Raw genomic sequence first — 54,857 nt, forward strand, 5'->3', positions numbered from 1 at the left:
CCGCGCCGTGCTGCTGGGCGGACCGCCGCCCGGCGCGGCCCCGCGGCCGCACGCCGTCGCCGGCGGCGGCGCGGCCGCCCTCGACGAGCCGGCGCCCCTGACGCTGTCGGCGTACCTCGTCGACCCCGAGGGCGGGTCGGCTCCCGTGTTCCTCGCCGGTGAGCGCGGCGCGGCCACCCTGCGCGTGTGCGACCTCAGCCGGGACGGCCGGCTGGCCCTGCTGCGGCGGGGGCCGCGCGGCCGCCGCGAGGCCCTCGTCGTGCGCCTCCCCGACCTGCGGGTCACCTGCGCGGTGCCGGTCGCCGACGGCGATCCCTGGATCGGCGGCTTCGCACCGGACGGCCGGACCCTGTGGCTGCGCAGCGACCACGGCCGGGAGCACGCCGCCCTGTACGCGGTCCGGCTCGACGCGCGGGGACGGCGGCTCGGGCTCACCGTGGCCGCCGAGCGCGCGGACTGCGGCCTGGAACTGCTGGCCCTGGACCCCACCGGGCGCGGCGCCGTGCTGGCGTGGAACGTGCGCGGCGTCAGCGAACTGCAGATCGCCGAGGTGCGCACCCCCGCCGAGGCCGGAACCGGAGGGGTTCCCGCCCCGGTCGCGGAGTTCGCGCCGCCCCCCGCCGCGCTCGGGTCCTGCCGTACCGTGCCGCTCCCCCACGAGGTGGTCACCCGCGCCGTGCCCACCGCGGACCCGGACGCCCCCGTCGTGGCGCTGTCCGGGTCGCAGCGCCGTCCCGGCGTGTGGTGGCTGCCCCGGGGACGGGCCCTGCGCACCCCGTGGTCCTCCCGCGACGAGGACGCGGTGCACGGGGGCCGCCCGCCCGTGCGGCCCGTGCCGATGCGGCCCGTCGCCCGGGACGGGCTCGCCCTGGGCGGCTGGTACTACCGCGCACCGGGCCGCTCCCCCGGCGAGCCCGCGCCCTGCGTCGTCCACCTGCACGGCGGCCCCGAGGAGCAGGAACGCCCGGTGTTCCACCCCCTCTACCACGAACTCCTCGGCCGGGGCCTGGACGTCTTCGCCCCCGACGTGCGCGGTTCCTCCGGCTACGGGCGCTCCTTCGTCGACGCGGACCTGGGCACGGGGCGGTTCGCCGCCATCGACGACGTCGCCGACTGCGCGGCCCACGTGGTCCTGGCCGGGCTGGCCGACCCCCGGCGGCTGGCCGTCATGGGCCGCTCGTACGGCGGTTACCTGACGATGGCCTCCCTGGTGTGGCATCCGGACCTGTTCCGCACCGGCGTGGCGGTGTGCGGCATGTCGGACTTCGCCACGTTCTTCGCCGGCACCGAGCCGTGGATCGCCCGGTCGGCGGCCCACAAGTACGGGCATCCGGAACGCGACCGGGACCTGCTGCGCGCGCTGTCGCCGATGAGCCGGATCGACGCCCTGCGCGTCCCGGTGCTGGCCGTCCACGGCGAGCACGACACCAACGTGCCGCCGGGCGAGTCCGAGCAGTTCGTCCGCGCCGCCAGGGAGCGCGGGCTGGAGGCCGAGCTGCTCGTCCTGCACCACGAGGGGCACGACTTCCAGCGCGCCGACAACCGCCGCCTGTTCCGCCGGGCCGCGGCGGACTGGATCCAGCGCCATCTGACGGCCTGACCCCGGCGCCGCCCCGGCCGGCTCGAAGCGCGCCGGGGAGCCGGACCGGGACGCGGGCGGGGCGCGGCCCGCCGGCGTCGCCGCGGCCGGAGCGGGTACTCCATCGGCATGGCTCCTCATCAGCACACGGTGGCGCCGGCCCGCCCGCGTACCGCGCTCCGCGTACCCGCGACCGGCTTCGGACCTCTCGGCTCGTCCCCGTCGGGGCTGCGGAGGGCCGGATGACCGCCGATGCCACGAAGGCGGCGAGGATGGTCGCGGAGGCCGCGGCGGACGTCCCCGCCGAGGAGGTCCCACGGCGGGTGTGCGCGGCGGTGTGCGAAGGGCTCGGCATGGACGGCGCCACGTTGTCGCTGCTCACCGACACCCCCTCCCGCCAGCTGCTCGCCGCGTCGGACGACGCCGCCCTGCTGCTGGAGGAGATCCAGTTCACGGTGCTGGAGGGCCCCTGCATCGGCGCCGCGCGCACCGGCGAGCCCGTGGCCGTGGACGACCTGGACGGCGGACTGACGCCCTGGCCCCTGTTCGGGGCGACGATGCGCGAACGGCTGCCGCAGGTGCGGTCGGTGTACGCGCTCCCCCTCTTCTTCGGCGACTACGTCCTCGGGACGGTTGACCTGCTGGCCCTTCGCCCGCACGCGCTCGACGCGGACGCCCTGCGGGAGGCGTCCCGGGTGGCCGACGCGGTGACGGCCGCTCTCCTGCCGACCCGCGAGATGCTCCTCACCGGGACCCGGGCCCCGGCCTGGGAGCCGGAACAGGTCGTCCGCGCCCACTGGTTCGACACGGCGCGCGCCATCGGAGCGCTGGTCTCCCGGCGGGGGGTCACCCCGGAGGACGCGCTGGCCCTCATGCGCGCCGCGGCCTTCCGCACCGGCAGGTCGCTGGCGGACATCACCGCGGACGTCCTGCGTGATCCGCCCCGCGACCCGTAGGGCGCGCGGGGCGGATCACGCCGGGCCGCGGCGGCCCGCCCTTCAGCCGGCCGGCGGGTGGCCGGGCGGGGCGGCCGGGCCTTCCGCAGGCGCGCCGGGGCCGGCGCCGGTCCGCCAGAACTCGCGCAGGGCGGTGACGAGCGCCTCGGGCGCCTCCTCGGCGATGTGGTGGCCGGAGTCGATCGGGCCGCCGGTCAGCCGGTCCCCCGCCCAGTCCCGCCACACGCCCAGCACGTCGCCGTACAGGTCGGCCATGTCGTCCCGGGTGGCCCACAGCACCTGCAGCGGGCAGCCGACGCGCCGGCCGGCCCGCCGGTCGGCGTCGTCGTGCTCCCGGTCGACGCCCAGTCCGGCCCGGTAGTCCTCGCACATGGCGTGCACGGTGGCCGGGTCGTGGACGGCGCGCCGGTAGTCCTCGTAGGCCTCGGCGCCCATCTGCTCGGGGGTGCCCCGGTACCAGGCGTCGGGGTCGGCGTCGATGACCCTCTCGGCGGGCTTGTCGGTCTGGCCCAGGAAGAACCAGTGCCACCAGCTCGCGGCGAACCCCGCGTCGCAGCGTCGCAGCGCCTCCCCGATGGGGACGGCGTCCAGCACGCTCAGGGCGGTGACCGCCTCCGGGTGGTCCAGGGCCAGCCGGGTGGCCACGTACGCCCCCCGGTCGTGGCCGACGACGGCGAACCGCTCGTGGCCCAGGCCCCGCATCACCGCCAGGCAGTCCGCGGCCATGGCCCGCTTGGCGTACGGACGGTGTTCGGGGTCGGTGGGCGGCTTCTCGGACCGGCCGTAGCCGCGCAGGTCGGGGCAGACCACCGCATGGCCGGCGGCGACCAGCAGCGGGGCGACCCGGTGCCAGGTCGCGTGCGTGCGCGGATGGCCGTGCAGGAGCAGCACGGCCGGGCCGGTGCCGCCGTGGCGCACCCGTAACCGGGCCCCGTCCCCCTCGCACTGCCTCAGCTCGAATCCGTCGAACATCTGACCTCCCCGTGCCTCGGCCGGTGCCGCTCGTCTGCCCCGGACCGCCTCGCCCACACGGCCGCCGTCCCGCTCCGGCCGGGCGGCCGCCGGTTCAGGACGGGCGGGGCTGCGGCGGCGGGGTCATCGCCCAGCGGATCGTCCGGGTCAGGGCCTGGCCGGCGGGCCGTACGGCGATGTCCTCGACGACGGGCAGGCGGGGCAGCCACAGCACGCCGCGCGCCCACGGCGGCAGCAGGGCCACGGCGTTGGCGGCCAGCCCGGCGTAGAAGGGCCGGGCCGGCAGGGGCAGGGGCGGCTGGAGCAGCAGGAAGCGCGCGGCCGCCCGCGCCTGCGCGGTGACCCGCAGCTCGGGGCGGTAGGCGTCCAGGACCTCGGTCAGCTCCCGGCGGTCGCGCGGGGGGTCGGTCACGCCCAGCGCCTCGGCGACCCGTGCGGTGTCGGCGACGTAGGCGTCGTAGCCGGCGGCGTCCAGCGGGCGGGCGCCGAAGCGTTCGTGGGCCCGCAGGAAGCTGTCCGTCTCGGCGGCGTGCACCCAGCCGAGCAGGTGCGGATCGGCCGCGTGGTAGGCGATGCCCTCGGGCGTCGTCCCGCGGACCCTCTGGTGGATGCGGCGGACGTGGTCGACCGCCTGCTGGGCGTCCGCCGCGGTGCCGTAGGTCGTCACGGCCAGGAAGGTGCTGGTGCGCTGCAGCCGTCCCCAGGGGTCGCCGCGGTAACCGGAGTGCGCGGCCACGGCCGCCATGGCCAGCGGGTGCAGGGACTGCAGCAGCAGCGCGCTCAGCCCGCCGATGAACATCGACGCGTCGCCGTGCACCGTGCGGATGGGACGGTCGGGTCCGAACCAGCGCGGACCGGGGGTGTGGTGGATGCGGACGCGTGTGGCCGGCCCGTCCGGTCCGGCCACACGGTGGAACAGGGCCTTGCCCAGCTGTGCGCGTACGTGGGTCAGCATGGTCGCCTCCCGTCTCCCTCCAGTGTCCGGCATGTCCGCGGCCCTCACGGCACCCGGCCGGGGCGCCCGGGCGCCCCCCCGCCCCCCCCGCCCGCCGCGCTGCCGGTGCGTCCCCCGCGCGGGGGCGGCGGTCGTGGCCGTCCGGTCCGCAGGGGGCCGTCCCCGGGTGCGCGCCGACGGTCCGCCCGCCCCGCTCCCGGCCGCGGGCCCCGCCTCCGGTGCCGCCGGGGCGCTCCGCCCCCTCCGCGCGGCATCCCGGGCACCGCCGCCGGTCCGTGCGGTCGCCGGGTCCGCGCTCGGACCCCGGTCCAGCCGCCCTTCCTCGAGGCCGGGGAAGCCGTTCTCCCCGTCCGCACGTCCGAGCCGCTCCGGCCGCACAGGTCACGGAATTGACCGAAAACCGCTCACGTTTCGGGAAGGGAGGCGCCGGCGGCTCGGGAGAGTCCGGCGGGCCGGCGCCTGAAGAAGGTACGTTGCCGGACATTCACCGTGGCCGGCAGCGGCCGGTTCACCCCCTGCCCTTTACCACTCCCAGCCGCCCGGGCAGTGGGTTCGCGACGAAATCGCCTGCCCGGCCAACTGCGCGTTTCCGTGGATCACTTCACCCGGAAGGGTGACTAGCATGAGCCCGTACCTGGTCCGGAAGATCACGTCCTTCTGACGCTCTCATCCTGGCCCGCGGCCGCCGTGCGCCGGCCGCGACTCGTCCCCCCCCTCAGCAAGGACCGAGGAACCGCGGAATGTCAGAGCCTGCACCGGCCGGTCAGCACCGGCCGGTCACCACGCGCCCCGCCTCGCCGGCCGTGCCCGCGGCCGTGCTGCTGGTGAGCGCGGCAGCCGCCGGCGCGGCGATGGCGGCGGCGCCCGCGGGCGCCCGCTCCTGGACGGTGGCCACAGCCCTGGCCGCCTGGTCCGGCGTGGCGGTCACCGTCGTCGTCAGCGCCCTGCTGATCCGGCGCGCCCGCCGCTCCTCCACCGCGCGGAGCGACGAGGTCAGCCGCCTCGGCGCCCGGTTGGCGCAGCAGAAGGCGGAGTCGGCGCACCTGGTGAACGTCACTCTGCCCGCCGTCGCGAAGCGGCTGCGGGACGGGGACGGCGCGAGCGGCGCCCTGGCGAGGGTGACGCCGCCCGACGATCCGCAACTGCGCCGGATCCTGCACACCTTCACCTCCTCGGTGGAAGAGGCCGTGCAGTACGCCACCGCCCTCGACACCGAACTGCGGCACGCCCGGCAGGAACTGGCCCGGGCCGCCGAGGAGACGGAGCGGCTGACGCGCGAGGTCCTGCCCGCCGCGGTCGCCAGGCTGCGGGAGGGCACCTCGGCCGACACCGTGCTCGCCGAGGCGGAGCTGCCGCGGTCCCCGCTGCTGCGGCCCCCGGCGGAGTCGTTCGTCCGGGAACTCGCCCGGAGCGAGCGGCGGGCCGCCGCCGCGCAGGCCGCCTCCGCGAAGGCCCTCAGCCGCGTCCAGGCCAAGGCCGTGAGCATGCTGGCCGACCTGCGGGAGATGCAGGAGCGGCACGGCGAGGAGGTCTTCGGCGACCTGCTGAGACTGGACCACAGCACCTCGCAGCTCGGCCTCATGACCGACCGGCTGGCGCTCCTGATGGGCGGCCGGTCCAGCCGCGCCTGGAACAAGCCGATCGTGATGGAGAGCATCCTGCGCGGCGCGGTCGGCCGGATCGCGGCCTACCAGCGCGTGCGGCTGCACTGCTCCACCGACGCCGCGATCTCCGGCTTCGCCGCGGAGGGCGTCATGCATCTGCTCGCCGAGCTGATGGACAACGCCACCACCTTCTCGCCGCCCGTCGACGAGGTGCACGTGTACGTCGAGGAGCGCAGCGCCGGACTCGTCGTCACGATCGAGGACAGCGGCCTGAAGATGGCCGACGCGGCCATGCGCCGCGCCGAGGAGGCGGTGGCCGGGCGCATGACGGACCTGGCCTCGCTGCAGGGCACCCGGCTCGGCCTGGCCGTGGTCGGGCGGCTGGCCGTCAAGTACGGCATCAGCGTCAACTACCGGCCGTCGTCGCGCGGCGGCACCGGCGTCGTCGTCCTGCTGCCCCCGCAGCTGCTGGCCCAGAAGCGCGAGCCCGCGCCGAACGGGGCCACGCGACGTCCCTCCGTCACGGCCCCCGCCCCCGTCGCGCGGCCCGCGGCGCCGGAGCTGCCGCACCCCGCCGCACGGCCGGCCGTCACGGCGCGGCCCGAGCGTCCCGCACCGGACGCGCCCCACCGCCCCGCGCCGGCCACGCCGAACGGCCTGCCCGTGCGGGCGCCCGGCCGCACCATGGCCGAGGCCGAGCGCGAGCGCCGGCAGCGCAGGGCGGCCGAGACCCCCGCGCGGGACGACGCGCGGGGGGAGGCACACCGCGACGCGGGCTCCCGCTTCGGCGCCTTCCACCGCGGGCGCCGGACCGGCGGCGAGTCCGGGGCCGGCCCCGGATCCGGGCCGTCGGCCGCCGAGTAGGTCCACGCCCTTCCCGTACGGCGCCCGGGGCCCCGGCGCCCACTTCCCCGCCCGAGTTCGTGAGATAGGAGGAACGGGCCGGTGACCGGGACACCCGGACACCGGCCCCATCACCTGCCATGCAGACCACCGACAACAGCCTCACCTGGCTTCTGCAGGGCCTTCTGGAGCGCACCCCGGGCACGCGGCACGCGCTGGTCCTGTCCCGGGACGGCCTGAAGCTCTGCTGGACCGAACACCTGACGCTCGACCAGGCCGACCAGCTGGCGGCGATCTGCTCGGGCATGCAGGCCCTCGCCCAGGGCGCGTCCGTGGAGTTCGGGGACGGGAGCGGCGGGGTCCGCCACTCCATGACCGAGTTCCACGGCGGCCTGCTCTTCATCGTGGAGGCCGGGGAGGGCGCGCATCTGGCGGTCCTCGCCGAGGAGGACGCCGACCCCGGGGTGGTGGGCCACCGGATGACCGAGCTGGTCGAGCAGATCGGCGAGCATCTGCGGGCCGAGCCCCGCCAGGGCGCCCGGGGGAGCGCCTCGTCGTGACGCGCAGGCCCGTGGACACCGGTGATCCCGACCGGCTCTACACGGTCACGGGCGGACGCAGCCGCGCGGACGACACGTTCGACCTGGTCACCCTGGTGGTCAGCGAGTGCGAGCCCACCTCCGGGATGCAGTCGGAGCACGTCCGGATCCTGGAGCTGTGCCGTCGTCCGACGGCCGTCGTCGAGATCGCCGCGGAGCTCAGGCTGCCGATCACCGTGGTGCGCATCCTGCTGGGCGACCTCCTCGCCATGGGCCGCGTCACCGCCCGTCATCCGCGCGCGGCCCGGTCCGCCGCGTCGCTTCCCGATTCCGCCCTTCTCAAGGAGGTGCTGCATGGGCTCCGCAACCTCTGAGCTGCCTTCCCGGCGTACTCCCCTGTCCCGCACCGCGGAGACCGGCCTGAAGATCGTCGTCGTGGGCGGGTTCGGTGTCGGCAAGACGACCCTGGTCCGCTCGGTCAGCGAGATCCGGCCGCTCAACACCGAGGAGGTGATGACCGAGGCCGGCGTCGGGGTCGACGAGACCCATCCGGTGGCGGCGAAGACCACCACGACGGTGGCGTTCGACTTCGGCCGGATCAGCCTCAACGAGCGCATGGTCCTGTACCTGTTCGGCGCTCCGGGCCAGGAACGTTTCTGGTTCCTGTGGGACCGGCTCTTCTCCGGCACGCTCGGCGCGGTCGTGCTGGTCGACACGCGCCGGATGGACGACTCCTGGTACGCGATCGACCGGCTGGAGCACCACAGGACGCCGTTCGTGGTGGCCGTCAACCGGTTCGACGACGATCCGCGCCGGTACTCCCTGGACGAGATCCGCCAGGCGCTGTCCCTGCCCGCGCACGTGCCGCTGGTCGACTGCGACGCACGGGTCAGGTCGTCGGGCAAGGACGTTCTGATCACCCTCGTGGACCACCTCCACGACATGGCCGTGGCGCAGGAGACGACACCGTGACCGACACCGGATCCCCTTCCCCGGACACGGCCGCCCCGGGCTGCCCCGCCCACGCGGGCGCGGTGCGCCTGGCCGGTCTGGAGTACCAGCAGACCCCGTCGCAGCTGTACCGCGCCCTGCGCCGGGAGCACGGGACGGTCGCGCCCGTGCTGCTCGACGGGGACATCCCCGCCTGGCTGGTCCTCGGCTACTCCGAGGTCACCTATGTGACCTCCCACGACGAGCTGTTCGCGCGCGACTCCCGGCGCTGGAACCGGTGGGAGGACATCCCGCCGGACTGGCCGCTGCTGCCGTTCGTCGGCTACCAGCCGTCGGTGCTGTTCACCGAGGGCGACGAGCACCGGCGGCGGGCCGGGGTGATCACGCAGGCGCTGGAGGGCGTCGACCAGTTCGAACTGGCCCGCGCGTGCGAGGGGATCGCCGACCAGCTCATCGCCGCGTTCGCCGGGAGCGGCCAGGCCGAGCTGATGAGCGCCTACGCGCACGCCCTGCCGATGCGCGCGGTGGTCCAGATGTGCGGGATGCCGCACAGCGGGACGGACACCCAGCAGCTCGTGGACGACCTGCGGATCTCCCTCGACGCGGCCGAGGGCGACGATCCGGTGGCCGCGTACGCGCGGGTGGGCGAGCGGATCCGGCAGCTGGTGAAGGAGAAGCGGGAGCGGCCCGGCCCGGACGTCACCTCGCGGATGCTGCTGCATCCGGCCGGGCTGACCGACGAGGAGGTGGTCCAGGACCTGATCTCCGTCATCGCCGCGGCGCAGCAGCCGACGGCCAACTGGATCTGCAACACGCTGCGGCTGCTGCTCACCGACGAGCGTTTCGCCCTGAACGTCTCGGGGGGCCGGCTCAGCGTGGGCGAGGCGCTGAACGAGGTGCTGTGGCTGGACACGCCGACGCAGAACTTCATCGGCCGCTGGGCGGTGCGCGACACCCAGCTCGGCGGGCGGCGGATCCGGGCGGGCGACTGTCTCGTGCTGGGCCTGGCCGCGGCCAACACCGATCCGCAGATCTGGCCCGAGGGGCACGTCGGGGCGGAGAACGCCGCGCACCTGTCGTTCAGCAACGGGGAGCACCGCTGCCCCTACCCGGCCCCGCTGCTGGCCGACGTCATGGCCCGTACGGCGGTCGAGACGCTGCTGGAGCGGCTGCCCGACCTGGTCCTGGCGGTGGAGCCGGAGGAGCTGACCTGGCGCCCGTCCATCTGGATGCGCGGCCTGACCGCCCTGCCGGTGGAGTTCACGCCGGTGGTGCAGTAGCGCACCGGACCGGGGCGGCCGGCCCCGGCCGCGGGAGCGCCGCCGTCCGGGACGCGGTACGGGGCCCGGCGGGCGGCCGCCCGCCGGGCCCGCGGGCTCAGGCCGCCGCGGGGGTGAACCGCACCGGCAGGGACTGCGGTCCCCGGGTGAAGACGCCCTGTTCGACGGGGTCGAAGCCGTCGGCGAGCCGCAGGCCGGGCATGGCGTCCAGGAGCTGGGAGACCCCGGTCTCGACCTCGGCCTTGGCGAGCAGGGCGCCCACGCAGAAGTGCCGGCCGAGCGCGAAGGCGAGGTGGTCCGCGGCGGCAGAGAAGGCGGTGGTGACCGTGAGGTCGTCGCGGAAGATGTCGAACCGGTCGGGGTCGCGGTACCGGCTCTCGTCCCGGTTGGCGGCGCCGATCAGGCAGGTGACGGTGGCCCCGGCCGGGACGGTGCCGCCGCTGAGCGTGACCTCGGTGGCCGACTGCCGCATGATCATGTGGACCGGGGGCGTGTAGCGCAGCGTCTCGGCGAAGGCGCGGGGGATCAGGCCGTGGTCCTCCCGTACGGCCGCCAGCTGCTCGGGGTGGAGCAGGAGGTTGGCGAAGATGCCGGCGATCGCCTTGTCCGTGGTCTCGCCGCCCGCGGCGAGCAGCAGGCTGCAGAAGGCCTTGATGTCCTCGTCGCTCATCCGCACGCCGTCGACCTCGGCGGCGCACAGGGTGGACAGCAGGTCGTCGCCGAGGTTCTCGCGGCGCTCCCTGATGATCGGGAACATGTACTCGGCGAACTCCGCGCGGGTCCGCTCCCCGGCCGCGGTCACCTCGGGGTCGCCCGAGAGGTTGCCGAGGAAGGCGATGACCGAGGTGTACCAGCGGTGGAAGCGCGCGTGGTCGGCCTTGTCCAGGCCCAGCATGTCCGCGATCACGTTGACGGGGAAGCGGGTCGCGTAGTCGGCCACCAGGTCGGCGGATCCGGTGTGCCGGAACGCGTCGATCAGTTCGCGGGAGTTGCGCTCGATCACGGGCAGGAACTTCTCCTGCAGGTCGCTGCCGCGGAAGGCCGGGGCGACGAGCGCGCGCCGCACCGCGTGCTCGCGCCCGCTGAGCTGGAGGATCGTCTTGCCGTGCACGGGCTCGAGCTGCCAGGTGTAGTTGTCGGTGGTGAACTCGCCGTTCCGGTCCTTGAAGACCCGCTCCACGTCCTCGTAGCGCGAGATGATGTAGCTCCGGGTGGCCTCGTGCCAGAAGAGGGGAGCGCTCTCCCGCATCACGCGGTAGGCCGGGTAGGGGTCCGCGGCGAACTCGGGCGAGAGGATGTTGGGGACCTGCTGCGCGGTGGACATGGAGCTCCCTGGGCTCGGTGACGGGCGTTCCGCGCAAGGCTATTGATCATCGATCGGCCCGAACAGCGGAGTCCTGGCCGACTGGTGCGCGAGGAACGGCCGATGGCCGGAAACCGCCCCTGGGCCGTACCGCGTGGCTCCCGGCTCGGTCACACCTGCCGGTGGTCGATGCCGAGCAGGCTCGCGGCGGCGCGGAAGTCGGCCGCGTGGTGGCCGACGGCGAGGGACCAGTGGTGGCCGACGCCGGTGGCGCTCCAGGCGTCGACCCACTCCCCGGGGTCGCGGCCGAAGTCCACCCGGCTGGTGGTGTTGCCGATCTCCAGCAGCGGACCGGGGACGACGGTCCCCTCGGAGGTGACGAAGGAGAGGGCGCCGCCGGGGTCCTGGCCGAGGCCGAGGAGGGTGACGGGGCCGTGCCGGACGTCGAACTCCACGCTCACGCCCCAGCCGCGCTTGCCGTGGTAGACGCCGAGCCCGCGCAGCAGCGGGTCGCGGGAGCTGACGGCGAGGTGGCCCGGCCCGTCGTGGCCCATCTCCACCACGCCGTCCTGGAAGTCCAGGGCCTGGATCTCGGTGAAGGACCCCCCGGCGCCGACGCACTGGGTGGCCAGCTGGGCGACGCTGGTGCGCAGTTCGTACTCACCGGCCGCGGGCACGCCCCGGGCGGTGAGCAGGGAGGCGCCCAGGATCATGCCGGCGCCGAGCCGCTCGTGCAGTTCGCCGTCGAGCCCGCGGTGGTAGTACGCCAGGGTGTCGAGCCCGAAGTCCTCGACGAGCCGGTCGAGCGCGACCGACACGGTCGCGCCCCAGGCGAAGTCCTCGTCCACGACGCTGTCGTCGAGGGTGAAGACGCGCCGGGCGAGCGCCATGCGCTCCCGGGTCTGCGCCTCGGTGACCTGCTCCACCCGGTGCCGCAGGTCGTCGAACTCCAGCACCTCCACGTGCGAGCCGAACGTGGCCGCCAGCAGCGTCGGATCGGTCGACACGTCCAGCATCCCCGGATACAGGTGCCCCATGAGGCCGTGCCGGGCGTGCCGCAGCGCGGCGCGGACGTGCGCGGCGCGGATCCACTGCTCGATGCGCCGCCAGGCGGACTCCTGGCGCAGCCAGCCCGAGACCGACCGGAAGGGGATGCCGGCCCGGCGGAAGACGTTGCCGGTCTCGGGCACCGGGCACTGCCCGCAGTAGGCCAGCCAGGCGCCGGTGTCGAAGGACGCGTGGTCCATCCGCTCGGTCGGCTGGAGGTCGACGACGAGGACGGGGGCGTGCGCGCGCTGCGCGATCGGCAGCACCATCGACGAGGTCAGGTAGGTGGCCAGGAACAGCACGATCAGGTCGCAGTCGGTCCGGCGCAGCGTCTCGGCGGCGGCCGCCGCCTCCTCGGCGTCGGAGACGAATCCGGCGTCGGTCACCTCCGCGTCCATGCGCCCGAGGCGCTCGGCGACATAGCGGGCCGACTCGCGCAGTCGCGGGAGGAGACCGGGGAACTGCGGCCAGTAGGCGCCCAGTCCGCCGGCGACCAGTCCGATCCGGGTGCGGCGGCGGACGGCCGGCGGGAGCAGGTCGCGCAGGACGGCGGTCCGTGCGGCGGCACGGTCCTCGGCCGTGCCCGTCCGGGGTTCGGTCGTTGCCATGGTCGGTGCTCCTTGTGTGGTCCGGTGAGGGCCGGCCCGGTCCGGGCGGCCCTCGGCTCCGGGCGGCCCTCAGGTGCGGGCGGCTTCAGGTGCGGGCGGCCTTCAGGTGCGGGCGGGCGGCGGCGCCGGGGGCGCGCGGGACGAGGACGCGGATGACGAAGACGCCCGCGAACGCCGCCAGCGCCATGCAGGCGGTGATCGACCAGAGGAGGACGGCCGCGCTGTACTCGGCCAGCGCCGGGGTGAAGAACGCGGCGACCGCGAAGACCCCGCGCGACAGGGCGTAGGTGAGGCCCTGGGTGGTGCCGCGGGTCTCCGCGGGCAGCGTGAGCTGCGACCAGACCTTGTAGTTGGCCTCGCCCGCGAAGGGGTTGGAGAGCTGGTAGAGGACGAAGAAGACGAGCATGCCGGCCAGGGCGCCGGCGGTGAGCGCGGCGACGACGAAGGCGAGCACCTGCACGGCGGCGGCCACGTGGAACAGCCGGTCGCGCCAGGGGCTGTCGGCGACGCGGACGAAGGCGAGGGTGAGCGCCACGCCGATCGGGATGAAGGCCAGGTTGATCCCGGTGGCCAGGCTCTGCGAGGCGTCGCTGACGGTCACCAGCAGATAGGTGCCGAACTGGCCGAAGGTGTTGGCGCCCAGGCCCCAGGTGACGTAGAAGACGAACGTCGCCGTCATCGGCAGCAGGGCGGCACGCGTCCAGACGTCCTTCGCCCTGACGCCGTGCGGGGCGGCCGCGTCCTCCGCCTCCCGGCCGGCGGCCCGCCCCTGCTGCGCGTCGTGCCCGGCGGGCGGCTTCAGCCGGGCGCGCAGCAGCCAGGTGACGAGGGCGGCGAGGGCCAGCTGGCCGGTGATCAGCCGCGCCCCGGTTATGCCCGCGGTCGACAGGACGAAGCCGAGGAGGGCGGCGACGGCGATGCCCAGCATCCACATGACCTGGGTGAAGGCCACGAGCCGCCCCCGCGCCCAGGCCGGGGCGGCGTCCGAGACCACGGCCAGGGAGGTCGGCAGGTCGGCGCCGGCCGCGAGTCCCGCGACGAGGACGCCGGCCAGCAGCACGATGTCGTTCGGCGCCAGGGTGACGACCACCGCCCCCAGCGCGAAGCAGAAGATGTCCCAGTTGTAGACGCGGCGCCGGCCGAACAGGTCCGCGAGCCATCCGCCGACGAGGGATCCGACGGCGATGCAGACGGTGACGATCGCGCTGATCGCCCCGGCCATCCACACGCCCATGCCGTAACCGTCCCGGTAGACGGCCAGGTTGACGGAGATGCTGACGATCAGTCCGGCGTCGAGGTACGAGGCCATGCCCGACAGGGCCGCCGCCCGCCACAGATGTCTCGGGATCGGCCGCCGGGCGGGATCCGGGGCGGCCGGGCCGGGGACGGGCGGTGTGCGGGCCATGATGCGACTCCGTCGTCTGGGGACCTCGCGGCTCCGGGCCGGGTCGCAGCGAATATAGGGGTGGAAAAACGTGGCAACAAGGTGTCGGGCACGCATCCGCCGCATGACGCCGCTTTTCCGCCCCTGTTGCGGGATATGGCGCGAACGCCCCGGGCCGCCTAAGGTGAGGGGACGTCAGAAACGTTTCAGGGGAAGGAACGCAGCCGTGCTCTCCCCCTCGCTGCAGCGGCTCTTCGACGCTCCGCCCCGGGACTTCGGCCCCACTCCCCTGTGGTGGTGGTCGGGCGCGGAAGTCACCCGCGAGCGTCTGAGGTGGCAGATGCGCCGGTTCACGGACGGCGGCGTCCACAACCTCGTGGTGATCAACCTGGCGCCGGCCGGCCCGGGGTTCGGCGCCCGGGCCGACGAACCGGCGTGGTTCGGCGAGGAGTGGTGGGCCCGCTTCACCGACGCCTGCGAGACCGCCGCGGAGCTCGGTATGCGCCTGTGGTTCTACGACCAGATCGGATTCTCCGGCGCCAATGTGCAGGGCGGCGTCACCCGGCGGCACCCCGAAGCCGCCGGCCGGGCCCTGCGCTCGCGTACCGCGGCCGTCTCCCGGGGCACGGTCGCCCTGCGGGACGCCGAGACGCTGGTGGGCGCGTACGACGCCGACGGCCGGCGGCTGCCGGTCACCGGGCCCGCGCGGGTCGCGGCCGCCGACGGCACCCGCGTACGGCTCGTCACCGCCGTCCCCACGGCGTTCGACTACCTGGACCCGCATGCCGTCGGGCTGCTGATGGACGCGGTCCACCACGAGTACGACCGGCGCGTGCCCCGGTACCTGGGCGGGGTCGTCGCGGGCAGCTTCCAGGACGAACTGCCGCCCACGAACGCCTGGACCGGCCGCTTCCCGGCGGAGTTCCGCGCCCGGCGCGGCTACGACCTGCTCGACCACCTGCCGGCCCTGTTCGGCGCCGGCGCCGGCGGGCAAGCGGCGAAGGTCCGTGCCGACTACTACGCCGTCCGCGCGCAGCTCACCGAGGAGGCCCTCTTCCGGCCGCTCGCCGCCTGGCACCGCGAGCGCGGCATGCTGCTGGGCTGCGACCAGGCGCATCCCGCCCGCGCGGGCCACCCGGTCCAGTCGACGCAGCTGTACACCGACTACTTCCGCACCCACCGCTGGTACGGGGCCGCCGGCACCGACCACCACGGCGACGCCAAGGTCCACTCCTCCCTGGCCCATCTCTACGGCCACGAACGCGTGTGGATCGAGGCGTTCCACTCCTCCGGCTGGGGCGGCACCCTGGAGGACACCTACGACTGGCTGCTGCCGTTCCTGCGCAGCGGCGCCAACCTGTACAACCCGCACGCGAGTTACTTCGGCACGGCGGGCGGCTGGTTCGAGTGGGCGCCGCCGTCCACCGACTGGCGCCAGCCCTACTGGCGGCAGTACCCGGCGTTCGCGCGGGCCGTGGCCCGGATCTGCTCGATCATGTCCTGGGGCAGCTACGACACCGCCGTGGCGGTGCTGCACCCCACCGCGACCGTGCAGGCCCTCGTCCCGCTGGACGCGCCCGTCCGCCACTTCGGCGACGGCCGGCTCGGCGACGGCCACGCCGACGCCGACGAGACGCAGCGGCACTACCTGGACCTGTGCGGCACGAACAACTGGCTCGACCCCCGGATCGGCGCCCTGGACCTGCACCGCGTGTCCTTCGACGTCATCGACGACGACTCGGTCCGGCGCGCCCGGGCCGCCGACGGCGCCCTGCGGATCAGGGACCTGGCGTACCGGGCGGTGCTGCTGCCGTCGGCGAGCGTGCTGGAGGAGGACACGGCGCGCCGGCTGACCGAACTGCTCGACGCCGGCGGGCGGGTCGTGGTCGTGGGGCGTCCTCCCGCCACGGCCGCCGGTCTGGCCGGTGACGACTCCGTGGTCGCGGCGCTGTCGGCGCATCCGCGGCTGGAGCGGGTCCGCGACGCCCAGGCCGGCGCGGCCGCGGTGGCCGACGCGGCCGGGCACGCCACGGGCGAGGTGCCGCTGCTGGTCAGGCGGCGGGGGAACGAGGGGGTCGCCCTGGTGACGGGCGTCTTCCCCGACGCCGGCCTGCCCGGGCCGCGCGCCGGCTCCCCGGGGCCGCGCGAGAGCCACGTCGTCGATCCCTCCCGCTACGCCCGCACCTCGTCGGTGACCGTGCGGGCCCCGGTCGCCGAGGCCGAGGTCTGGAACCCGGCGACCGGCACCCGCGTCCCCGCGCCCGTCACGGTCTCCGCGGAAGGGATCTCGACCGTCGAGGTGCCGCTGGAGGGCGCCCCCGCCGTCCTCGTCGTCTGGCGCGAGGGCCCGCCGGCGCGCCCGGCTCCCGCCCCGCCGGCGCGGGAGCCGGAGGAGGTGACCGACGTCTCGGCCGGCTGGCAGGGCCGGCTGGTCCCCACCCTGGACAACACCTGGGGCGACCTGGCGCTGCCGCCGGGGACGCCCGTCGACGAACCGCAGATCTGGGACATGCGGTGGACCGAGGGCGACGCGCCGGACGCGGAGTGGGGACGGGTGCGGGCGACGTACGGCGACCGGGTGCGCGTCCTGCCCCCGGTGCCCCGCGCGCGGGCCCCCGAACCGCTGGACGCGGTGTCCGCCGCACGGGTCCTGGCCGGAGAGCTGCCCCTGGTACCGCCGGACGCGGGCTGGGAGGTGTCGGTGTACTCGCCGAGCCGCGGCATCCCGGACCAGGGCGGGCTGCTCGGCACCAAGGGGCTGGTCGCCGAGGAGTTCGTCCGCGTCCCGGTGCCGGGGAGCGGGCGGGCCGCCCGGGTCCGGGCGATCGTGGAGACCGGCCGCCGGGGACCCGCCGACCTGCACGTCGGCGCGGAGGCGGCCAAGCGCGTGTGGTGGAACGGCGAGCGGCTGGCCGCGGGCGACGGCGGGTACCTGGCCTCCGCCCGGGTGGTGGTGGAGCGGTCCCGCAACGTCCTGGAGTACGAGCTGTCCGACGCCCGGGACCGCCCCTCGGTGATCTCCGCCTCCGCCGGCACCCCGCTCGGCAGCTTCTTCTGCCTGTCCGCGCCGGGCGCGTTCGCGCCGCGTCCGCGCTTCATGCGCCTGCCGGACGGCGTACGGCCGCGGGGCCGGGTGACGTACCGCGCGCGGCTGCGGATCCCGCGCGGCGGCGCGGAGGCGGTGCTCGTCGTGGGTGCCGCGACGGCGGTCACGGTGCTGCTCGGCGAAGCGGTCGTGGCGCGGCAGGAGAAGGCGGAGTACTACGAGGCGGACTGGGGCGCGGTGCCGGTGTTCTTCCGCCACGCGCTGACGCTCCCGGCGGGCGAGCACACGCTGCGCGTCGTGACGGACGGCGCACGCCTGCGGGACGCGGTCTACGCCGACCTCGTGGCGCGGTCGGGGGCCACGGTGACCGCGCTGGTCAGCGGCGCGGGCTGGGAGGCCGCATCGGGCCGGTGGCGGGGCCGCGCCGTCGAGGACGAGGACAGGCGGGGCGAGTTGCAGCACTGCCACGCCGCGGTACGGCCGCACCCGTTGCCGGACGCGGAGTGGCTGGCCGGCCCGCCCGTGCTCGGCCGGCGGGCGTGGCCGCTGCGCAGCACCGACGACGTCCACGAGGCGGCGCAGCGCTTCCGCTTCACGGTGCCCGCGGGCACCGTGTCGGTCGATCTTCCGCTGGCGCTTCCCGCGCGGGTGCGGGTCGGCGGCGGCCCGGCGCGTCCCCTCGACGGCCCGGTGCTCACGCTGTCCCCGCCGTCCTCCGGGCCCACGGTCGTCGAGGTCGTCACCGCGCCCACGGCCGTCCTGCGGGGCGGCTCGGCCTGGCGCGGGCCCGTGCGCGTGCGCACCGTGCCCGCGCCGCTGGACCTGGGGGACTGGCGGTCGCTGGGGCTGGGCGGCTGGAGCGGGGGCGTGACCTACTCGCGTGCGCTGCGGGTGCCGCCGGGGCCGGATCCCGTGCTGGACCTCGGGCGGGTGCGGGGCAGCGTCGAGGTCCGGCTGGACGGGGAACCGGCCGGTGAGGCGTTCTGCGCCCCGTACCGCTTCCCGCTGCGCGGCGCGGCCGGGCGGACCGTCCGGGTCGACGTGACCGTCCGCAACACCCTGGCGCCGTATCTCGCCGAGGCCACGCCGACCGCGTGGGCCTTCCCGTCCCAGCGGGTGTCGGGCCTGCTGGGGCCGGTGACGCTGCGGATCCCGCGGGCCGGCGGCGCCGGCGCCCGGTGACCCGGGCCCGGGGTTCCCGGGGGTGCGCCGGGCGCCCGGCGCGTCGGCGGCGGCCGGGAAGGGGCCGGGGTCCGGCGATCCGCGTGAGCGCCGCCGGATCCGGCGGGCGGACCGTGGCCGGCGATCCGCCGGAGACCTTCCGGCCCTGCTCACCGGACGCCGGCGGCGTGGAGCCCCGCGGGACGGGTCCGGGGTGAAGACGTGTGTCCCTGGACGTGTTCGTCACGGCGGCGGACCGTGCGGGCACAGCGGCGCGGGCGCGGTCGGTTCCGGCGTTCGTGGCCGCCGCCCGGTGTGCGTACAGTGGAATGTCTGGTTCCGTCCGCGGCACACCGCCGCCGTCGGCGCCCGTCCCGCCGTAGCACCCGTCCCGGAGCAGTCATGTCCCTCCCCTTCGCCGCCCCGGACGACGACGGCTCCGGCGCCCTGTTCGGCCTCGACGCCCTCGGATCCCCCGATCCGGGCCGCTCGCCCCGTACCGGGCCGCTCTTCCGCGACTCCCCCGCGGCCCGCCGTCTGCTGCCGGTGGGGGAGATCCACGCGGAGCCCGCGGCCGCCGCGTCGCCCCGCGGCCGGCAGATCCTGGCGCGGTTTCCCGCCGCGCGCCTCGTCGAGGTGGACTCCCACTGGCGCATCCCGGGGCTGCACGGCAACGCCGGGCACGTCGGACGGTGGGTGCGGGTCAAGGGCGAGACGCTCGTCCTGGGGGAGAAGAAGACGCTGACCGTCCGCCCCAACGGCCGCTCCGCGGACTGGATCGCCCCGGGCGCCTCCAACGGCTGCGCGATGGCCTGCGCCTACTGCTACGTCCCCCGCCGCAAGGGCTACGCCAACCCCGTCACCGTCTTCACGAACATCGACCGGATCATCGCCCACCTGGGCCGGCATGTCGCGCGCCAGGGGCCCAAGACCGAGCCCAACCAGTGCGACCCCCAGGCGTGGGTGTACGACATCGGGGAGAACGGCGACTGCTCGGTGGACGCCCTGATCTGCGACAACACCGCCGACCTCGTCCACGCCTTCCGGCAGTGGCCGACCGCCAAGGCCTCCTTCGCCACCAAGTTCGTCAACCCCGACCTGCTGGCCCTGGACCCGCGCGGCCGTACCCGGATCCGCTTCTCCCTCATGCCCGCGGACGACTCCCGGCTGCTGGACATACGCACCTCGCCGGTCGCCGACCGCATCGCCGCCGCCGGTGACTTCCTGGACGCCGGTTACGAGGTGCACTTCAACCTCTCCCCCGTCGTCGTCCGCCCGGGCTGGCGGGAGGCCTGGACCGAGCTGCTGAGGCAGCTCGACGACGTCCTGCCCGACCGGGTCAAGCGGCAGGCTGCCGCGGAGGTGATCATGCTGACGCACAACCAGGAGCTCCACGAGGTCAACCTCGGCTGGCATCCGCGGGCCGAGGAGGTGCTGTGGCAGCCGGCTCTCCAGCAGGCCAAGCGCTCCGAGAACGGCGCCCTGAACGTCCGCTACCGCAGCGGTGTGAAGGCCGGGGCGGTGCGCGTCCTGCGCGGACTCGTCGCCGCCCACGCCCCCTGGCTGCGCGTCCGCTACGCCTTCTGAGCGCCGCCCCCGCGGACGGGGCGGCCCGCCCCGGTGCGCCGGCTCCGCCCGTTCGCGGGGCGGCGGACCGGCCGGATGCCCGAGACTGTCAGGTGTGACCGCGCCGTGCCGCTCGCCCGCGCCGTGTCGGCGAGCACGGACCGGGGAAGGACGACGACATGATCATCTTCGGCACCAAGGGATACCTGTACCGGCTCGCGATACTGACGCTGGTGTGCGGCCGCTGCGGCAACCCCTCCGCGCACACGCTCAGCAAGCGCGTCACGAAGTTCACCCTGTTCTTCGTGCCCCTGTTCCCCCTCTCGACGAAGTACACGACGCAGTGCACCTTCTGCGGGACGGAGCAGAAGGTGACCGGGGAGCAGGCGGAGCAGCTCCGGGCGCAGGCCGCCGCCGGGTCCGGCGGTCAGGCGTACGGGCAGCCGCGGCAGCAGCCGTACCAGTCCTGAGCGGCGTCCGGCGTCCGGCGGCCGTCCGGCCGGCGCGTGCGAACCGGTCAGCCGGTGTACGACTCCAGGGTGCCGCGGCGCCGCACGTCGAGGGTGGCGCAGTGGAAGGAGCCGCCGAACGGCGCGTAGTGCAGCAGGTCGCAGGGGATCGGCTCGAAACCCCACTTCTCCAGTGCGCGCAGCATCTCGGTGTGGTGCCGCTCCGCGATCACCCGTTTCTCGTCGATCATGAGCACGTTCATGCTGAGCCACCTGCCGCACATCGAGGTGATCTTCAGCAGGTGCTCGTCGATCGGGTCCGGCTCGGGGGCGATCAGGATGTCCCACGAGCTCAGGACGTCGGGCAGGCGGTCGACGTCGACGTACTCCGGATTGACCAGTGCCCTGCCGGGCGCGAGCGGGAGGAAGGTGGTGTCGATGTGCATGGGCGTACGGCAGCGGCTCTCGATCTCGTGGATGCGGTAGCCGGGTCCGAGGTGGCGGCGCAGCCATTCGATGCCCATGCGGTTGGTGACGTTGCTCCGCGTCACGAACAGGTCGCGTCCCGCGCGGACGAAATCCGCCGCGTCGAAGACCGGCTCGAACTCGGTGAGGATGTAGCGCATGGGCTCGTCCGGCCCCGGGACACGGAAGTCCCTCTCGAACAGGGCGTCGGTGAGCTGCGGCTTCGGCGCCGCCGTCCAGCGCGCGCCGCGCCGGAAGTAGTCCTTGAGGATCTCCCGGTAGGAGTGGGTCTCGAAGTACCGGCACGGCCATGCCATCGGGGTCTCGATGATCTCGTCGCCGATCACGAGCATGCTGTCGCGCGGGCAGGAGTTGCAGAAACCGCGCGACGACCAGTCGGGGGTGCTGAAGCGTTGCCGGTGGTCGACCGGGGCCGGGCGCCTGACCGTGACGTCGAGGGACTCCAGGAGGGCGATGAACTGGTCGAGCTCTTGGCGCGCCCGCTCGACCAGCAGCCGCGGATACCTGAAACCGGCGGCCAGTCCCTGCAACCGCGCCGCCCACGGCGGGATGTTGCAGGTCACCACCGGATGGTCGGAGGGGATCGTCGCGCCGTCGAGGCGGCCGACGATGATCTCCTCCAGCGGGTCCCACTCGTTGTGCGAACCGACCGGTGAGACGAGCGGTTCCGCCGCCTCGGCAGTGGTGGCTGATGGTGTCGACATCACGCGTGGCCCCCAGGGCGTGTATGGGCAATCGTCGTCCGCCGTCGGCGCCGGAATGCCCGGTATCTGCACTACCGTCACACTCGACCGCTTTTCGACCAGGCCGGTGACTCACCATATCCAATGCGTTACCGGAAGTGAATGTCCGGGCGCGGCCCTCCGCGACACGCCGGACCCCGCCCTGCCGGAGGCGGGGCGCGGCGCGGACACACGAGTCCGGACGGGGGGGCTGGATATGTCCGCAATGGGTAACCGAAGGGCAGGAGCAACCAGATCCGGCATCCGAAGGAAGGGACCCCATGCCCGGCATGATGAACCGCATCAAGCAGTTCGCCCGGAGCCCTCAGGGACGGCGTGCGACCGAGCAGGCCCGGCGGGCCGCGGCCGACCCGCGGCGCCGGGCGCAGGCCCAGCGTCTGCTGGGCAGGCTCCGCGGCCACCGCTGACCGTCGCGCCCCCGCCCTCCGCGCGGCCCGGCATCCCGTATGACCGGGCCGCGCGGCTGTCGCGGGGACCGCACGCCGGTCCGCACCGGGTCGGCATCCCCTGCCCCGTGTCGGGGGCGTCCCGGCGGCCGGAGACCGGTTCGCCGGGGCGGCGTCACCGCCCGTGTCGGGGCCGTCTCCCCCAGTACAGTCGGACCAGGAAAGGAACGCCGTGGATCGAACGTCACTCCGCGCGGTGGGCTGGGCCCGCTCCCTGCCGTTGGACACGGAGGTGAAAGCGGCACGGGACTGGGCGCGTGAACACCTGGACGCCCTGGGCTGGACCACCAGCGCCCCCGAGACCGTGGACGCGGTCCTGCTGACCGTCTCGGAGCTGGTCACCAACGCCCACTTCCACGCGCGCAGCAACGCCCAGCTCATCCTGACCTGGGACGACCGCTGCCTGCACATCTCCGTGCACGACACCTCCACCACCCTGCCGTCGCCCCGCACCCCCAGCACCGAGCGCGTCGGGGGGCGCGGCATGTTCCTCGTCGACGCGCTGGCCGACACCTGGGAGACCCGCCCCTGCCCCCACGGCAAGACGGTCACCGCCTGCTTCCGCGGCCCCCGGAGCTGACCCGCGCCCCGGAACCGGCCCGCGCCGCGGACGGAACCCTGCGCGGACGACCCGCGCCGCGGACCGCGAAGGCCGGTGCGGATGCCGGCGACGGGCGCCGGGGACGGGCCGGGGAGCGCCGTGCCGCCGGGGCGGACCCCCGGACCGCGCCGCGGTCGGTGACGTCCCGGGTGCCGCGCGGGAAGCGGGGGTTCGCCGGACGGACCCGGCGCACCGGCCCGGTAGCGGCACCCCCGCCCGCCGCGCATCCGGGCCTGGCACGATCACCCGTATGGACGCGGAGATCACACCGGCCCGGATCAGCGACCTCCACGACGTGCTGGAGCAGCACGCGCGGTACTGGGGCGAGCGCGACCTGAGGTCGCTGCACCTGTTCTCCCTGGTGCACGAGTTCGGCTCCACCTGCTTGGTGGCCCGCGGCGCGGACGGCGTCCGCGGATACCTCATCGGTTTCGTCACGCCCTCCGGAACGGGATACGTCCATCTGGTCGCCACGCGGGACGACGCCCGCGGCACCGGTCTGGGGCGGCGTCTCTACGCGGCGTTCGCGCAGGCCGCGCGTGAGCAGGGCGCCCGGAGGCTGAAGGCCGTCACGTCGGTCGGGAACACCGGTTCGCTCGCCTTCCACCGCAGCCTCGGCTTCGGCACGCGGGTCGTCGAGGACTACCACGGCCCCGGCCGCCCCATGGCCGTCTTCGAGCGGCCGCTGCCGCCGGAGGGCGAGGTCTGGTGACGGGACCCCGGCCCGCCGCCGGCGTTCCCCGCGGCGCCGGCCCGTCGCGGCGGGTCCGCACGGCGCCGGACGCCGCGTGACGGGCGCCGGCCGGTCCGCGCCGGTGCTCGCGCGCCCGTCCCCCGCCCCGGCCCCGGGCCCCGGCTCCGGGGGGTGGACGCCGACGCGGGAGGGCCGAATCGTTCCCCGAGGGCTTGACGGGACGCGATGCGCTCGGCCTACTGGAAGGCGCGGCCGGGGGGGGTGCGGGGACTCCGCCTGTGCCGGACCCGGAGCCCGACCTCTTCTGTCCGCCCCGCTGAGACGCAGGTCAGGGGCCCGATGATGCGGCGGCGGTGGGCGGTGGCGGCGGTCCTGGCCGCCGCGCTGCTGTTGCTGCACCTCCTCGGCCCGGGCGGCGGGCCGGACGCGGGCACGGCGGCGCGGGCCGTGGCGGCGGCGGACGCCGCGACGCCCGACGACGCGCCGGCCGCCGGGACCGAAGCCGCCGGGACCGAAGCCGCCGGGCAGCCGTGTCCGTGCGCCGAGGACACGTCGGTCCGCCATTCCGCCGCCCGGTCGCCGAGAACCGCCGGGGCGGCCGGGTCCGGTCACGCGGTGCCGGGTGGCCCGGCGCGCGCGGACGTGGTGGACCGGGGCGGTACGGACCTCCGCCGCGCGGGAGCGGCGGAGCGTCCCGGCACGGGTGACGTCACCCGGAGCGCTCCCGCACTGCAGACGTTCCGCTGCTGAGCGACGGCAGGTCCCGGCGAGGGCCTGTGCCGTGCGGCTCCAGTGCTGTCTGGTGCCCGTCCGCCGTCCGGGCAGGCCCTCGTGTGTCCCTCTCCCTTCCACGACACAGGAGGCAGGCATGCCCGGAAAGCGCATTCTCGTTCTCAGGCCGGAGGAGCTGAGCTCCGACGACCACAAGATGTGGCGGGAGATCCGCGCCGAATGCGGAGCACCGGCGAACCCGTTCCTCGACCCGGAGTTCACCGCGGCCGTCGGCCGGGTCAGGCCGGGAGCCAGAGTGGCGGTGCTGCAGCAGGACGGGTCCCCGGTCGGGTTCTTCCCCCACGAGCGCGGGCCGCTGGGGCAGGGCCGGGCGGTCGGACTGGGCGTGTCGGACAGCCAGGGGGCCGTCCTGCGCCCCGGCATCCGGCTCGACGCGCGCAGGCTGCTGGCGGCCTGCGCGCTGTCGTCCTGGGAGTTCGACAACCTGGAGGCCGGTCAGGGCCTGTTCCTCCCGTACGCGGTGGAGGAGTCGGCCTCCCCGGTCGTCGACCTCGACGGGGGGTTCGAACGGTACGCGCGGCGGCTGCGGGTGAACTCGCCGAGCTCGCTGAGACAGACCCTGGCCAAGGAGCGGAAGCTCGCCCGGCAGGTCGGCGAGGTGCGGTTCGAGTACGACGCCCGGGACCCGGACGCCCTGCGGGCGCTGATGCGGTGGAAGTCCGCGCAGTACCGCAGGACGGGCCGGCGGGACCGGTTCGCGCAGGAGTGGATCACCCGGCTGGTGGAGCTGCTGGCCGACGGCGACGAACCCGAGTGCCGGGGGGTGCTGTCCGTGCTGTACGCCGCCGACCGGCCGGTGGCCGCTCACTTCGGGCTGCGCTCACGCACGGTGCTGTCCTGGTGGTTCCCGGCCTACGACCGCGCCTACGGCCGGTACTCCCCCGGGCTGGTGCTGCTGCTGCGCATGCTGGAGGCCGCGGCCGCCGACGGGATCAGGACGGTCGACCTGGGCAGCGGGGCGGCCCGCTACAAGGAGTCGTTCAAGACCCGTGACCTGCGGGTGCACGAGGGCGCGGTGGTGCGTGCGCGGCCGGGCGGGGCCGCGTACCGGCTGGCGCGGGAACCGGCACGGGCCGCCCGGCGCTTCGTGCGCGGCCGCCCCCGGCTGGCCGGCGCCGCCGCGCGCACGCTGGAGGAACTGGGGCGGCTGCGCACGCGGTGAGGCGGGCGGGGAGCCCGCCCGGGAGGGCGGGAACGGGGGCGGGACGCCCCTCGGCCGCGCCGTCGGTGGCCGCGGGGCGTCGCTCCCGGCCCGCCCCCGGGCGGGGTCAGATCCGCCCGCCGGTGAGCCGGGTGAGGGGCCCGTGCGTGTGCCGCCCCGCGCGCCGGCCCACCGCGTACGACGCGGCGCTCAGCGCGGTCAGGCCGGCGCCCACGCCGGCGGCGAGGGCCTTGCGGTGGGCGATCACCGTCCAGGCCGTCCGGGCCGTGGCCGCGACCTGCCCGGAGGCCGTGGCGAGCGCCTGCCGGCCCGTTTCCACGCCCCGGGCCGCGGTGTGCGCGGCCTCCGTGGCCGCCCCGGCCGTACGCGCGGCTCCCGCCTTGGCGGCTGACGCGGCGTCACCGGCCTTCCGGGTGCCGTTCCTCGCGGCCTGCGCGGCGGGCGCGGTCGCCTTGTCCGCGGCGCGGCGGGCCTTGTCCCCGGTCGCTCGCGCGGAACCGGGCTTCTGGTTCGTGTCGTTGTTCGGTTCGCTCATGGACACCGACTTGCCTCGGGCGCGATCGGCAAACGCGACGCGTCCCGTTCGCCGGAGGCGGACCCCGATTCCCGCCCGGCAGGCGGCACTTCGGCCGAAATCCTGTCCGAAACGCACCCTCGGCGAGGGGGTGCCGCCCGGGGCGGGTATGCCTCGCACGCATCCGCACCCGCGGCGGAGGGGGGAGCTGGCCCCGGTGACGAGGTGGCGCCGCAGAGCCGGTGAGCGCGAGTCGCGCCGTGCCCGGCGGCGGCGGGTGGTGGGACTCCTGCGCTCCCAGGGGCGGTACGGCCCCGAGTTCCGTGAGGTGCTGCCGGTGCTGGCCGGGCTGGTGCTGGCGCTGTCCGGCGCGGTCGCGGGCGTCGCGGCGGCCTACCGCGCCCTCGGCATCGGGGTGCCGCTCGCCGTGCTGGCCCTCGCCGCCGTCGCCGTGCCGGTCCTCGTCCGGCGCCACCGCCCCTCCGTGCGCCGGCGCCTCGGCTACTACACCGCCGAGGAGATCGCGGACCTGGACGTGGCGGGTCTGGCGCTGGCCGTCGCCCGGATGCTGCGCCGGGACGGCTGGTCCGTCCGCTTCCCGGCCGGGGAGCGCGTCCGGCCCCGTCTGCAGGCCCGCCGGGGCGACGGGCAGCGGCTGGAGGTGGCGTTCCGGCCCGTCGCCGAACCGCTGCCCGACGAGGATCCGCCCGCCCCGCCCGCACGCAGGCCCGGCGACGGGCCGCCCCTGCGCCTGATCGTGCACCGCGGCGCCTTCGGCCCCAGGGACGTGCGGTGGACGCGGGCCGACGGGAGCACCCGCCTCATGGACGGCGCGCTGCTGAGCCGCTGGGCGGGCGGCACGCCCCTGCACCGGTTGATCGACCTCCGCTGAACAGTGGACGGTCCGGACACCGGCGCGGTCTGCGCGTCCCGCGGCGGGCCTGCCGACGGCGGCGGGGCGCCGCGCTCGCCGTCCCGGGCTGCCTCGCCGTCCTTCTCACCGTCGAGGCCCCGTCCCTGATGACCCGTCAGGCCCGGGAGGACTGCCCACGGGCCTGCTGCTCACCCCCTGCGGCTTCCCGTCACCCGGCTCGCCGTGGTCCTCCACGAGTGCGGCGCGCGCCGGTACGTCGATCCCTGGCGCGGCGTGCCGCGGGGCCGGGGCGGCGGTCCGGGAGGCGAAGGGCGGGGCGGCTCCCGCGCCGGCGCGCGGTGCCGTCCGGCGCGGGAGCCGGGGGCGTGCCGGGGACGGCGGAGCGTACGGCCCGGCGCGTCCCCGCGGTCCCGTGGCCGGGGACGGCCGCACGCCCCGCCGTCCCCGGCCACGGAACCGGCGGATCAGCCGCCCAGCGCGCCCAGCACCACCTGCTTGGCCTCCTCCTGCACCTGGCCGAGGTGGTCGGGGCCGAGGAAGGACTCGGCGTAGATCTTGTAGACGTCCTCGGTGCCCGAGGGGCGGGCCGCGAACCAGGCGTTCTCCGTGGCGACCTTGATGCCGCCGATGGCCGCGCCGTTGCCCGGCGCCTCGGTGAGGATCGCGGTGACCCGCTCCCCGGCGAGGGTGTCGGCGCCGACCTGGTCCGGGGACAGCTTGGCCAGGCGGGCCTTCTCCTCCCGGGAGGCGGGGGCGTCGATACGGGCGTACGCGGGTTCGCCGAAGCGGGCGGTGAGCGCGGCGTAGTGCTGGGACGGCGTCTTCCCGGTGACGGCCGTGATCTCGGCGGCGAGCAGCGCCAGGATGATGCCGTCCTTGTCGGTGGTCCACACCGAGCCGTCGCGGCGCAGGAAGGACGCCCCGGCGGACTCCTCGCCCCCGAAGCCGAGCGAGCCGTCGACCAGTCCGTCCACGAACCACTTGAACCCGACGGGCACTTCGACCAGGCGGCGGCCGAGGTCGGCGGCGACCCGGTCGATCATGCCGGACGACACCAGCGTCTTGCCGACGCCCGCTCCGGCGGGCCACTGCGTGCGGTGGGCGTACAGGTAGGCGATGGCGGTGGCCAGGTAGTGGTTGGGGTTCATCAGCCCGCCGTCGGGGGTGACGATGCCGTGCCGGTCGGCGTCGGCGTCGTTGCCCGTCGCGATCTGGAAGCGGTCGCGCTGCTCGATCAGCGACGCCATCGCGTACGGCGAGGAGCAGTCCATGCGGATCTTCCCGTCCCAGTCCAGCGTCATGAACCGCCAGGTCGGGTCGGTGAGCGGGTTGACCACGGTCAGGTCGAGCCGGTGCTGCTCGGCGATGCGCGACCAGTAGGCGACGGAGGCGCCGCCCAGCGGGTCGGCGCCGATCCGCACCCCGGCCGAGCGGATCGCGTCCAGGTCGAGCACGCTCGGCAGGTCGGAGACGTAGCGGCCGAGGAAGTCGTAGCGGCCGGTGCCGGGCGCGGTCAGGGCCTTGGCGTAGGGCACGCGCCGGACGTCCTTCAGGCCGCCCGCGATGATCTCGTTGGCGCGGTCCTGGATCCAGCGGGTGGCGTCCGAGCCGGCCGGGCCGCCGCTGGGCGGGTTGTACTTGAAGCCGCCGTCGGCGGGCGGGTTGTGCGAGGGGGTCACGACCACGCCGTCGGCGAGGCCCGAGGTGCGGCCCCGGTTGTGGGTGAGGATGGCGTGGGAGACCGCCGGGGTGGGGGTGTAGCCGTCGGCGGTGTCGACGAGCACGGTCACGTCGTTGGCCGCGAACACCTCCAGGGCGGTGATCCGCGCGGGTTCGGACAGCGCGTGCGTGTCCGCGCCGAGGAAGAGGGGGCCGTCGGTCCCCTGTTCCTGGCGGTACTCGACGATGGCCTGGCTGGTCGCGGCGATGTGGTCCTCGTTGAACGCCGCCGCCAGGGACGATCCGCGGTGTCCGGACGTGCCGAACGCCACGCGCTGCCCCGGCTCGGCCGGGTCGGGGTGCAGCGCGTAGTACGCCGTCACCAGCCGGGCGACGTCGATCAGGTCCTCGGGTCCGGCCGGCCTGCCCGCTCGCTCATGCTGCATGAGCCCGCTCCTCCACATCGGTCGTGCGTTCGCTCGCGGTCTCATCTTCCCCCTTGCGGGGCGTGCGCTCGCACCCGGCGGGGAGAGGAAGGTCACGGGCGCGAGCGGCCCAGGGTGGGGGCATGATCGAGGTGGAGGTGCTGCAACTGCCGGTGTCGCCCGCGCACCGGCTGTCCGGGCGGCCCGCGGACGGCCCCTCCCCCGGCCCGGCCGACGAGCGCGTGCCGCAGGTCGAGGTGCGGCGCGGTCTGGGGCTGGTCGGCGACCGCTACCACGGCCGGCCCGCGCACCGGGACGCGGCGGTGACCATCATGGCCGCGGAGCACCTCCCCCTGGCCGTCGACCCGTCCGCCGGCCTGCGGCACACCCGCCGGAACGTCCTCCTGCGGGGTGTCGACATCGACTCCCGCGTCGGCGCGACGATCGCCCCGGACTGCGGGACGGGGTCCGTGCTGTTCGCCGTGAACCGCCCCGCCCGTCCCTGCGCGTGGAGGGACGTCACCGTGGGCCCGGGCGCGCGGCGCGCCCTGCGCGGCAAGGGCGGTGTGCGGTGCACGCCGCTGAGCGACGGGCCGCTCACGCCCGGCCCGGCGTCCTTCCGCGTCGTCGGCGGGCCGGACGCGCGCGTGACCGCGCGCCGCGCGGGCCTTGGGCCGTCGCCGGCGCGTCCCGGCGTGTCCGTACCCGCCGGGCGGCCGACCGCCCAATAGTTACCGTAGCGTAACCCACCGAGGTGTTACCGACGGTAAACAAGCGGCGCTAGGTTCTCCTCCCCTGCACCGGAGCAGAGCGAGGAGTGAGCCGTGAGCCGCAGCACAACCCCTTCGCCTTCCACCCCCCGAAAGCCCGCGCGCAGACCCCGCAGAACCCTGCTGGCCGGCGTCGCCGTCACGGCGGCCTGCGTCTGCGCGTCCGCGCTGCCCGCCTCCGCCTCCCCCGCCGCCGGGTCCGAGCCGGTGGTGTCCCGGGGCGTGCCCATCCCCGCCTTCTACACCCCGCCCGCCGACCTGCCCGCCGGCAACGGCACGCTGGTCCGCCACGAGCCCCTGCGGCTCGGACTGAGCCTGCCGGGCCTGGACGGCCGCCGGATACCGGGCACGGCGACCCGCCTGATGTACACGTCCACCGACTCCAGCGGGCAGCGCACCGCCGTGACCGGCGCCTACATCGAGCCGTACGCGGCCTGGAAGGGCGGCGGCCCCCGCCCGCTGGTGGCCGTGGCGTCCGGCACCATGGGCCAGGGCGACCAGTGCGCGCCGTCGCTCGCCCTGCAGCACCCGCTGACCCTCACCGGCGAGACCGTGTCGATCGGCTACGACAACCTGGCGGTCTACCGGCTCCTGGCCACCGGCGCGGCCGTCGTCGTCACCGACTACGCCGGCCTCGGCACCACCGACCGGCTGCACACCTACGTCAACCGCCTCGACCAGGGGCACGCCCTGCTGGACGCGGTCCGCGCGGCCCGCTCGGTGCCCGGGGCGTCCGTCACCGCCGCCTCCCGCGTCGGCCTGTACGGCTACAGCCAGGGCGGCGGCGCCAGCGCGTCCGCGGCCGAACTGCAGCCCTCCTACGCGCCCGAGATCGACCTCGCCGGCACCTACAGCGGCGCGCCGCCCGCCGATCTGACGGCGGTGATGAAGGGCATCGACGGCAGTGCCCTGGCCGGCGCGCTGGGCTGGTCGATCAACGGGTTCGCCCAGGCCGAGCCCGATCTGCGCGACGTGCTCGACCAGCACGTCAACGGCGCCGGGAGGGCGGCGCTGAAGGACCTCTCCACCATGTGCGTCGGTGACGCCGTCCTCGGCCACGGCTTCACCAGGAGCACCCGGTGGACGGTGGGCGGCACCTCCCTCGGCGACGTCATCGCCGCCGAGCCCCGCGCCCGGGCCGTGCTCGACAGGCAGCGCCTCGGCGGCGGGCGGCCCGGCGGCCCGGTGCGGCTGGCCACCGGCGTCCACGACGACATCGTCCCGCACCGCCAGTCCCGGCAGCTCGCCGTGGACTGGTGCGCCAAGGGGGGCGACGTCACGTACGAGGCCGTGAACCTGCCGAACCTCGGCGACAAGATCCTCACCAACCACCTCGCGCCCTACCTCGCCGACCAGGGCGAGGCGGTCTCCTGGCTGGCCGACCGGCTCGCGGGCGAGCCCGCGAAGCCGAACTGCGGGACCCTGCCGCTGCGGCGGTGAGCCGGCCGGTGTTCCGCCGGGCTGCGTGCCCGGCGGAACACCGGCGTCCCCGCTACTCCGGGGGCGTCGGGGTGTCGGGCGTGCGGTACATCGCCTGGACGTCCAGCTCCAGCTGCACCGTCGGGCCGACCACCGCGATCCCCCGCGCCAGCATCGACCGCCAGTTCAGGGTGTAGTCCTCGCGGTGCAGCTCCGTGGTGGCCAGGGCCGCGCAGCGCAGCTCCTCCCCGTAGCCGCCGTTGACCGTGCCCAGGTAGGTGGTGTCCAGCGACACCGAGCGGCTCACCCCGTGCATGCTGAGGGTGCCCAGGAGGTTCCACTTGCTGCCGCCGCGGTAGACGAAGCGCGTGCTGGCGAAGTCGATGTACGGGTAGCGCTCGACGTCCAGGAAGTCGGCCGAGCGCAGGTGGTTGTCCCGCGTGGTGTTGCCGGTGTTGATGCTGGACGCGTCGATGCGGACCTGCACGCGGGAGCCGGTCATGTCCGGCGTGATCTGGATGGACCCGTCGAAGCGTTCGAAACGGCCGTGGACGTGCGCCATGCCGACGTGCTTGGCGATGAAGCGGATCGCGGTGTGCGGCGGGTCGAAGAGCCAGCCGCCGGCCGGAGGGAGGGGCAGCTGCCGGGCCGGCTGGAGCCGGATGTACTGCGGCGTGGGGCTGCTGTCACCGACGATGTCGAGGGTCTCGCGGTGCGGCTCCAGGCCCTCGGCGACGGTCAGCATGCTGTAACGCCCGGGCGGCAGGACGGCGACGAAGGTGCCGTAGGGGTCGGTGGTGCCGCGCGCGGTGACCTGGTGCGTGGTCAGCGCCGTGATCGTGACCTCGGCGCCGCCCAGCGGCTGGTCCACGGGGTCCAGGACCGTGCAGCCGAACGCGCCCGCGCCGGGCGGCAGGGGCAGTGTGAGGCCTGCCGCGCCGGCCGCGCCCTGCTTGAGCCGTCGGCGCCGGAGCAGTCCGAAGGCCATGGTGTTCACCTCTCATAGGTTGCCAGTGGGGGGATGCGTGCCGGGCGCGGGCGTGCGGGGCGCGTGCCCCGCCCGTCCCTGCCCGGCACGTGCGGTGTGCGGAATGATCATGACATCCGTGGGGTCCGGTCCCGACACGCGGCCTCCGGGACGCCCGGCGCACCCTGCGCGCCGAGGCGGCCGGACGGCCTCCGCGGCGCGTGCGCGGCGCGACCACGCCCGCGCCTCCGGCGCGGCGGGCGGCTCCCTCAGGCGTGTCCGAGGATCCGCCGCAGCGCCTCGGTCAGCAGCCGCTCGGCGTCCTCGGCGGCCACCGGGTGCCGGAAGGCGACGTACCCGTCGGGCCGGACGAGCAGGGCGCCCGCGTCGGAGATCTCGCTCAGCCGCGCCCAGTCCCCGTAGGGGTCCTCGTACTCCTGGCCGGGGCCGATGACGGCGGTGGCGACGGTGAGGGGCTGGGCCTTCGCCGCGCGCAGCCAGCAGTCGCCGCCGATGCCGGTGAGCAGGGTGAAGCGGCCCTTGCCGACGGTGTCGAGGGTGGACAGGGTGCGGGTGCCCGAGGTGATCCAGGCGTGCGGGAGCTTGGCGCCGGGGCGGGAGGTGGGCTGGTGGTACAGCTCCGGGTCGCGGTCGAAGCCGGGGTCGGGGGTGCCGTCGGGGACGATCGCGCCGGAGGTGTAGCGCTGGTTGAGGTCGACGCCGTGCGCGTTGAACTCGTACGCCTTGAAGGCGATCGCCTCGCGCAGCCGCGCCCGCTGCTTCTCGGCCGCTCCGGTGGGCTCCTTGCGGGCGGCGATGTTGGCCCACAGCTGCTCGGGGGTCTGCGGGGAGAGCCCGTCGAGCGCCTCGAAGACGGGCGCGGTCTCGGCGATGGACTTGTTGGCGCGGGTGACGATCTGCCGGCCGACCGGGGCGCGTTCGGCGCTGTAGCTGTCGAGCAGCCTGGGGTGGGCGATGCCGTCGAGGACGAGCTTGAGCTTCCAGGCGAGGTTGTAGGAGTCCTGGATGGAGGTGTTGGAGCCGAGGCCGTTGGACGGCGGGTGGCGGTGCACGGCGTCGCCGGCGCAGAAGACGCGGCCGCTGGAGTACGTCTCGGCGTACATCTCGTTGACCGTCCAGGCCGAGGAGGACTTGACGGTCACCGGTATCTCGTCGTCGCCGATCAGCTCGCGGACGACGGACTCGGCGTACTCGGTGGTCAGGTCGGGGGCGCCCGCGGTGACGTCGTAGCCCCACACGACCAGCCACTCGGTCCAGGGGCGGACGCAGCGCACCAGGCCCGCGCCGATGCCGCCGACGGTGGCGCCGGGGGCGAGCACCCAGTAGAGGGTGGCGGGGCGGTGGGCGGTGTACTTCGTCAGGTCGGCGTCGAAGACGATGTTGATGCTGCCCGCGACGCCCGTCCGGCCGGCCATCGGCAGCCCGGCGTCCTCGGCGACCCGGGAGCGTCCGCCGTCGGCGCCGATGAGGTACCGGGCCCGGATGGTGTACGCGTCGCCGCGCACCCGGTCCTCGACGGTGACCGTCACGCCGTCGGCGTCCTGCACGAAGGACCGGTAGACGGTGCTGAAGCGGAAGACGGTGCCGCGGGCGACCGCCGCGTCGACGAGCACCGGCTCCAGCAGGTGCTGCGGCATGTCGCACATGCGGGTGGGGCTGGCGAGTTCGTGCGCGGCCTGCACGAGCGGGTCGTTGCCCCAGGAGCGGATCCGGCCCAGTTCCTCGCCCGCGAGGCTGGTGCAGAACGTCGTGTTCCCCATCAGGTGCTGCGGGGTGGCCCGGGCGACGACCTCCCGCTCGACGCCCAGGTCGCGCAGCACCTCCATGGTGCGCTGGTTGGTGATGTGGGCGCGCGGGGTGTCGGCGAGGCGCGCATGGCGGGTGACCACCATGGTGCGGACGCCGTAGGTGCTCAGGGCCAGGGCGGCCGAGGCGCCCGCGGGGCCGCTGCCCACGATCAGTACGTCGGTCACGACATCGGGCTCGACGGTGTGCACGGGAACGCTCCGGTGAAGGGGGGAAGGGGACCGGCCCTCAAGATCATGAAGCGGGGCGGGCGGGCGCGGGTGTCTCAATACGAGACAGCAAACGGCCCGGGACGGCGGGCGGGCGGCGGCCACGGCGGTCGTCGCGCTCTCGGCCGCGCCCGCTACGGTGAGGGGTGTCATGACCACCACAGAGCACTCCTCTCCCCCCGTCCGGCATCCCCCCGCCCGCTCCGCTCTCACCCGTCTGCGCCAGGCCCGCGAGCGGTTCCTGGCCGGGCGTCCCCTGCCCGACGGCGTGCCGGAGGAGATCGCCTCCGCGTGGCGGCGCGCCCGTTTCTTCGGCGTACGGCCCGACGCGGCAAGGACGGCACCGCTCCGGCCGCCGGAGTCCGCGCTGGCGGGAACCGCCCGGCCCGTGCTGGAACGGCTCGTCCCCGCCCTGGACGGCGGGCGGTCGGCGCTGGTCCTCACCGACGAGCGGCTGCGGGTGCTGTGGACGGCCGGGAGCGCGCCGCACGGCACGCCCCACCCGGACCTGTCCGAGCAGCGGGTCGGGCACAACAGCGCGGCCCTCGCCCTGCGCACCGGCCGCCGCGCCGAGGTGCACGGACCCGAGCACTTCCTCGACGCGTGGCAGGACGTGTCCGCGGTCAGCGCGCCGGTCCGGGCGCCCGGCGCCGGGCGCGTCCTGGGCACGGTGACGGTGGCGTCCCCGCTGTGCGCCGGGTGCGGGGCGCACCCGGCGGCGGCCCTGGTGGAAGCGGCGGCCGCGGCGGTGGAGACGGAACTGGCGGCCCGGTCGCGGCCGGTGGAGCGGGTGCTGCTGGACGCCCACCTCGCGGCGGCAGCGGGGCAGGAGCGCGCGGTGGTCACCTTCGGCGGGCACAGCCGGCTGGTGAGCGAGGCCGCCGGGCGGCTGCTGTCCGCGGAGGAACTGCGGGACCTGGAGCGGGGCGTGGCGGCGGCGCTGCGGCAGGACCCGGACGGCGGCGGCGGGGCGGACGGTGCGCGCGGGCCGGACCCGGCCGGGGCGGACCGCCCCCGCGGGTCCCGGGCGGTCTCCCGCGGGTCGTACGAGGTCCGGCTCCCGCCCGGCGCCGGGTGGTCGGCGAAGGTGACGCCCGTGCGGCACCGGGACCGCGTCGTCGGGGCCGTGGCCGTGCTGGGCCCGGTGCTCCGCGCGCCCGGGCGGGCGCCCGTCCCGGCGGACGGGCCGGGGCGGGTCGCGCTGGCGGGGCGTTCGGTGCCGTGGCGGCACGCCGTCGGGCGCGCCGCGGAGCTGGCCGCCTCCCGCGCCCCGCTGCTGATCGTCGGCGAGCGCGGCACCGGGAAGACCGCGCTGGCGTGCGAACTGCTCGGGGACGGGCCGGTGGTGGACGCGGCGGAGGGGGAACCGGGCGGCGTGCTCGGCCGGTCCGCCGGGCACGGGCCGCTGGTCCTGCGGCACGTCGAGCGTCTGGCGCAGCCGGACGTGGCCACGCTCATCTCGCTGCTGGAGGCCCGTCCCGACACCCCGCTGCTGGCCACCTACACGCCCGGCATGCCGCCGGGGCCGTGTCTCCAGCGGCTGCTGGACACGCTGGCCGCGCGCTCGGTCGTCCTGCCCGCGCTGCGCGAACGGCCCGAGGACATCGAGGAGCTGCTCCTGGCCGTGGCGCCCGGGCCCGCCCCGGGGCGGCCTCCGCTCACCTGGACGCTGGACGCGCTGCGTGCCCTGCGGCGGTACCGGTGGCCCGGGAACGTCACCGAACTCGCCCATGTCGTGCGGTCGCTGGCGGAGCACCGCAGGGCCACGGGCCCCGTCCGGCGTGCCGAACTGCCGGATGCCGTGCGCGAGGGGCCCGCGGCACGCCCCCTGAGCCCGATGGAGGACGCCGAGCGCACCACCATCCTGGAGGCGCTGCGCCGCCACGGCGGCAACAAGGCCCGCACGGCGGCGGCCCTGGGCATCGGCCGCGCGACGCTCTACCGCAAGCTGCGCCGTTACCGGAGCTGAGCGGCCCGGCCGGCGGGCGCGGCTCCCCGCCCGCGCCGCCGGGCGCCCGGGGGGCGGGGAGCCGCGCCCGGGGAGCGCTCCGCGCGATCGTCAGGTGATCCGGTGGACGAGCTGGCTGGTCAGTTCGTAGCGGGCGCCGACGACGGCCAGCCGGCCGGCGGCCACCTGCGCGGCGAGGTCGGGTTCGGCGGCGAGCTGGGCGCGCACGGCCCGTACGTGGGCGTCGATCGTCGCGTCCACCCGGGCGTCGCCCTCCTCGGTGCGGTCGATGGCCGGGCCTATCCGGTCGGCCAGGTACTGGATGTGGGCGGGCAGCCGCTCGCCGGAGGCGTCCGCCTCCACGGCGGCGCGTACGGCGCCGCACGACTGGTGTCCGAGCACCATCACCAGCGGTATGCCGAGTTCGAGCACGCCGTAGGCGACGCTGCCGAGCACGGCCTCGTCCAGGACCTCGCCGGCGGTGCGGACCGTGAGCAGGTCGCCGAGGCCCTGGTCGAAGACCAGTTCCGGGGGCACCCGGGAGTCGACGCAGCCGAGGACGACGGCGAAGGGGTGCTGACCCGAGGTCAGGCTCTGCCGCAGGGCGGGTGTTTCGTCCGGGTGCTTCTCGCGGTACGTGCGCCAGCGCAGGTTGCCCGCCGCGAGGGCGCGCAGGGCCTGCGCGGGGGTGGCGGGCCGGGGGCGCGCGCCGGGGGCCGCGAAGGCGGGGGCCGCACCGAGGGCGGCGCCGGCGCCGAGGGCCGCGGCTCCGCTCAGTCCGGCTCGCAGCAGCGCGCGCCGGGCGGTGGCCGGGGGAGCCGGCTCGGGGCCGGCGGGTCCGTCGGGGGTGACTTCGGAGTTCACGTCGGGGACGGTAGACGCGAGTTCGAAGCCGATCGCCCGAGTTACGAAAGCATGACCGGGCGCGGCCAAGTCCTGATCGGTTTTTGGTCTGTACTTGACGTTTCCATGAGAGTCACGGGCGGTGCGCCGCGGCTTCCTTCGACAGCCGGACGGCCGAGAGCAAGCTGAGGCCGGGCACCGCTCCACGCAGCACCTTGATCGCCTCCACGGAGTCGGCGGGGCCCTCGTAACCGGCCGCGGCGAGGCGTTCGTGCACCCAGCGGATCCGCAGGTCCGCGTCGGAGGCGGCGGCCGCCTGCTCGATCAGGGCGACGGCGCGCTCCAGGCCGGGGCGCTCCTCGGGGGCGGCCCCGGCGAGCGCCGAGCGCACGCTCTCGGCGATGACGTCCGCGTCCCGCAGGACGAGGATGTTGAGTTCTTTCGACTTTCCCTGTCCGAACATGGGGCCATGCTGAGCGTGTTCCGCGTCGGCGATCAAGCGATATGAGGTGTTCCTGAGCTTCGCGCGCCCGCCCGCCCGACGGCGGGCAGGCGGGCGGATGCTCCCTCACGCCTTGCCGCCCCCCGCCAGGGTGTGGGCGACCAGCGCGTTGGCGTGGCCGTGTCCCAGTCCGTGCTCGGTCTTGAGCCAGGTGACCAGCTCCATGTGGCGGCTCAGCGGCGAGGTGCGGATCAGCTCCGTCCACTCCGCCACGGGACGGCCGTACTTCTTCTCGATCGCGGGGAAGTAGCTCGCGGGTCCCTTGGCCTTCTCCGGCATGTCGTCCTGCTCCTCGTCGCGGTTGCGGGCGTCCCGCTCACACGCGGTGCGCCCCGGTCGGGTCGGTCGCTTCCTACGACCGGACGCGGCCGCGGGACTCATCGCCCCCGACGAGTGATCCATGTCACAGCCGACGGCTTCCGGGTACCGGGCGGGCCGGCGGGGCCCGCCCGGTTCACTGGTCCGAGTAGCCGATGTCCCCGATGGTCCAGGCGCTCACGTCCGCCAGGGCGACGCGGTACATGCCGCCGGTGTCGGGGATGCCGTAGCTGCCCTGGAGGATCCGTGCGAGGTGGAAGTGCAGGTGCGTGGGCCGGGTGTCGCGCCCGGCGGCGTCCGGGCCGGCGAACGGGAGAGCGAAGCGCCTCAGCTGTCCGGAGTCCCGCAGCACCTCCGCCACGCGTTGTTTCCACATGGCCTCGGGAGCCAGCCGTCCCGTGATGACGGCTCCGGGGACCACGACGGTGAGGGACATCTGACTGCTCTGCTCCGACTCCACCAGTTCGGCGATCGCGAGAAGCAGTTCATCAGGGTGTGCCATGGACCGGGAGCCTAGTGCAACGCAGGAGCGGCGCAGCAGGGTGGTGGGGGTGTCACGCGCGACGGCCGGACCGCCGGGGCCGGACCCGCTTGGCGGGCGCCGCGCGGGGTACCCGGTGGATCCCTCGTGACGGATCTGCCGGGAAGGAGTCGAACGTGGAGGTCCGCGGAACGGCCGGCGGAAACGGACTCGGCGACCTGGAGCCCGGGACGCGTCAGCGGGACCAGTTGCGCGTGCGCGTCGCCGACATCGCCTGGACCGCGCTGTGCACGGTCCTCGCGCTGTGGGCGGTCTGGAGCGCCGTCGGCGCCGCCCGCGCCACCATCGCGTGGGCGTACTCGGCCGTGGCCTGCGCACTGCTGGCCGTGGCCCTGGGCGCACGGGCGGTGGCCGTACGCCGCAGGGCCAGGATCCGGTCGGGGAACGCCCCCGGGACGGGAACCCGCGTCAGCCCTGACGGGCCTTGAAACGCGGATCCCTCTTGTTGATCACGAAGGTCGCACCCCGGCGGCGCACCACCTGCGCGCCGGGCCTGGCCTTCAGAGCGCGCAGGGACTTGCGCACCTTCATGGCGGGTGTCCTTTCCCCGGTGTCCCGGTTCAGCGTGTCTCGCGGAAGGCGACGTGCCGGCCGGCCACCGGGTCGTACTTGCGCAGGACCAGCCGGTCGGGGTCGTTGAGTCGGTTCTTGCGCGTCACGTAGGCGACGCCGGTCCCGGCCGTCGACTTCAGCGTGACGACGGGACGCGTGCCGGTGCGTGCCATGGGGTTCTCCTTTCGGCCACCGCTCGGGCCTCTGGCCCGTGCATGTCAGCCACGCATCCGTCAACACCGCCCCCCGCCGGAGCATTCCCGGACCGTCCGGACCGCCGCGCGGCGGCGCGCCGCCGTGAGGACGCGCGGGAAGCGGGAAGAAGCGCGGATGTGAACACCGTGTGGAGCACACGGGGACGGAGTGCCCGGCCGGAGCGCGATCCGGCCCAGGAAGGCGGGTGAAGGTGACCTTGACGGACGGACACGGCGGCGGGGACCACCGGGTGGTTCCGGTGGTGGACTGGCTGCTGGAGACCGTTTCGCTGCGGGCGTTCCTGCGGCATCTGGTCGACGACGCCCTGGCCGTCTCCCGGGCCGAGGGCTGCGGGGTGACGCTGCAGCGCCGTCATCGCCCGCTGACCGTGGTCAGCAGCGGTTCCACGGCCGACAAGCTGGACGAGAAGCAGTACGGGCAGGACGACGGTCCCTGCCTGCACGCGTTGCGCACCGGGCGGATCGTGGAGGTGCCGGACACCCACGGGGAGACCCGCTGGGGCGACTACCCCGCGTACGCCGCCTCGCTGGGCGTCCGTTCCCTGCTGTCGGTGCCGGTCCCCGTGCGGACGCACACCGTCGGCGCCCTGAACTTCTACGCCACCGAACCGAACGCCTTCGGCGAGCGGGACAGGGACCGTCTCGCGCGGATCGCGGCGCAGGCGGGCGGCGGCATCGCCCTGGCCCAGCGCCTGAGCGACGCCGAGGACCTGGCGCGCGATCTGCAGGCGGCGCTGCGGTCCCGGGCCGTCATCGACCAGGCCATCGGCGCGGTGGTGCAGCAGCGGCGGTGCAGCGTCGAGGAGGCCTTCGACATCCTGCGCACGACCTCGCAGGAGACCAACACCAAGCTCCGCGATCTGTGCGAGCGGCTGATCGCCGACCTGAGCGGGCAGCCGCCCGCCGCCCGGCCCCCGCTGCCTCCCCGCCCCTGACTCTCCCGGCCCCGCCGCGGGAAGGCGCTCCCTCCGGACTCCTCCGGGAAGTGCGTCGCGCCCCTTCGCTCCCGCACAACCATTGACAAGGCCCGGTCCGGTCCGGAGACTCCCTCGCAACGCCGAGTGCATATTTTTTCACTACGCGAACAAGGAACACCGGAGGAACGGGCGAGGCCCCTCCCGCCGGTGACGAGCCGCCACCGGCGGGAGCCGCAGCCGCTTCGGGCCCAGAGCCCGTGCACGGCTCCCGCCGCCTCGCTTCTCACGACGCCGTGAGAGAAAGTGAGCCCCCATTGAGCGCCCCCGCGTCCCCACCGAGCCGCTCCTTCAGAGCCGTCGCGCCCGTCATCGCGCTGTGCTGGCTGGCCGTGTTCTTCGACGGCATGGACGTCAACATCTACGGCGCCGTCATGCCGCACCTGCTCGACGACCCCGGTCTCGGTTTCTCCCCCGGCACCGCGGGCACGGTCGGCAGCTGGACCACCTTCGGGATGCTGATCGGCGCGCTCGCCGCCGGGACCCTCACCGACTGGCTGGGCCGCAAACCGCTGGTGACCGGCAGCGTCCTGCTGTTCTCGCTGGGCTCCGCGCTGTGCGCCGTGGCTCCCGGGGCGGCCGTGTTCGGCGCCGGGCGGTTCCTGTCCGGGCTGGGACTCGGCGGACTGATGCCGATCGGACTGGCCATCGTCGCCGAGTTCGCGCCGCCGCGCCGGGCGGCGCTGGCCACCGGCCTGATGATGACGTCGTACCACGCCGGCGGCATGGCGGCGACGGGCATCGGCCTCGCCGTGGCCCCCGAGCACGGCTGGCGCTGGGTCTTCTGGGCGGGCGTGCTGCCCGCCGTCGTCGCCGTGCCGCTGGTGCTGAAGTGGCTGCCCGAGTCGCCGGGCGTGCTGTTCGCCAAGGGACGCGCCGAGCAGGCGTACGCGATCGCCGACCGCTACGGCCTCGACCGGCCCGGCGCCACCGAGGCGCCGCAGGCCGGCGCCAAGGGACGCATGGCCGCCATCGGCGCACTCTTCGCACCGGGCGCCCGCTGGGCGACCCCGCTGCTGTGGATCGCGTCCTTCGCGGGCCTGCTCCTGGTCTACGGCGTCTCCACCTGGCTGCCGGAACTCATGCGCGCCTCCGGCTACTCCCTGTCCTCGTCGGTCACCTTCCTGATGGTGATCAACGCGGGCGGCATCCTCGGCATGCTGGTCGCCGGCCGTACCGCCGACCGGTTCGGGCCGGTGCGGGTCTCGGCGATCTGGTTCCTGCTCACCGCCGTCGGCACGTTCCTGCTGCGGGCCGAGCTCCCGCTGGGCGTGGCGTACGCCGTCGTCTTCATCACCGGCGTCTGGCTGTTCAGCGCGCAGGTGATGGTCTACGCGGCCACCGCGCGGGTGTACGCGCCCGGTGAGCGCGCCACCGGGCTCGGCTGGGTGACCGGCGTGGGCCGCACGGGCGCGGTCGTGGGGCCCTGGCTCGGCGGCGCGGTGATCGCGGGCGGCGACGCGGGGGTCGGCTTCACCACGTTCGCCGTGACCGCCGTGCTCGGTGCCGCGGCCATCACGCTGGTGCCGCTGGCCGGCCGTGCCCGGCGACGCCCGGCCACGGGTCACCGCACCGCGCTCGCGGGCGCCGCGGACTGACGCCCCGGGGCGCCGTACGACCCCGTACGGCGCCCCGGGCGGCGTCACGCGCCGGTCCGCCGCGCCTCAGGCGGAGGGGCGCAGGGGCGGGACCGCGGGGACCTCCGGGGCGTTGTCGATGTCCTCGGCGGTGAGCCGGAACCGCTCGGGGTAGGCGTCGCGCCGTGTGCGCCGGGCGGGCTCGGTGGTGCGCCAGGTGTAGCGGCAGCGGCGGCACTGCAGGACGTCCCAGACACCGGGGACGGGCGAGGAGTGCAGGGTGTCCACGGTGTCGAAGGCGCAGCGGGGGCAGTGGGTCATCGGGGATCTCCTTCGTGACTGCGGTGACGGACTCCGGGGCCGGTCAGCGGCGGTTCTCCGCCAGGAGCCGCTGGAGCCTGGCGATCCACTCCCCCGTCTCGGGGAGGTCCTTGACCGGGGTGGAGAAGTTGCCGCGCCGGTCGGGGTGCACGGGGGTGGTCGCGTCGATGATCATCTTGCTGGTCACGCCGGCGGGCTGCGCGGCGGGCGCCAGTTCGACGACGGAGAGGTTGGGCACGATCACCACGTCCTCGGACGGGTTGACCTTCGACGACACCGCCCACATCACCTGCGGCAGGTCGAACGGGTCCACGTCCTCGTCGACGACGATGACGGTGGTGATGTAGCCGAGTCCGTGCGGGGTGGTCATGGCCCGCATGGCGACGGCCTTGGCGAAGCCGCCGTACCGCTTCCGGGTGGAGACGATGGCCAGCAGGCCGTGCGTGTACATGGCGTTGACGGCCTGGACCTCGGGGAACTCGGCGCGCAGCTGCTTGAGCAGCGGCACGCAGGTGTTCGGCCCCACCAGGTAGTCGCACTCGGTCCACGGCATGCCCAGGTACAGGGACTCGAAGACCGGCCTGGTGCGGTGGGAGACGCGGTCGACACGGATGACGGGCATCCGGCGGCCGCCGGAGTAGTGGCCGGTGAACTCGCCGAAGGGACCCTCGATCTGCCGGCTGCGGCTCTCGACGACTCCCTCGATGACGACCTCGGACCCCCAGGGCACGTCGAAGCCGGTGAGCGGGGCGGTGGCGATGGGGGCGGGGGCGCCGCGCAGGGCGCCCGCCATCTCGTACTCGCTCTGGTCGTAGCCCAGGGGCATGCCGGCGACGATGGCCATCACCGGGTCGTTGCCGAGGGTGATGGCGACCGGCAGGTCCTCGCCCTTCTCCTCCGCCTTGCCCAGGTGCAGGGCGATGTCGTGCACGGGGACGGGCTGCATGGCCAGCCGGTCGCGGCCGATGACCTGCAGGCGGTAGGTGCCGACGTTCTGCTTGCCGAAGTGGCCGGGGTCCTCGGGGTCGCGGGAGACCACGGCGGCCTTGTCGAGGTAGAAGCCGCCGTCGCCGTCGTTGAGGCGGAACAGCGGCAGGACGGAGAAGAGGTCGACGTCGTCGCCCTCCTGGGTGTTCTCCCGCCACGGGGCGTCCTCGCGGCGCTCGGGCGCCACGGGGAAGGCGTCCCAGCGCCGGGCGAACTCCGCCACCTGTTCCTTGACCGGGGTGTGCTTGGGCAGGCCGAGGGCGAGCGCGTGGTTGGCCCAGGAGCCGTGCACGTTCAGGGCGATGCGGGCGTCGGTGAAGCCCTTGACGTTGTCGAACCACAGGGCGGGCGCGCCCTCGCCGATGCGGCCGGCGGCGTTGGCGGCCGCCGCCAGGTCGGGTTCGGGCAGGACTTCCTCGCCGATGCGCAGCAACTGGCCTTCGGCCTCCAGCGTGCGGAGGAAACTGCGCAGATCGTCGTGGGGCATGGGAACTCCAGGGGTGTCGTGAGGAGCTGGGGGGACGCGGGCGCGAAAGGGGCCGCGGGGCGGTCGTCAGGGCGCGGGCCGGAGGGACCGTGCGGCGCGCATGCCCTGCCACCGCCTGGCGGCGGGCGCGGGCAGGTCGAACTGGTCCAGGACGCGGGCGACGACGTGGTCGACGATGTCGTCCACGGACTCGGGGTGGTTGTAGAACGCCGGCATGGGCGGCACCATCCGCACGCCCATGCGGGCGAGCGCGAGCATGTTCTCCAGGTGGATCTCGCTCAGCGGCGTCTCGCGCGGGACCAGGACGAGCCGGCGGCCCTCTTTGAGCACCACGTCCGCGGCGCGGCCGACCAGGCCGTCGGCGTAACCGGCGCGGATGCCCGCCAGCGTCTTCATCGAGCAGGGCACGACCACCATGCCGTCGGTGCGGAAGGACCCGGACGAGATCACCGCGCCCTGGTCCTCGGGCCGGTGCACGACGTCGGCCAGCGCGCCCACCGCGTCCGCCGACAGGCCGGTCTCCAGTTCGATCGTGGTGCGCGCCCAGCGGCTGAGCACGAGATGGGTCTCCACCTCCGGCAGCTCCGCCAGGTTCTGCAGGAACCGGACACCGAGGACGGCTCCGGTCGCTCCGGTCATCCCCACGACCAGCCTCATATGTCGGCTCCCTTCCGCATTCACGCTGCTGACCTGCACCGACGCCTCCACGTTAGGAGCGTGGAAGTGGTCGCCCGCGGTACGCTCGGGACTTGTCATGGGAAGAAACGGACAGTCTGCGGAACGGCCGGTGATCCGGGAGCTGGAGTTCCGCCGTACGGCCGGGTCCCCGCCGGGACTGGAGCTGGTGGCGCTGGCGGGACTGGCCGAACGCGCCCTCCGGCACGGCAACGACCCGTACGCGCCGCTGCGGCCCGCCTTCCACCAGCTCGTCGCGGTGCGCTCCGGCGGCCTCACCGTGTCCGTGGACTTCACCACCCACGCCCTGGCGGCCGGGGACTGGCTGTGGATCCGTCCCGGGCAGGTGCAGCGCTGGGGCCGGGACCTGCCGGAGGCCGACGGCGTGGTGGTCGCCTTCCCGCCGGGTTTCCCCGACACGGCCACGGCCGCCGCGGTCCTGGCCGATCCGCTGTTCCCCGAGGGCCCGGTCAGCCCGGCCGGCCCGGACGCGGAGGGGCTGCGCCGCGCGCTCGGCCATCTGCGCTACGAGTACGACGCGTTGGCGGAACTGCCGCTGGAGTCGCACGTCCGGGTGGTCCGGCACCTGCTGGCGGTGCTGCTGCTGCGGCTGGCGAAGGCGCGCGGCACCCGTCCGGGGGCGCCGGTCCCGAACGACACGTTCCGCCGGTTCCACGCGGCGGTGGAACGGGACTTCGCCGGCACGCGCCGGGTGGAGGACTACGCGGCGGCCCTGGGCTACAGCCGGCGCACGCTGACCCGCGCCACGGAGGCGGCGACCGGGATGTCCGCCAAGCGCTACATCGACGAACGGGTGATCCTGGAGGCCAAGCGGGAGCTCGCGCACAGTCCCCTGCCGGCGGGCGCCATCGCGGCCCGGCTGGGGTTCCGCGACTCCAGCGACTTCACCAAGTTCTTCCGGCAGCGCACGGGGACGACCCCGGCGGCGTTCCGCAGGGCGGCGCGCGGCGCGTGAGGAGCCGAGCCGCCGGGACCGGAGGCGGGGACCGGCGGCTGCGGCCGGACCGCCCTCACGCACGAACCCCGCCCCGGGTGTCCGGGGCGGGGTTCGTCGCTGGAGCGCCGGGCAGGCCTTGCACCTGCATCTCCCCGCAGGAAGCGGGGCGTCTTTCCTTGGACCACCAACGCACTGTCCGGAGCCGGGAGTTCCGGCGCCGTGAACGAGATCAACCATAGCGCACGCGTTCGGCGTTCCGCCAATTGGCCGAATCGGCCGCACGGGTGGGGCCGCGCCGTGGCGGCGCGCGCGGGGGGACGGGCCGGGTGAGGATCGGTGGATGGGTGTCGTAGTGCCGGTCCTCTTCGCGCTGCTCGCCGCGTTCAGCAACGCGCTGGCCACGGTGTTGCAGCGGCGTGCCGCGCTGAGCGTGCCGCAGACCCGGGGGTTTCGCGCGGGCCTCGTCGCCGACCTGGCGCGCAGGCCGGTGTGGCTCGGCGGAATGCTGGCGGTCGTGGTCGCCGGCGCGGGGCAGGCGGCGGCGCTGGCGACCGGCCCGCTGTCGCTGGTCCAGCCGCTGTTCGTGCTGGAACTCCCCCTGGCGCTGCTGCTGGCCTCGCTGATGACCCGGCGCGAACTGCCCGCGGCGCTGTGGGCGGCCGTGGCCGCGGTGGTCTGCGGGCTCGGCCTGGCGCTGGTCGCGGCGGCGCCGTCCGGCGAGGACACGCACGTGTCCACCGCGCGCTGGCTCCCGGCGCTGGCGGCCTGCGCCGCGGCGGCCGTCCTGTCGGCCGGCGCCGGGCTGAGACGGCCGCCGGGCAAGGCGCGGGCCGGGTGCCTCGGCGCGGCCACCGCGGTCTGCTACGCGCTGACGGCGGCTCTGCTGAAGGACGCCATGCAGGCGTGGGACACCGGCGGCGTGGCCGGTTTCCTGACCGCCTGGCAGACGTACGCGTTCGCCGCGGCCGGCGTCTGTGCCGTGCTGCTGCTGGAGCACGCCATGCAGGGCGGCCCCCTGGTCGCCTCCCAGCCCGCCCTCACCCTGGGGGACGCGACGGTGAGCCTGCTGCTCGGCGTGCTGCTCTACCGGGAGCACCTGCGGGCCGGCTGGTGGCTCCTGCCGCAGGCCCTCGGTGTCGCGCTGGTCGTCGCGGGCGTCCTGACCCTGGCGCGGCGGGGGTTCGACCTGAGAACCGGACGGTGAGCAGTCCCGCGGCGACGTCGGCGCGAGCCGGCGGACGACCGCGGGGAGAACCCGGGAGAACGATCCTCGCATTGGCATGGACCTGACCGGCCGCCACCGCTAAGCTCCGCGCAAGTTCCTGTGAGAACGCTCGCACCTCGCGGTTGTTCCGCCCCCACCTTGCTGGAACGACGAAGGGCAACTCCCATGAGACGCACCCGACTCAAGCACGTCGGCCTGGCCGTCCTCCTGGTCCTGAGCGGCTGGACCGCGGCCGGCGCCCTGCCGGCCGCGGCGAGCGACTCCCCCGCTCCCGCCGCGTCGACGCCGCCCGCCTCCGCCGGCCTGCTGCGGGCGATGCAGCGGGACCTCGGCCTGACGCCGGATCAGGCCGAGGCCCGGCTGGCCGCCGAGCGCCGCGCCACCGGCCTGCTGCCCGAGGCGCGCCGGGCGGCCGGGGCCGCCTACGCCGGCTCGTGGTTCGACGCCGGCAGCGGCGGGCTCACCGTCGCCGTCACCTCCGACGCCGCCCCCGCGACGGTCCGGGCCGTCCGGTCCACCGGCGCGCAGGTGCGGACCGTCGAGCACAGCGCGCGCCGGCTGGACGCGGCCAAGGCGCGCATCGACCGGCTGCGCGCGCCCTCGGGCGTCAGCAGCTGGCACGTCGATCCGGCCGCCAACGCGGTGGTGGTCGACGTCGTCGACGGCGAGCGGGCCGACAACGATGTCCGTCGGTTCCTCGCCGAGGCGCGCGAGGCCGGTCCGGTCACCGTGCGGACGGTGCCGTCCGCCCCGCGCACCTTCGCGGCGGGCACGGTGGGCGGCGACCCGTACTACACGGGCAACGCCCGCTGCTCCATCGGTTTCTCGGTCCACGGCGGCTTCGTCACCGCCGGGCACTGCGGCCGGGCGGGCGCGGGGGTCAGCGGCTGGGACGGCTCGTACATCGGCACGTTCCAGGGTTCGTCGTTCCCGGACAACGACTACGCCTGGGTCAGCGTGGGCAGCGGCTGGTGGACGGTTCCGGTGGTCCTCGGCTGGGGCACCGTTCCCGACCAGCTGGTGCGCGGCTCGGCCGAGGCGCCGGTCGGGGCCTCGGTCTGCCGCTCCGGTTCCACCACCCACTGGCACTGCGGCACGGTGCTGGCCAAGAACGAGACGGTCAACTACAGCCAGGGCGCGGTGCACCAGATGACGAAGACCAGCGTCTGCGCCGAACCCGGCGACTCGGGCGGCTCCTTCATCAGCGGCGACCAGGCGCAGGGCGTGACCTCCGGCGGCTGGGGCAACTGCTCCGGCGGCGGGGAGACCTGGTTCCAGCCGGTCAACGAGATCCTGGGTCGCTACGGGCTGACCCTGCACACGGCCTGACCCCCCGGGGGTTCCGCCGGCCGCCGGACCGCCGGCGGAACCCTCCCTCCCCCGCCCGTCCCTCTCCGCGGCCGCCTCGTACCGGGCGGTCCGGCGGCCGCGGCGGCCGCCGGCACCGGTCGACGGCTTGCGCCGAACGCTCCACGGCGCCTCGATCCGCAGGCCGGCCGGCCCATCCGTCACACCGTCGAAACCAACTTTTGAGGCTTTTGAGGATAAACGGGGGATTCGTGGCCGATGCACGGTTCGACGGGCCTTCATGGAGGAACTCGTTCCTGGACTGCGAGATCGGTCACGTGCCGTCACCTCACGCATTGCGGAACCGGTCCGGGGCACTTTCTCTGAGAAGACGCACGCCACACGGCGTCAGAACGGAGGCCGCGATGCTGTCCCACGCCCTGGAGCATGGTGTCCTGGTCGTCACGGTGGACCAGGACCCCGGAATCGGCGGACGCGCCGAACTCTCCACCCGTATCACCCAACTGGTCGGCGCCCACGCGCCGACTCCCGTCGTCATCGTCCTCGGCGAAGCGGCCTCCAGCGACGCGGCGGTGAGTGCCGTGCTCCGGGCCCATCGGCTGTGCGCCCGTCTGGGCGTGCTGATGTCCGTGGTCGCGCACAGCGCCCCGATACGGCGGCTGCTGGAGGGCAACGCCGACGACCTCTGCCCCCGTCTGGTCGTCCACGCCCGCGTCGACACCGCCATCAGCACGACCTTCGCCGCCGCGGCCTGAGCGGCCGGGCCGCGGGGACGGGTCAGTCGACGATCACGGCCGCGTGCGCGGCCGGCGCCGTCCCGGCGAGCGCGCCGCCGAAGTTGTCCTCGACCTCCGCCCGCTCCGCCGCGTTCGGGTAGGGGTTCGTGCAGGCGGTGCCGGCGCTGGAGCCGGACATCAGGCTGGAGCAGGGCCCGGGCTTGCGGTCCGGCAGACCCAGGATGTGCCCCAGTTCGTGGGACGAGATGCGGACCGTGTCGTAGCCCTGGCCGACGGCCTGCCGTCCGATGTACACGGTGCCGTTGCCGAGGGTGGTGGGCAGGGCGCGGGGCCAGCCGTTGTCCGCCAGGACGCGGATGTTGGCGCGCTGTCCGGCCGCGACCGGCCGCAGTTCGACGGCGTCGACGCTCTCGTTCCAGATGGCGGCGCCCCGGTCCACCGCGGACCTGAACTCCGCCGCGCCGCTCGCGTCGTAGGTGAGGACCCGGGCCGCCAGGGCGTGGTCCCCGGCGGCCGCGGCGTGGCCTCCGGTCAGGGTCAGGGCCACCGTCAGGGCGGCGGCGCCCAGACCGCCGGTCAGTCTGCGGACGTGCATGGTCGACCTCCTCGTGGGGAAAGGCAGTCGTGCACATGACATGAACATCGAGGGGTTTCCTGCCCAGCCGCGGCAGACGCCAATCCGTCGTTCCGGGTGACGGTACGACGCCGTGGGACCCGCCTTCGGCGGCCGGCGCGGCGAGGCCCGGCGCCGGACCGGGACGAACCGGCGGTCCCCGCCGGGGCCGGCCGGACATGCGGTCCGCCTCCACCGGCGAAGCGACGGCTCCCGCGCCGTGCGGCCGGAGCACGGGGCCGCCGCGCGGGAGGGCGCCGGCTCCGGCGACGGGGAACCGGCCGGGACCGGCGTGAATCCGCACGGCTGTCCCCCCTTCCGGCGGGCACTCGGAGGAGGTACGCCGTCCACAGGGAGGGGAAGCCGTGCTCGCGGTCGCTGTCCTGCTGCTGCCCGGATTGGGGTTGTTGCTGTTCGTCATGACCCGCCTGGAGGACCGGCTCCTGCGGGACGGCGGATCGCCCCGGTCGCCCCACCGGGGCCATCTGCGGCTCCTGCCCGGTGGCAGGAGCGCACCGGCCCGGGAGGCCGCCGTGAGCGGGCCCCGCGCGCAGCGCGGGCGGCACGCCGCCTGAGCCGCCGCCCCGGCAGCCGGGTCCCCCGGCCCCCGCCGGAGCCGGGCCGGTCAGTACAGCTTGTCGACGGCGGTGACGGTGGTCCGCCGGAAGTCGGCGACCCGGGCGTCCTCGAAGGTGCCCATCTGCCCCCACTGGACGACGGTCACGGTCCTGTCGTCCCGTCCGACCGAGAACAGATGGATGTCGGAGGACCCCCATGCGGAGGCGGTGTGCAGGCCGTAGACGTGGGCGCCCTCCTCCACGTTCAGCCCGCCGTAGGACTTCACCGTCGCCGTGAGGTCCGGGTCCTGCTTCATCAGCTTCTTCGCGCAGTCGGCGAGGTCCTTGCGCAGCAGGGCCGCGAAGTCCCGGGCGCGCTGCCGGTCCCGCTCCACCACGGTGACCTGCAGGGCGCCGGTGTCGTACTCGGTCCGGTACGGGCGGTGGGTGGCGGTGGACGGCAGCGCCTCGCCCGCGCAGACCGGCAGCGGGTCCGGCTGTCCGGCGGTGACCGGCCCCGCGTACCAGGGGGAGGCCGGGTGCGGCGGCAGCTCGCCCGGTTCCAGGAACCGGGGGGTGCCGGAGTCCGCCGTGTCGGCGGTCGCGGGGACGGCGGCCACGGCGACACCGGCGGCGGCCGCCAGCACGGCCACGGTGGCGCGGATTCCTCGAGCTCGTACGTTCATGCGGTGTCTCCCCTTGTGGGCAGGCGCGGTGTGCGCGCCGTGGTGCGGCGTGCCCGGAGCGCCGGGCGCGGCCGGGTCCGACGCCCGGCGCCGCGCGGTCCAGCGCTCCTTGCACCCGGTACGACCCGCCGCGGCCGGCTTTCGTTGCCCTCTCCCTCCGCCACGGTTCCGTCCCGGATGTCACCGGCGCGCAACAGCGGCGGGGCGCATCGGCGCCCGGCGGCCACGGCCTTCTCCCCGCGGGGCTTCGTATGTCCCGGGACGCCGTCCGGGCAGGTGACGGGGGAGCCCGCCCGGGGCGGGCGTGCCACGATGGGCGAGGGCCTGTAGGTGCGGTCGGGTGTGGAGGCGGAGCATGGACTGGCGGTCGTTCGCGGAGCAGATGGCCTCCCTGGCCCGGGATCTCCTGGCCCAGGAGACGGTGAGCGCCACGCTGGAACGGATCACCGACTCGGCGGTGCGGCTGGTCGAGGGCTGCGAGGCGGCCGGCATCCTCGTCCTGAACGGCGACCGGGTGCAGTCGCTGGCGCCCACGCACCAGTTCGTGGTCGACAGCGACCGGCTGCAGGAGCAGCTGCGCGAGGGACCGTGCTTCGACCTGGCGCGGCCCGGCCCGGACGAACGCGTCTTCCGCATCCCCGACTTCACCGAGCAGGCAAAGCGCTGGCCGACCTACGTGCCCCGCGCCCGCGACCTCGGGATGGGCAGCATGATGGGGTTCCTGCTCTACACCCGGGAGGAGGAACTGGGCTCGCTGAACCTCTACTCCCGCAAGCCCGGCACCTTCACCGAGTCCAGCGAGACGGCGGGCTGGCTGCTGGCCTCCCACGCGGCGGTGGCCTTCTCCAGCGCCCGCGCCGACGCCCAGCTGCGCGAGGCCCTCGACACCCGGCACACCATCGGGGAGGCGATGGGCATCCTGATGGGCCGGTACCGGATCAGCGAGGAGGAGGCCTTCGACCTGCTGCGCACCCAGTCCCAGAAGACCAACACCAAGCTGCGGGAGGTGGCACGGCGCGTCTGCGAGACCGGCAGTCCGGTGCCCTGAGGGGCGCGGACGGCGGTCCTCCCGGCTCATGGGCAGAACCGGGAGGACCTGGCCGGGACAGCCCCCGGGGTACGCCGCTGCACCCGGCCTGGTCACGGGGTTCCCTGTTCACGCGGCCTGAGACGTCCCCCCGCGGCGGCCGGCCCGGCGATCCGCGGGCGGCCCGTCCGCCCGGTGCGCGGCGCCCCGGAGCGTTCCGCCGCCCCGGGTCGGCCGGGTCACACCGCGTGTCCCTGTGCCCTGAGCCAGTCGTGGACGGTGTCCTTGTCCGACGGGGTGATCCGGACGTCCGCCCCGACCCAGGGGCCCTCGTCCTCGTTGAAGGCCGTGTCCGTGACCCGGGCGGTGACCCACGTGGCCAGGTCCTCGGCGGCCCGGTCCGACAGGGAGCCGCGCTCCCAGCCGGTGCGCGCCTCACGGGCCGCGGCGCTGTCGTGCCGTTCGGTCTCCGCCAGCCAGGCCGCCACCAGCCGCTCGACGGTACGGCGCTCCCCGGACGGTGTCCGCTGCTGCTTGTCCTCGCTGTTCATGCCGCACGAGTGCCCCGGATCCGGCCGGCACGCGCACCCGGGCGGACCTGTGTCGGCGGGGGCGCGCCGGGTACCCGAGGGGCACCGGCAAGTGTTCCGAGCGGTCGTCCCAGGCGGCCGGCGAAGGGGGCAACGATGACGCAGCACGCCGACGACAACGCTTTCGACCAGCGCGCCGGCGTTCCCGAGCTCCGCCTGGCGGCGGGCGGTCCCGCGCCCGTCCCCCGGCACGACGTGACGGGCGGGGATCTGCCCCTCGACCGCAACCAGGCGATCCTGGAGGCGGCCAAGCAGGTGGGGGCGATCCTGAAGCGGCAGGGGCACGCGTTCGCGCTGGCGGGCAGCGTCGCCGTGTACGCCCACGGCGGCATCCAGAACCTCCAGCACGACGTCGACTTCTGCATCCGCCCCGAGGACGCGGCCGCCGTCGCCGACACCCTGCGCGAGGCGGGCCTGACGGTGTACACGCCTCCGGAGGACTGGCTGCTGAAGGCCACCTGCCTGGGACAGCAGGTGGACCTCATCTTCGAGCTGGCGCACCAGCCCGTCACGACGGAGCTGCTGGCACGGGCCGAGGAGCTGTCGGTGGACTCGGTGCTGATGCCGGTGCTGGCGCCGACCGACCTGATGCACAGTCTGCTGGCCGCCTTCTCGGAGCACCACTGCGACTTCGGAGCGGTCCTCCCGATCGCCCGCACGCTGCGGGAGAAGATCGACTGGGGCGAGGTGCGCCGCTCCTGCGGGGACGCCCCGATGCCCGCGGCGTTCTTCTTCATGCTGGAGCGACTGGAGATCATTGCGCCGAAGGAGGAACAGCGATGACCGACCCGGTAGCCCACCAGGGGCCCGCGGCGGGCGACGCCCCGCCCGCCGCGCACGTCGAGTACCGCGTCGCCCATCTCCAGGACCGGCTCGCCGCGGAGGAACTCGGCGAGCTGGGCGTACGGACCGAGATGCGGGCCGGGGCCGTCGTGGTGAGCGGCACGGTGCCCTCGGCGCGGTGCCGCGAGACCCTGTTGCGGATCGTCGGTGAGGAGCTGGCCGGGATCACCGTGCACAGCGACATCGTGGTGGCGGAGACGACCCGCCCCGATCGTGCGGAGGAGCTGTGATGGTCCGCGTCGCCGCCGTGGGAGACATCCACATGGGGCCCGACAGCCAGGGGCTGCTGCGGCCCGCGTTCGACACCCTGTCCGACTGTGCCGATCTGCTGCTGCTCGCCGGGGACCTCACCCGGCACGGCACCCCGGAGGAGGCACGGGTGGTGGCGCAGGAGGTGCGCGGCCTGCCCGTGCCGGTCGTGGCGGTGCTCGGCAACCACGACCACCACGACGAACAGCCGGAGAAGGTCGCCGACATCCTCCGGGACGCCGATGTGACGGTCCTGGAGGGCGGGGCGACCGTCGTGGAGTGCGACGGCGCACGCGTCGGCGTGGCCGGCACCAAGGGGTTCGGCGGCGGGTTCGTCGGCCGCTGCGCGGGGGAGTTCGGCGAGCCGCTGATGAAGGAGTTCGTCCGCTCCACCCGGCGCAGCGCGGACGGTCTGCGCACCGCGCTGGAGGAGCTGGACCGGGAGGGCTGCGACGTGCGGGTCGCCCTCACGCACTTCTCCCCCGTGGCCGACACCCTCGCCGGTGAGCCGCTGGAGATCTACCCCTTCCTCGGCAGCTATCTGCTCGCCGAGGCGATCGACACGGCCGGCGCGGACCTCGCCGTGCACGGCCACGCCCACATGGGCACGGAGCACGGGATGACGGCCGGCGGCGTACGGGTGCGCAACGTGGCGCAGCCGGTCATCCGCCGCGCGTTCAGCGTGTACCGGTTGCACACCGCCGCCGACTGACCGGCGCGGGGGCCGTCAGAGCCGGCCGGGTTCTCCCGTCGTGCGCCCCAGGTAGGTGACCGGCCCCGGGTCCGGCACCTCGATCTCGTGGAAGCCGAGGCGGTCGTAGAAGGCTCTGGCCGGGGTGTTGGCCGTCGCCATCCCCAGGTGGACGGCCGGCACCCCGGCGTCCCGCAGCGCCCGCAGGAACGTCCGCATCAGCGCCCGGCCGTGTCCGCGGCCCTGCCACTCGGGCAGCAGGTCGATGTGCAGATGGGCCGGATACGCGGCCAGTTGCGGCAGGACCATCCGCTCGGGGCGGTGCAGCAGCACGCTCATCGCCTCGTCCGGCGTGCCCGGCGGGCCGTCCGGTTCCGGATAGCGGCCGGCGACCCGGGGCAGCCACTTCGCGCGGAACGCCTCGACGAAGCGGGGCGTGTCGGCGGTGCCGAGGATGTAGCCGACCGCCCGCCCCTGCCCGTCGTCCAGGACGAAGGCCAGCTCAGGCTCCAGGTGGACGTACGGCGCCGCGAAGATCACGGGGAGGATGCCGGGGTCCGCGTAGTGCGGGCGGCTGTCGCGGCCGTTGTGTCCGGTGCGGATGCAGATGTCGTCCAGGGCCTCTCGGTCCCCGGGGCGGTACGGGCGCACGGCGGGAGACGAAGTCACCGGGACATCCTGCTCTCCTGGGAGCGCTCTCACAAGATTGCGGGGCGGTTCCCCGCCCACGGGTGTCTCCCGCGGGCGGGGTGGGCGGGCGGGGGTCAGGCGGCGTGCAGGGCGGTGTGCAGGACGGTGGCGGCCTGGGCGATGGCGGCCCGGGCGGCGTGGGTGTCGCGCAGGGCGTCGAGCATGACGAAGTCGTGGATGACGCCCTGGTAGCGCACGGCGGTGACGGGTACGCCGGCGGCGCGGAGCTTGGCGGCGTAGGCCTCGCCCTCGTCGCGCAGGACGTCGGCCTCGGCGGTGATGACCAGGGCCGGGGGCAGGCCGGTGAGCTGTTCGGTGGTGGCGCGCAGGGGGGAGGCGGTGATCCGGGCGCGCTCGGCCCGGTCGGTGGTGTACTGGTCCCAGAACCACTGCATGGCGTCGCGGCGCAGGAAGTAGCCTTCGGCGAACTGGTGGTAGGAGGCGGTGTCGAAGCTCGCGTCGGTGACGGGGTAGAACAGGACCTGCTGCACCAGGGGCACGTCGCCGCGTTCCTTGGCCATCAGGGTCAAGGCGGCGCTCATGTTGCCGCCGACGGAGTCGCCGGCGACCGCGATGCGGGCGGCGTCGAGGTTCCTGGCGGCGCCCTCGCGCACGATCCACCGGGCGACGGTGTAGTTCTGCTCGATGGCGATGGGGTAGCGGGCCTCGGGCGAGAGGTCGTACTCGGGGAAGACCACGGCGGCGTGGGCGCCGGTGGCCAGTTCGCGCACCAGGCGGTCGTGGGTGTGGGCGTTGCCGAACACCCAGCCCGCTCCGTGGATGTAGAGGACGACGGGCAGGGTGCCCGTGGCGCCGGCGGGGCGGACGATGCGGGCCCGCACGCTGCCCGTCGGGCCGCCCTCGACGGTGATCCACTCCTCGTCGACAGCCGGCTTGGCGATCTGGCCGGAC

At 75.0% G+C, this 54,857-nt stretch carries 55 protein-coding genes (1 of these 55 running past the window's edge); 31 read left to right on the forward strand and 24 right to left on the reverse strand.

Going from position 1 to position 54,857, the window contains the following annotated elements; genetic code table 11:
- Both ABD363_RS21665 and ABD363_RS21670 read left to right on the forward strand, forming a co-directional pair.
- Positions 1-1,600 (forward strand): alpha/beta hydrolase family protein (locus ABD363_RS21665; protein WP_344606109.1); only part of this gene is annotated, 1,600 nt, incomplete at its 5' end.
- 221 nt (positions 1,601-1,821) lie between these two features.
- Positions 1,822-2,535 (forward strand): GAF and ANTAR domain-containing protein, encoded by a 714-nt coding sequence (locus ABD363_RS21670; RefSeq protein ID WP_344606111.1) that lies wholly within the window; start codon positions 1,822-1,824, stop codon positions 2,533-2,535.
- A 42-nt stretch (positions 2,536-2,577) separates the two neighbouring features.
- Here the strand turns inward: ABD363_RS21670 and ABD363_RS21675 are convergent, their stop codons facing one another.
- Together ABD363_RS21675 and ABD363_RS21680 are read right to left on the reverse strand one after the other, a co-directional pair.
- A complete protein-coding gene (locus ABD363_RS21675; protein ID WP_344606112.1) occupies positions 2,578-3,507 on the reverse strand; it encodes an alpha/beta fold hydrolase in 930 nt (309 codons plus the stop codon).
- Between the two features lie 94 nt (positions 3,508-3,601).
- Entirely contained in the window at positions 3,602-4,462 is an 861-nt protein-coding gene (locus ABD363_RS21680) for an oxygenase MpaB family protein (RefSeq protein WP_344606114.1), read from the reverse strand.
- A gap of 740 nt (positions 4,463-5,202) precedes the next feature.
- On the opposite strand from ABD363_RS21680, the gene ABD363_RS21685 reads away from it, so the two are divergent.
- The 5 genes from ABD363_RS21685 to ABD363_RS21705 all read left to right on the forward strand — a co-directional run bounded on the left by ABD363_RS21685 (position 5,203) and on the right by ABD363_RS21705 (position 9,679).
- Positions 5,203-6,930 (forward strand): sensor histidine kinase, encoded by a 1,728-nt coding sequence (locus ABD363_RS21685; RefSeq protein ID WP_344606116.1) that lies wholly within the window; start codon positions 5,203-5,205, stop codon positions 6,928-6,930.
- 119 nt (positions 6,931-7,049) lie between these two features.
- A complete protein-coding gene (locus ABD363_RS21690; protein WP_344606118.1) occupies positions 7,050-7,469 on the forward strand; it encodes a roadblock/LC7 domain-containing protein in 420 nt (139 codons plus the stop codon).
- On the forward strand, positions 7,466-7,822 hold the full coding sequence (locus tag ABD363_RS21695; protein ID WP_344606120.1) for a DUF742 domain-containing protein: 357 nt from the start codon (positions 7,466-7,468) through the stop codon (positions 7,820-7,822). Before ABD363_RS21690 ends, ABD363_RS21695 begins: the two co-directional genes overlap by 4 nt.
- Positions 7,803-8,420, forward strand: a complete 618-nt coding sequence (locus ABD363_RS21700) for a GTP-binding protein (protein WP_344606122.1) — start codon at positions 7,803-7,805, stop codon at positions 8,418-8,420. Before ABD363_RS21695 ends, ABD363_RS21700 begins: the two co-directional genes overlap by 20 nt.
- The gene (locus tag ABD363_RS21705; RefSeq protein WP_344606123.1) at positions 8,417-9,679 is read left to right on the forward strand and encodes a cytochrome P450; all 1,263 of its coding nucleotides are present in this window, start codon (positions 8,417-8,419) and stop codon (positions 9,677-9,679) included. Before ABD363_RS21700 ends, ABD363_RS21705 begins: the two co-directional genes overlap by 4 nt.
- Positions 9,680-9,776: 97 nt before the next feature.
- Here the strand turns inward: ABD363_RS21705 and ABD363_RS21710 are convergent, their stop codons facing one another.
- From ABD363_RS21710 to ABD363_RS21720, 3 genes are all read right to left on the reverse strand, one after another.
- Positions 9,777-11,003: a cytochrome P450 gene (locus tag ABD363_RS21710; RefSeq protein WP_344606124.1), complete on the reverse strand. Its 1,227-nt coding sequence runs from the start codon at positions 11,001-11,003 to the stop codon at positions 9,777-9,779.
- A gap of 149 nt (positions 11,004-11,152) precedes the next feature.
- On the reverse strand, positions 11,153-12,637 hold the full coding sequence (locus tag ABD363_RS21715; protein WP_344606126.1) for an L-fucose/L-arabinose isomerase family protein: 1,485 nt from the start codon (positions 12,635-12,637) through the stop codon (positions 11,153-11,155).
- Between the two features lie 85 nt (positions 12,638-12,722).
- Complete coding sequence (locus ABD363_RS21720; protein WP_344606128.1) at positions 12,723-14,042, reverse strand: MFS transporter; 1,320 nt, start codon at positions 14,040-14,042, stop codon at positions 12,723-12,725.
- 205 nt (positions 14,043-14,247) lie between these two features.
- On the opposite strand from ABD363_RS21720, the gene ABD363_RS21725 reads away from it, so the two are divergent.
- The 3 genes from ABD363_RS21725 to ABD363_RS21735 all read left to right on the forward strand — a co-directional run bounded on the left by ABD363_RS21725 (position 14,248) and on the right by ABD363_RS21735 (position 20,264).
- A complete protein-coding gene (locus ABD363_RS21725; RefSeq protein WP_344606130.1) occupies positions 14,248-18,249 on the forward strand; it encodes a glycosyl hydrolase in 4,002 nt (1,333 codons plus the stop codon).
- A gap of 381 nt (positions 18,250-18,630) precedes the next feature.
- A complete protein-coding gene (locus ABD363_RS21730; RefSeq protein ID WP_344606132.1) occupies positions 18,631-19,815 on the forward strand; it encodes a spore photoproduct lyase family protein in 1,185 nt (394 codons plus the stop codon).
- A 158-nt stretch (positions 19,816-19,973) separates the two neighbouring features.
- On the forward strand, positions 19,974-20,264 hold the full coding sequence (locus ABD363_RS21735) for a zinc-ribbon domain-containing protein (protein WP_344606134.1): 291 nt from the start codon (positions 19,974-19,976) through the stop codon (positions 20,262-20,264).
- Between the two features lie 47 nt (positions 20,265-20,311).
- On the opposite strand, the gene ABD363_RS21740 is transcribed toward ABD363_RS21735, so the two are convergent.
- A complete protein-coding gene (locus tag ABD363_RS21740) occupies positions 20,312-21,433 on the reverse strand; it encodes an amidinotransferase (protein WP_344606136.1) in 1,122 nt (373 codons plus the stop codon).
- Between the two features lie 299 nt (positions 21,434-21,732).
- On the opposite strand from ABD363_RS21740, the gene ABD363_RS21745 reads away from it, so the two are divergent.
- The 5 genes from ABD363_RS21745 (at position 21,733) to ABD363_RS21765 (ending at position 25,167) form a co-directional block, all read left to right on the forward strand.
- Positions 21,733-21,879 carry a hypothetical protein gene (locus tag ABD363_RS21745; RefSeq protein WP_344606138.1) on the forward strand — a complete coding sequence of 49 codons (147 nt, stop codon included), beginning with the start codon at positions 21,733-21,735 and terminating at the stop codon, positions 21,877-21,879.
- A gap of 211 nt (positions 21,880-22,090) precedes the next feature.
- The gene (locus ABD363_RS21750) at positions 22,091-22,498 is read left to right on the forward strand and encodes an ATP-binding protein (RefSeq protein ID WP_344606140.1); all 408 of its coding nucleotides are present in this window, start codon (positions 22,091-22,093) and stop codon (positions 22,496-22,498) included.
- Between the two features lie 271 nt (positions 22,499-22,769).
- Positions 22,770-23,231 carry a GNAT family N-acetyltransferase gene (locus ABD363_RS21755; RefSeq protein ID WP_344606142.1) on the forward strand — a complete coding sequence of 154 codons (462 nt, stop codon included), beginning with the start codon at positions 22,770-22,772 and terminating at the stop codon, positions 23,229-23,231.
- Positions 23,232-23,552: 321 nt separating this feature from the next.
- Complete coding sequence (locus tag ABD363_RS21760) at positions 23,553-23,963, forward strand: hypothetical protein (RefSeq protein ID WP_344606144.1); 411 nt, start codon at positions 23,553-23,555, stop codon at positions 23,961-23,963.
- A gap of 118 nt (positions 23,964-24,081) precedes the next feature.
- On the forward strand, positions 24,082-25,167 hold the full coding sequence (locus ABD363_RS21765; protein ID WP_344606146.1) for a GNAT family N-acetyltransferase: 1,086 nt from the start codon (positions 24,082-24,084) through the stop codon (positions 25,165-25,167).
- A gap of 106 nt (positions 25,168-25,273) precedes the next feature.
- Here ABD363_RS21765 and ABD363_RS21770 read toward each other — a convergent pair whose 3' ends face one another.
- Positions 25,274-25,702, reverse strand: a complete 429-nt coding sequence (locus ABD363_RS21770; protein WP_344606148.1) for a hypothetical protein — start codon at positions 25,700-25,702, stop codon at positions 25,274-25,276.
- A gap of 196 nt (positions 25,703-25,898) precedes the next feature.
- Here ABD363_RS21770 and ABD363_RS21775 point away from each other — a divergent pair, with 196 nt between their 5' ends.
- On the forward strand, positions 25,899-26,573 hold the full coding sequence (locus ABD363_RS21775; RefSeq protein ID WP_344606150.1) for a hypothetical protein: 675 nt from the start codon (positions 25,899-25,901) through the stop codon (positions 26,571-26,573).
- 446 nt (positions 26,574-27,019) lie between these two features.
- Here ABD363_RS21775 and pgm read toward each other — a convergent pair whose 3' ends face one another.
- Complete coding sequence (gene pgm, locus ABD363_RS21780; RefSeq protein ID WP_344606152.1) at positions 27,020-28,660, reverse strand: phosphoglucomutase (alpha-D-glucose-1,6-bisphosphate-dependent); 1,641 nt, start codon at positions 28,658-28,660, stop codon at positions 27,020-27,022.
- Positions 28,661-28,782: 122 nt separating this feature from the next.
- Between pgm and ABD363_RS21785 the strand changes: the two genes are divergently transcribed.
- Together ABD363_RS21785 and ABD363_RS21790 are read left to right on the forward strand one after the other, a co-directional pair.
- On the forward strand, positions 28,783-29,370 hold the full coding sequence (locus ABD363_RS21785; protein ID WP_344606154.1) for a molybdenum cofactor biosysynthesis protein: 588 nt from the start codon (positions 28,783-28,785) through the stop codon (positions 29,368-29,370).
- Positions 29,371-29,463: 93 nt separating this feature from the next.
- On the forward strand, positions 29,464-30,849 hold the full coding sequence (locus tag ABD363_RS21790; RefSeq protein ID WP_425578012.1) for a lipase family protein: 1,386 nt from the start codon (positions 29,464-29,466) through the stop codon (positions 30,847-30,849).
- Between the two features lie 52 nt (positions 30,850-30,901).
- Here the strand turns inward: ABD363_RS21790 and ABD363_RS21795 are convergent, their stop codons facing one another.
- Positions 30,902-31,816, reverse strand: a complete 915-nt coding sequence (locus ABD363_RS21795) for a YceI family protein (protein WP_344606156.1) — start codon at positions 31,814-31,816, stop codon at positions 30,902-30,904.
- A 248-nt stretch (positions 31,817-32,064) separates the two neighbouring features.
- Positions 32,065-33,813: an FAD-dependent oxidoreductase gene (locus ABD363_RS21800; RefSeq protein WP_344606158.1), complete on the reverse strand. Its 1,749-nt coding sequence runs from the start codon at positions 33,811-33,813 to the stop codon at positions 32,065-32,067.
- 169 nt (positions 33,814-33,982) lie between these two features.
- On the opposite strand from ABD363_RS21800, the gene ABD363_RS21805 reads away from it, so the two are divergent.
- Entirely contained in the window at positions 33,983-35,800 is a 1,818-nt protein-coding gene (locus ABD363_RS21805; RefSeq protein ID WP_344606160.1) for a helix-turn-helix domain-containing protein, read from the forward strand.
- Between the two features lie 90 nt (positions 35,801-35,890).
- On the opposite strand, the gene ABD363_RS21810 is transcribed toward ABD363_RS21805, so the two are convergent.
- From ABD363_RS21810 to ABD363_RS21825, 4 genes are all read right to left on the reverse strand, one after another.
- Positions 35,891-36,643 (reverse strand): carbonic anhydrase, encoded by a 753-nt coding sequence (locus ABD363_RS21810; RefSeq protein WP_344606162.1) that lies wholly within the window; start codon positions 36,641-36,643, stop codon positions 35,891-35,893.
- Between the two features lie 112 nt (positions 36,644-36,755).
- Positions 36,756-37,085 carry a hypothetical protein gene (locus ABD363_RS21815; RefSeq protein ID WP_344606163.1) on the reverse strand — a complete coding sequence of 110 codons (330 nt, stop codon included), beginning with the start codon at positions 37,083-37,085 and terminating at the stop codon, positions 36,756-36,758.
- A gap of 105 nt (positions 37,086-37,190) precedes the next feature.
- Positions 37,191-37,403, reverse strand: a complete 213-nt coding sequence (locus ABD363_RS21820) for a DUF4287 domain-containing protein (protein WP_344606164.1) — start codon at positions 37,401-37,403, stop codon at positions 37,191-37,193.
- Between the two features lie 175 nt (positions 37,404-37,578).
- Positions 37,579-37,944, reverse strand: a complete 366-nt coding sequence (locus tag ABD363_RS21825; protein WP_344606166.1) for a hypothetical protein — start codon at positions 37,942-37,944, stop codon at positions 37,579-37,581.
- 155 nt (positions 37,945-38,099) lie between these two features.
- Between ABD363_RS21825 and ABD363_RS21830 the strand changes: the two genes are divergently transcribed.
- Positions 38,100-38,411: a hypothetical protein gene (locus ABD363_RS21830; protein ID WP_344606168.1), complete on the forward strand. Its 312-nt coding sequence runs from the start codon at positions 38,100-38,102 to the stop codon at positions 38,409-38,411.
- On the opposite strand, the gene ykgO is transcribed toward ABD363_RS21830, so the two are convergent.
- Together ykgO and rpmG are read right to left on the reverse strand one after the other, a co-directional pair.
- On the reverse strand, positions 38,392-38,514 hold the full coding sequence (gene ykgO, locus ABD363_RS21835; protein ID WP_344606170.1) for a type B 50S ribosomal protein L36: 123 nt from the start codon (positions 38,512-38,514) through the stop codon (positions 38,392-38,394). The genes ABD363_RS21830 and ykgO overlap by 20 nt on opposite strands.
- A gap of 29 nt (positions 38,515-38,543) precedes the next feature.
- A complete protein-coding gene (gene rpmG, locus ABD363_RS21840) occupies positions 38,544-38,708 on the reverse strand; it encodes a 50S ribosomal protein L33 (protein ID WP_344606172.1) in 165 nt (54 codons plus the stop codon).
- A gap of 233 nt (positions 38,709-38,941) precedes the next feature.
- Between rpmG and ABD363_RS21845 the strand changes: the two genes are divergently transcribed.
- The gene (locus ABD363_RS21845; protein ID WP_344606174.1) at positions 38,942-39,685 is read left to right on the forward strand and encodes a GAF and ANTAR domain-containing protein; all 744 of its coding nucleotides are present in this window, start codon (positions 38,942-38,944) and stop codon (positions 39,683-39,685) included.
- A gap of 296 nt (positions 39,686-39,981) precedes the next feature.
- Positions 39,982-41,322: an MFS transporter gene (locus ABD363_RS21850; RefSeq protein ID WP_344606176.1), complete on the forward strand. Its 1,341-nt coding sequence runs from the start codon at positions 39,982-39,984 to the stop codon at positions 41,320-41,322.
- A gap of 66 nt (positions 41,323-41,388) precedes the next feature.
- On the opposite strand, the gene ABD363_RS21855 is transcribed toward ABD363_RS21850, so the two are convergent.
- The 3 genes from ABD363_RS21855 to ABD363_RS21865 all read right to left on the reverse strand — a co-directional run bounded on the left by ABD363_RS21855 (position 41,389) and on the right by ABD363_RS21865 (position 43,753).
- Complete coding sequence (locus tag ABD363_RS21855) at positions 41,389-41,622, reverse strand: non-oxidative hydroxyarylic acid decarboxylases subunit D (RefSeq protein ID WP_344606178.1); 234 nt, start codon at positions 41,620-41,622, stop codon at positions 41,389-41,391.
- Between the two features lie 43 nt (positions 41,623-41,665).
- A complete protein-coding gene (locus tag ABD363_RS21860) occupies positions 41,666-43,096 on the reverse strand; it encodes a non-oxidative hydroxyarylic acid decarboxylases subunit C (protein ID WP_344606180.1) in 1,431 nt (476 codons plus the stop codon).
- Between the two features lie 66 nt (positions 43,097-43,162).
- Positions 43,163-43,753: a non-oxidative hydroxyarylic acid decarboxylases subunit B gene (locus ABD363_RS21865; protein ID WP_344606182.1), complete on the reverse strand. Its 591-nt coding sequence runs from the start codon at positions 43,751-43,753 to the stop codon at positions 43,163-43,165.
- Between the two features lie 130 nt (positions 43,754-43,883).
- On the opposite strand from ABD363_RS21865, the gene ABD363_RS21870 reads away from it, so the two are divergent.
- The 4 genes from ABD363_RS21870 to ABD363_RS21885 all read left to right on the forward strand — a co-directional run bounded on the left by ABD363_RS21870 (position 43,884) and on the right by ABD363_RS21885 (position 48,017).
- Positions 43,884-44,747: an AraC family transcriptional regulator gene (locus tag ABD363_RS21870; protein WP_344606184.1), complete on the forward strand. Its 864-nt coding sequence runs from the start codon at positions 43,884-43,886 to the stop codon at positions 44,745-44,747.
- Between the two features lie 322 nt (positions 44,748-45,069).
- A complete protein-coding gene (locus ABD363_RS21875) occupies positions 45,070-45,933 on the forward strand; it encodes a DMT family transporter (RefSeq protein WP_344606186.1) in 864 nt (287 codons plus the stop codon).
- A 186-nt stretch (positions 45,934-46,119) separates the two neighbouring features.
- Positions 46,120-47,283, forward strand: a complete 1,164-nt coding sequence (locus ABD363_RS21880; RefSeq protein WP_344606188.1) for a S1 family peptidase — start codon at positions 46,120-46,122, stop codon at positions 47,281-47,283.
- 383 nt (positions 47,284-47,666) lie between these two features.
- Positions 47,667-48,017: a hypothetical protein gene (locus tag ABD363_RS21885; protein ID WP_344606190.1), complete on the forward strand. Its 351-nt coding sequence runs from the start codon at positions 47,667-47,669 to the stop codon at positions 48,015-48,017.
- Positions 48,018-48,039: 22 nt separating this feature from the next.
- On the opposite strand, the gene ABD363_RS21890 is transcribed toward ABD363_RS21885, so the two are convergent.
- Positions 48,040-48,594, reverse strand: coding sequence for a snapalysin family zinc-dependent metalloprotease (locus ABD363_RS21890; RefSeq protein WP_344606192.1), 555 nt, complete (start codon positions 48,592-48,594; stop codon positions 48,040-48,042).
- 383 nt (positions 48,595-48,977) lie between these two features.
- Here ABD363_RS21890 and ABD363_RS21895 point away from each other — a divergent pair, with 383 nt between their 5' ends.
- On the forward strand, positions 48,978-49,187 hold the full coding sequence (locus ABD363_RS21895) for a hypothetical protein (protein WP_344606194.1): 210 nt from the start codon (positions 48,978-48,980) through the stop codon (positions 49,185-49,187).
- Between the two features lie 50 nt (positions 49,188-49,237).
- On the opposite strand, the gene ABD363_RS21900 is transcribed toward ABD363_RS21895, so the two are convergent.
- On the reverse strand, positions 49,238-49,855 hold the full coding sequence (locus tag ABD363_RS21900) for a hypothetical protein (protein ID WP_344606196.1): 618 nt from the start codon (positions 49,853-49,855) through the stop codon (positions 49,238-49,240).
- A 355-nt stretch (positions 49,856-50,210) separates the two neighbouring features.
- On the opposite strand from ABD363_RS21900, the gene ABD363_RS21905 reads away from it, so the two are divergent.
- Positions 50,211-50,903, forward strand: coding sequence for a GAF and ANTAR domain-containing protein (locus tag ABD363_RS21905; protein ID WP_344606198.1), 693 nt, complete (start codon positions 50,211-50,213; stop codon positions 50,901-50,903).
- A gap of 218 nt (positions 50,904-51,121) precedes the next feature.
- Here the strand turns inward: ABD363_RS21905 and ABD363_RS21910 are convergent, their stop codons facing one another.
- The gene (locus tag ABD363_RS21910; RefSeq protein WP_344606200.1) at positions 51,122-51,433 is read right to left on the reverse strand and encodes a hypothetical protein; all 312 of its coding nucleotides are present in this window, start codon (positions 51,431-51,433) and stop codon (positions 51,122-51,124) included.
- 135 nt (positions 51,434-51,568) lie between these two features.
- Here ABD363_RS21910 and ABD363_RS21915 point away from each other — a divergent pair, with 135 nt between their 5' ends.
- The 3 genes from ABD363_RS21915 to ABD363_RS21925 are packed head-to-tail and all read left to right on the forward strand — an operon-like array spanning position 51,569 to position 53,276.
- On the forward strand, positions 51,569-52,255 hold the full coding sequence (locus tag ABD363_RS21915; protein ID WP_344606202.1) for a nucleotidyltransferase family protein: 687 nt from the start codon (positions 51,569-51,571) through the stop codon (positions 52,253-52,255).
- Complete coding sequence (locus ABD363_RS21920; protein WP_344606204.1) at positions 52,252-52,545, forward strand: BON domain-containing protein; 294 nt, start codon at positions 52,252-52,254, stop codon at positions 52,543-52,545. The genes ABD363_RS21915 and ABD363_RS21920 overlap by 4 nt, the downstream gene beginning before the upstream one ends.
- A complete protein-coding gene (locus ABD363_RS21925) occupies positions 52,545-53,276 on the forward strand; it encodes a metallophosphoesterase family protein (protein WP_344606206.1) in 732 nt (243 codons plus the stop codon). The genes ABD363_RS21920 and ABD363_RS21925 overlap by 1 nt, the downstream gene beginning before the upstream one ends.
- 15 nt (positions 53,277-53,291) lie before the next feature.
- Here ABD363_RS21925 and ABD363_RS21930 read toward each other — a convergent pair whose 3' ends face one another.
- Positions 53,292-53,924 carry a GNAT family N-acetyltransferase gene (locus ABD363_RS21930; protein ID WP_344606208.1) on the reverse strand — a complete coding sequence of 211 codons (633 nt, stop codon included), beginning with the start codon at positions 53,922-53,924 and terminating at the stop codon, positions 53,292-53,294.
- A gap of 95 nt (positions 53,925-54,019) precedes the next feature.
- On the reverse strand, positions 54,020-54,857 hold the 3' portion of the coding sequence (locus ABD363_RS21935; protein WP_344606210.1) for an alpha/beta hydrolase. It continues 143 nt past the right edge of the window; the window shows 838 of its 981 coding nt (coding positions 144-981); its start codon lies beyond the right edge, outside the window — the gene reads right to left on this strand; the stop codon is at positions 54,020-54,022.

Source organism: Streptomyces glaucus (assembly GCF_039533365.1).
Lineage (GTDB): Bacteria > Actinomycetota > Actinomycetes > Streptomycetales > Streptomycetaceae > Streptomyces > Streptomyces glaucus.

Bases quoted from the DNA above. Each gene is read 5' to 3' on its own strand.
- ykgO (WP_344606170.1), bottom strand. From the start codon at position 38,514: ATGAAGGTGCGCAAGTCCCTGCGCGCTCTGAAGGCCAGGCCCGGCGCG.
- ABD363_RS21785 (WP_344606154.1), top strand. From the start codon at position 28,783: ATGATCGAGGTGGAGGTGCTGCAACTGCCGGTGTCGCCCGCGCACCGG.
- ABD363_RS21925 (WP_344606206.1), top strand. From the start codon at position 52,545: ATGGTCCGCGTCGCCGCCGTGGGAGACATCCACATGGGGCCCGACAGC.
- ABD363_RS21675 (WP_344606112.1), bottom strand. From the start codon at position 3,507: ATGTTCGACGGATTCGAGCTGAGGCAGTGCGAGGGGGACGGGGCCCGG.
- ABD363_RS21740 (WP_344606136.1), bottom strand. From the start codon at position 21,433: ATGTCGACACCATCAGCCACCACTGCCGAGGCGGCGGAACCGCTCGTC.
- ABD363_RS21880 (WP_344606188.1), top strand. From the start codon at position 46,120: ATGAGACGCACCCGACTCAAGCACGTCGGCCTGGCCGTCCTCCTGGTC.
- ABD363_RS21915 (WP_344606202.1), top strand. From the start codon at position 51,569: ATGACGCAGCACGCCGACGACAACGCTTTCGACCAGCGCGCCGGCGTT.
- ABD363_RS21690 (WP_344606118.1), top strand. From the start codon at position 7,050: ATGCAGACCACCGACAACAGCCTCACCTGGCTTCTGCAGGGCCTTCTG.
- ABD363_RS21920 (WP_344606204.1), top strand. From the start codon at position 52,252: ATGACCGACCCGGTAGCCCACCAGGGGCCCGCGGCGGGCGACGCCCCG.
- ABD363_RS21745 (WP_344606138.1), top strand. From the start codon at position 21,733: ATGCCCGGCATGATGAACCGCATCAAGCAGTTCGCCCGGAGCCCTCAG.
- ABD363_RS21890 (WP_344606192.1), bottom strand. From the start codon at position 48,594: ATGCACGTCCGCAGACTGACCGGCGGTCTGGGCGCCGCCGCCCTGACG.
- ABD363_RS21685 (WP_344606116.1), top strand. From the start codon at position 5,203: ATGTCAGAGCCTGCACCGGCCGGTCAGCACCGGCCGGTCACCACGCGC.
- ABD363_RS21910 (WP_344606200.1), bottom strand. From the start codon at position 51,433: ATGAACAGCGAGGACAAGCAGCAGCGGACACCGTCCGGGGAGCGCCGT.
- pgm (WP_344606152.1), bottom strand. From the start codon at position 28,660: ATGCAGCATGAGCGAGCGGGCAGGCCGGCCGGACCCGAGGACCTGATC.
- ABD363_RS21795 (WP_344606156.1), bottom strand. From the start codon at position 31,816: ATGGCCTTCGGACTGCTCCGGCGCCGACGGCTCAAGCAGGGCGCGGCC.
- ABD363_RS21855 (WP_344606178.1), bottom strand. From the start codon at position 41,622: ATGACCCACTGCCCCCGCTGCGCCTTCGACACCGTGGACACCCTGCAC.
- ABD363_RS21720 (WP_344606128.1), bottom strand. From the start codon at position 14,042: ATGGCCCGCACACCGCCCGTCCCCGGCCCGGCCGCCCCGGATCCCGCC.
- ABD363_RS21670 (WP_344606111.1), top strand. From the start codon at position 1,822: ATGACCGCCGATGCCACGAAGGCGGCGAGGATGGTCGCGGAGGCCGCG.
- ABD363_RS21875 (WP_344606186.1), top strand. From the start codon at position 45,070: ATGGGTGTCGTAGTGCCGGTCCTCTTCGCGCTGCTCGCCGCGTTCAGC.
- ABD363_RS21760 (WP_344606144.1), top strand. From the start codon at position 23,553: ATGATGCGGCGGCGGTGGGCGGTGGCGGCGGTCCTGGCCGCCGCGCTG.
- ABD363_RS21680 (WP_344606114.1), bottom strand. From the start codon at position 4,462: ATGCTGACCCACGTACGCGCACAGCTGGGCAAGGCCCTGTTCCACCGT.
- ABD363_RS21730 (WP_344606132.1), top strand. From the start codon at position 18,631: ATGTCCCTCCCCTTCGCCGCCCCGGACGACGACGGCTCCGGCGCCCTG.
- ABD363_RS21815 (WP_344606163.1), bottom strand. From the start codon at position 37,085: ATGTTCGGACAGGGAAAGTCGAAAGAACTCAACATCCTCGTCCTGCGG.
- ABD363_RS21770 (WP_344606148.1), bottom strand. From the start codon at position 25,702: ATGAGCGAACCGAACAACGACACGAACCAGAAGCCCGGTTCCGCGCGA.
- ABD363_RS21865 (WP_344606182.1), bottom strand. From the start codon at position 43,753: ATGAGGCTGGTCGTGGGGATGACCGGAGCGACCGGAGCCGTCCTCGGT.
- rpmG (WP_344606172.1), bottom strand. From the start codon at position 38,708: ATGGCACGCACCGGCACGCGTCCCGTCGTCACGCTGAAGTCGACGGCC.
- ABD363_RS21805 (WP_344606160.1), top strand. From the start codon at position 33,983: ATGACCACCACAGAGCACTCCTCTCCCCCCGTCCGGCATCCCCCCGCC.
- ABD363_RS21860 (WP_344606180.1), bottom strand. From the start codon at position 43,096: ATGCCCCACGACGATCTGCGCAGTTTCCTCCGCACGCTGGAGGCCGAA.
- ABD363_RS21820 (WP_344606164.1), bottom strand. From the start codon at position 37,403: ATGCCGGAGAAGGCCAAGGGACCCGCGAGCTACTTCCCCGCGATCGAG.
- ABD363_RS21755 (WP_344606142.1), top strand. From the start codon at position 22,770: ATGGACGCGGAGATCACACCGGCCCGGATCAGCGACCTCCACGACGTG.
- ABD363_RS21905 (WP_344606198.1), top strand. From the start codon at position 50,211: ATGGACTGGCGGTCGTTCGCGGAGCAGATGGCCTCCCTGGCCCGGGAT.
- ABD363_RS21900 (WP_344606196.1), bottom strand. From the start codon at position 49,855: ATGAACGTACGAGCTCGAGGAATCCGCGCCACCGTGGCCGTGCTGGCG.
- ABD363_RS21700 (WP_344606122.1), top strand. From the start codon at position 7,803: ATGGGCTCCGCAACCTCTGAGCTGCCTTCCCGGCGTACTCCCCTGTCC.
- ABD363_RS21885 (WP_344606190.1), top strand. From the start codon at position 47,667: ATGCTGTCCCACGCCCTGGAGCATGGTGTCCTGGTCGTCACGGTGGAC.
- ABD363_RS21765 (WP_344606146.1), top strand. From the start codon at position 24,082: ATGCCCGGAAAGCGCATTCTCGTTCTCAGGCCGGAGGAGCTGAGCTCC.
- ABD363_RS21710 (WP_344606124.1), bottom strand. From the start codon at position 11,003: ATGTCCACCGCGCAGCAGGTCCCCAACATCCTCTCGCCCGAGTTCGCC.
- ABD363_RS21735 (WP_344606134.1), top strand. From the start codon at position 19,974: ATGATCATCTTCGGCACCAAGGGATACCTGTACCGGCTCGCGATACTG.
- ABD363_RS21715 (WP_344606126.1), bottom strand. From the start codon at position 12,637: ATGGCAACGACCGAACCCCGGACGGGCACGGCCGAGGACCGTGCCGCC.
- ABD363_RS21825 (WP_344606166.1), bottom strand. From the start codon at position 37,944: ATGGCACACCCTGATGAACTGCTTCTCGCGATCGCCGAACTGGTGGAG.